Origin of the sequence: Waltera sp., from assembly GCF_046969025.1 — a bacterium.
Lineage (GTDB): Bacteria > Bacillota > Clostridia > Lachnospirales > Lachnospiraceae > Acetatifactor > Acetatifactor acetigignens.
In genome coordinates this window covers 1-57,671 of sequence record NZ_JBKVQF010000003.1, presented here as the reverse complement: position 1 = coordinate 57,671, position 57,671 = coordinate 1, and the positions used below count along the sequence as shown (strand labels likewise).

Sequence of the window (57,671 nt, the reverse complement as noted above, 5' to 3'; positions counted from 1 at the left end):
GACTGGGACTGCCGATCGTATTGCTGGTGACGGCAGTGGTGGAAGCGGTGACGTTCTGTATCCGCAAGCTCCCCATGTCCTTCCTGACAGGAGCCCTGTACCTGATCTCGGGAATCGCTGTTTTGTGCGTGGGACTGGAACTTCTGATCGACCGGTTCCTGAGACAGGAGATCGCACTGGGATGGTCGGCTATCGTGCTGACGATCTGCGTGATCGTCGATATCACCATCGCCACCCTTTTATCCCGGAGGAGACTGCGCAATGCAGTGCGCAGAAGATTGCACTTTTGATCACTATTCAGAGCCATGAAATATTGGCGAAGCAGCCTCAGATGAGCAAACAACAAGTGAACTTGTTGTTCAGGAAAGCATCGGAGATGCGATTTTGCGAATGAGGCGCTGAATAGTTACGAGAAAACTAGGTGAACAGGAGGAACTTATGGCACTGGTAGGAAAAAACAGTGAGAAGAACAACCAGAATCTGATGCAGCTCATCCGCAGGGCCCATGGTCTTGTGGAGAATCCGGATCTGGAGAAGCACAGACAATCCCAGGATCACATTGGCGAGCTGCTCGGCAACAGTAAAGAGATCCAGTACCGTCCCGTGGACATCGATGGCATGGATGCGGAGTGGGTCAGCGTGAACCGGGCTCATATGAAAAAGTACGTGATCCTGCATTGCCACGGAGGCGGATATTCCACCGGCAGCAGTATCTATGCCAGAACCCTGACATCGAAGCTGGCGGCGGGTACTTCCATGGATGTGCTGTGCTTTGATTACAGACTGGCACCGGAGCATCCGTATCCGGCAGCTGCGGAGGATGCCATGAAAGCCTGGAACTATCTGATGCTTTTGGGCTACGGAGCAAGAGATGTGATCATTACCGGAGATTCGGCCGGAGGTAATCTGGCGCTTTCACTGGTGTTGAAATTAAAAGAGCAGGAGCGCTTGCTTCCCAGAGGAATCGTGCTGATGTCTCCCTGGACGGATCTTACCGGCGAGGGCAAGACTTTCCAGACCAAGGCGGAACTGGATCCGGTACTGGATAAAGAGTACATCGACCGTATGACCAGGGGCTATGCCCCGGACAGAGACCTGACGGATCCTTATATTTCTCCGCTGTTTGGAGACTTTCATGGTTTCCCGCCCGTCTATATTCAGGTGGGAGAGAATGAAATCCTGTTGGACGATTCTCTGCGGCTATATAAAAATCTGATCAAAGCCGGGGTCGCTGCCCATATCGACCGATTCCCCGGAATGTGGCATGTTTTTCAGATGTCACCCTTCAAAAAGGCCAGTGAGGCCATGGATAAGAATGCGGAATTCATCTATTCTGTGTGCAGATAATTTAAATCAGAAAAAATGACTATTTTTTTCAAAAGAAAGAAAAGGATTTTTAAGACAGGCACAGAATATTAGAAGTAGGGGCAGGAGGAACTATGACGATCAGAGAAAACTTGGAACAGTGGGAAAAGGATTATTTAAGTCCGTACGCATCCTTGAGTGTGAACTCCAAAGGACGTCTGCGACCGGAAGAACAATGTGATATCCGGCCGGTGTTTCAGAGAGACAGAGACCGTATTATCCATTGCAAGGCCTTTCGAAGGCTAAAGGATAAGACCCAGGTATTTCTGACACCTGAGGGTGACCATTACCGTACCAGACTGACACATACGCTGGAGGTATCCCAGACGGCCAGAACCATAGCCAAGGCATTAAAGCTGAACGAGGATCTGGTGGAAGCCATTGCGCTGGGACACGATCTGGGACACACGCCTTTCGGACATGCCGGAGAGCGTGCGCTGAACAGAGTATGCCCTTTTGGCTTCGAACATGCCGAACAGAGCGTCCGCACCGTGGACATTCTGGAGAAGGATGGCAAGGGGCTGAATCTGACCTACGAGGTGCGAGACGGTATAAGAAACCACCAGACCATTGGAAAGCCCCACACCCTGGAGGGCAAGATCGTCAGACTTTCCGATAAAATTGCCTATATTCATCACGATATGGATGACGCCATCCGCGGAGGAATCCTCACGGAAGCGGATGTGCCGAAGGACATCTGTGAGGTGATCGGCAGCAGTCCCACCGAGAGACTGGATCATTTCATTCATGACATCGTGACCAACAGCATGGACAAGGGAGACATCCTGATGTCGGAGCCGGTGGCGGAAGCCATGGCGAAGATACGACAGTTCATGTTTGAGAGAGTTTACAAGAACCCGGTAGCGAAGAGCGAAGAGGGGAAAGCAGAGATGCTGATGGAGACATTGTACCAGCATTTCCTGAAGCATCTGGATGATCTGCCGGAAGAATATCTCAATCTTCTTTCCGTGGGAGAACCGAGAGAGAAGGTCGTCTGCGACTATGTAGGAGCGATGACGGATCGGTTTGCCATAGCGGTATACGAGGATATTTACATACCGAAATCCTGGCAGAGATAGGTACAAGATAAAATAGGAGTTAAAAAAACGTGTATTATCCCGAAGAACTGGTAGAAGAAGTCAGAGCCAGAAATGACATCGTGGATGTGATATCGGGCTATGTCTCATTGAAAAAAAAGGGAAGCAACTATTGGGGCTGCTGTCCTTTTCATAACGAAAAAACACCTTCCTTTTCGGTGTCTTCGAACAAACAGATGTATTATTGCTTCGGATGCCATGCCAGCGGAAATGTATATACGTTTCTTATGAAATATGAAAACGATACCTTCCCGGAGGCCATTAAGATCCTGGCGGACCGCGCCGGGGTAAAGCTTCCCGAAGTGGAGGAGACACCGGAACAGAAGAAAAAAGCCGGCAAACGTATGCGGCTGCTGGAAGTCAATAAGGAAGCGGCAAAATATTTTTATTATATGCTGCGGGATCCCCGTGGCGAAGTGGGAATGCGGTATCTGACGGGGCGGAAGCTGACCGATGAGACCATGCATCATTTCGGACTGGGTTATGCCGGGAAAAACGGCGAGCAGGTGGTACAGTACCTGCGGAAAAAGGGCTTTACGGACGAAGAGATCAAAGACTCCGGACTGGCAATGTTTTCTGAACAGCGGGGACTGCGAAGCCAGTTCTGGAATCGTGTCATGTTCCCCATACAGGATATCAACCACCGGGTCATCGGCTTCGGCGGCAGAGTCATGGGAGACGGGGAACCGAAATACCTGAATTCACCGGAGACCATGATCTTCGATAAGAGAAGGAATCTTTATGGACTGAATTTCGCAAGGACTGCCCGGACGGGCAATATTATCCTGTGCGAGGGCTACATGGATGTCATAGCCATGCATCAGGCGGGATTTACCCAGGCGGTGGCATCCCTGGGAACGGCATTTACGGTGGAACAGGCTAACCTTTTACACCGTTATGCGGAAAACATCCTGCTGGCCTACGACAGCGACGGTGCCGGAACCAAGGCGGCACTCCGGGGCATCGGTATTCTCAGGGAGGCCGGGCTTACCGGTAAAGTCATCAATATGCGTCCTTATAAGGACCCGGATGAATTTATCAAGAATCTGGGGAAAGAGGCTTTTCAGGAGAGAATCGATCAGGCGGAGAACAGTTTCTACTTCGAGATCCGTATCCTGAGTGAACAATACGATCAGAGTGATCCGGAACAGCGGACGAAGTTCCACCGGGAGATCGCACAGAAACTGTGCGAATTTTCGGAAGATCTGGAGCGGGAGAATTATTTGCAGGCCATTGCCGAAAAATATATGATCCGTCCCGATGATCTGCGCAAAATGGTCATAGGATATGCTTCCCAGACGGGAATTGCCAGACCGATTCCCCGTCCCCGCAGCGGAGTGCAGAACAAGAGCGATCCTTCGGAGAGCGGACGGAAGTCCCAGAGACTGCTGATCACCTGGATCGGAGATGATCCTTCTCTGTATACGATTGTACGTAAGTACATTTCTCTGGAGGATTTCACGGAGGAATTGTATCGTAAGGTGGCGGAGAAGATGTTTGCAGAGCTGGACAACGGACAGTTTCAGCCGGCGGGGATCATCAGCATGTTTGAGGATGAAGAGGAGCAGAGGCAGGCAGCGGAGCTGTTCCATACAACGCTCCCCGAATTGTCCACGAAGCAGGAGAGAGAAAGAGCTTTCCATGACATTCTGGTGTCAGTCAAACGCAACAGCTACCAGTACTATATGGCGCAGCTGGGTACAGATGTCAACGCGGTCAAAAAAGCGGTGGAAGGCAAAAAAGCACTGGAAGAATTACAAAGAGCCCGCATTTCTCTGGAATAATAGGGTTTGCGGCTCGGGACAGTTATAAAAAATACGAAATATGGCTATAAATAATGGCAATGAAAGGATGGAACCACGAAAATGGATGAAAACACACAGGCAAAATTTGCGGAGAAGATAAAAGAGCTCCTGAATATGGCGAAAAAGAAAAAGAATGTGCTGGAGTATCAGGAAATCAGTGACTTCTTTGCGGACATGCCTCTGGAAGAGGAACAGATGGAGAAGGTTCTGGAGTATCTGGACCAGAACAACGTAGATGTGCTGCGTATTACCGATGACGATGATGTGGATGACGAAGAGATCATTCTGACCGATGAGGACGAAGTGGATGTGGAGAACATCGACCTGTCCGTACCGGAAGGCGTCAGCATTGAGGATCCTGTCCGTATGTACTTAAAGGAGATCGGCAAGGTGCCCCTGTTAAGTGCTGAGGAAGAGATCGAACTGGCCCAGAGAATGGAAGAGGGCGACCAGGAAGCGAAAAAGCGTCTGGCAGAGGCCAACTTACGTCTGGTAGTCAGTATTGCCAAGAGATATGTAGGCCGTGGAATGCTGTTCTTAGACCTGATCCAGGAAGGTAACCTGGGTCTGATCAAAGCTGTAGAGAAATTCGATTATCGTAAAGGATATAAGTTCTCCACCTATGCGACCTGGTGGATCCGTCAGGCCATCACCAGAGCGATCGCCGATCAGGCGAGAACCATCCGTATCCCGGTGCATATGGTAGAGACCATCAACAAACTGATCCGCGTGAGCAGACAGCTGCTGCAGGAGCTGGGAAGAGAACCGACCCCCGAAGAGATCGCGGAAGAGATGAACATGCCGGTAGACAGAGTGCGTGAGATCTTAAAGATCAGCCAGGAGCCCGTATCCCTGGAGACTCCTATCGGTGAAGAGGAAGACAGCCATTTAGGCGACTTCATTCAGGATGATAATGTACCGGTTCCTTCCGATGCTGCAGCATTTACCCTGCTGAAGGAACAGCTGGTGGAAGTGCTGGGTACTCTGACAGAGAGAGAACAGAAAGTACTGAGACTCCGTTTCGGTCTGGATGACGGACGGGCCCGTACTCTGGAGGAAGTAGGTAAGGAATTCAACGTTACCCGTGAACGTATCCGTCAGATCGAAGCAAAGGCATTGCGCAAACTGCGTCATCCCAGCCGCAGCCGCAAGCTGAAGGATTATCTGGATTAATGGCGGAAGTTATATTATCCAATCGAATGCAGGCTTTAACAGACATGGTCACTCCCGGCACTGTGATAACAGATGTGGGGTGTGACCATGGTTTTGTATCGGTCTATCTCGTGCAGAAGGGGCTCTCCCCACGGGTGATCGCCATGGATGTGCGGTCAGGGCCCCTGGAGCGTGCCAGAGAGCATATCCGGGAATATGGTCTGCAGGACAGGATAGAGACCAGACTTTCCGACGGTCTGCACGGCCTGAAGACCGGAGAGGCGAACGGGATGATCTGTGCCGGCATGGGCGGACCTCTCATGGAGAAGATTCTTACCGAAGGAAGAGAACAGGCACAGGGATTTGCAGAGCTGATCCTGCAGCCACAGTCGGAGATCCCGCATTTTCGGACATTCCTGATGGATGAGGGATATCTTCTGCTGGATGAGAATATCATCTACGAAGAAGGAAAATATTATTTTATGATGAAGGTGCGCTGGCTGGGTGCGATGACGGACGATGCGGTACGGCAGAAGGTCGGGGACTCCTGGAAGACGGAAGGTCTGGATCCCGGACTGGCGGAAAAGTTCGGCCCGCTGCTTTTATCCCGCAGAGACCGGATACTTCGGGAGTATCTGGAATGGATGCTGACTGAGCGAAGGCAGATCGTGGGACGCATGGAGCAAAAGGCAGATGCGGACAATCCCAGAACCATATGCCGCAGACAGGAGATCGCAGACGAGATCACCCTGATTACCCGTGCACTGGATTGGTATGATAATGGCAAGGAAGCGGATTGGATTTAGGCAATAAGACCTGTAAAAGCAGATTACAGAAGGACAGGGTGAGAAAAATGATCACAGTGAAGATAAACGGGGAAGAGAGACAATATCCTCAGGGAGCCACTTACGAGGATGTGACCAACGATTATCAGCAGGAGTATGAGAATCTGATCGCACTGGCAGCCAGAGACGGCAAGATCAGAGAATTGTTCAAGAAACTGACAAGGGATTGCGAGGTTACCTTTTTTACCTTGAAGGATGATGTGGGCAACAAGACTTATGTGCGTTCTGCCACAATGCTGTTTTTGAAAGCGGTATTTGATGTCTACGGCAGAGAGGCGGCCCAGAGCTGTCGTGTGGAATTTGCCATCGGCAACGGCTCCTACATCTCTCCAAAAGAGAAGATCAATGCGACGGAAGAAAATGCTGCAAAGATCCGTAACCGGATGCGGGAGCTGGTGGAGGCAAAGACACCTTTTCTGAAGAGATCCTATTCCCTGGATAATGCCATGGAACTGTTTCGGAAAGAGGGGATGAAGGATAAGGAAAAGCTGTTCCGTTACCGCAGAGGCTCTTTCGTAAATATTTATGAAATGGACGGTTATTACGATTATTATTACGGCTACATGCTGCCCAATGCCGGCTATGTAAAGTGGTTCGATGTCATAGCGTATGAGGATGGATTTATGCTGCTGCTGCCGGATAAAAAAGATCCTACACATGTTAAGCCGTTTCAAGAGAGAAAGCTGTTATTCCGGACGTTGAAAGAATCTGAGGAATGGGGAAAGGAGATCGGTATTGAGACCGTAGGTGATCTGAATGATCAGATCTGCCGTGGGTCGCTGAGTGAACTGATTCTGGTACAGGAAGCGCAGCAGGAGCGTAAGATCGGCGAGATTGCCAAGAGCATCGTAGACAGGGGCGGCGTGAAATTTGTCATGATCGCCGGACCCTCTTCTTCCGGCAAGACCAGTTTTTCCCACAGATTATCCATTCAGTTGAAGACCCTGGGGAAAACACCGCATCCCATTGCACTGGATGACTATTTCGTGAACAGAGAATTCACGCCAAGGGATGAGAACGGTGATTACAATTTCGAATGTCTGGAAGCGATTGATGTAAAGCAGTTCAATGACGACATGTGCAGATTGTTAGCCGGTGAACGTGTGGAACTGCCTTCCTTTAACTTCAAGACCGGAAAGCGGGAATATAAGGGCAATTTCAAACAACTGGGACCGGATGATATTCTGGTGATCGAAGGTATCCACGGTCTGAATGAGAAGACATCTTATGCACTTCCCGAGGAGAGTAAATACAAGATCTATATCAGTGCATTGACCAATATCAATATTGATGAGCATAACCGGATCCCGACTACGGACGGAAGACTTCTCCGCCGTATGGTCAGAGATGCGAGGACCAGAGGTGCGGATGCGAGACGCACCATCGATATGTGGGCTTCCGTGCGCCGGGGAGAGGAACAGAATATTTTTCCGTTCCAGGAGGATGCGGATGCCATGTTTAATTCCGTCCTGATCTATGAACTGGCAGTGTTAAAGCAGTTCGCAGAGCCGTTATTGTTCCAGATCGATAAGGGAGAACCGGAATATTACGAAGCCAAGAGACTGCTTAAGTTCCTGGAGTATTTCCTGGGTGTGACCAGTGAAAGCCTTCCCAATAATTCTCTGTGCAGAGAATTTGTGGGTGGAAGCTGCTTCAATGTGTAAACTATTCAGAGTAGCGCAATTCTGCTGACAGGCGTCGAATGCCTGCATTCGTAAGACTGTGCGGCAGAATTGATGCGACGAAGTAACCACATGAGCAAAAAGGAAGCCTCGGAGAGGCGATTTTGCGAATGAGGTGCTGAATAGTTTACATGCATGGTGCTGAATAGTTTACTCTACAGTAAGAAAAGGAGAATACCTGTGGAGAGTCGTTTACCAAAGATAAAATCGATAGTAAAGCAGACAGCAAACTGGGTGATCCGGATCATGGGCAGCCTGATCCTTCTGTTCCTTGTATGGTATGCCATGCGTACCCTGCAGTATATGCTTCCGGTGGCAGGTCATGAAGATCTGGTGGAGATTCCGGATTCCGTAATACGGAATCTGGCGGCAGCAGCGCTGATATTGCTATTGTATGCAGTTCTGACGGCAGTGGAAAAAAAGGCCGGTGACAAAATCACCATCTGGTGTAAAAGAATTGCCGTAACGCTCGGCATGCTTTGGCAGGGAATCGCAGGATTGTGCTGGGTTCTGGCGGCAGACAGAGTGCCGAGTGCAGATCAGGCATCGGTTATTGGTGCGGCCATAGATTTTATACAGGGTGACTATGGGACGCTGGCTCCGGATCATTATTGCGGTCTGTATGCTCATCAGTTGGGACCGGCGGCCATGGAAGAGATGCTGTTCCGGATTCTTGGAGAGGCGGATTATCATGTGATCCAGATAGTGTTCGTACTTCTGAACGTGGCGGGTATCTATTGCATTTACGGCATTCTGAAGGAAGTTTCCGGCAGACTTGCGGTGGTGACCATGGGGACACTGCTTGCGGGCAGCTGTATGGCATCTGTCTTTTATACCAGCTGGGTCTACGGAGAGATTCCCTGGGTATTCTGTTCCCTGTTTTCCGCATGGATGCTGGTCCGATATATCAAATATGGAAAAACGGGATCACTGGTGGGCATTGTGACAGCTCTTACACTGGGAACTCTGCTGCGTAAGAACACACTGGTCCTGGTGGTGGCATATTGCATGGTCGGCGCGGTACGGATATTCTCAAAATGGGACAGACGCCTGTTGATTTCACTGGTGCTGGCGTTGGCACTGCCACTCTTGTGCTATCAGGGAATCTATAAAATGTATGAGATGAGATCCGGAATGGAGCATTCCCGGGGATTGCCCACATCGGCTTACCTGTATCTGGGAATGGAAGAGATCGGTGGCCGGTACGGCTGGTATTACAGCGATTGCTGGGCACAATATTATGCAACGGACTGTAATACAGAGCAGAGCGATCAGATCTACCGGGAGATGATGCAGGAGCGCATGCAGGCCATGAAAGCACAGCCGGGGTATCTGAGAGGTTTTTATCAGGGAAAACTTCTGTCCCAGTGGAATGTCCCGACCTATCAGTCACTGTATTTCAACTTTAACCACGGGGATGTGTACCATGAGAAACTGGCGGCACTGGAAGACCGGCTGAGTGGAGATCTGTTTGACAGTGTGGTGAGGATGGCAGATCGTTTACAGTTTATTATCTATCTGGGGTGTCTGTTTTACTTTATCTTCTGTGTCCGAAAAGACAGTGAGATCACACAGCATCTGTTGGCAGTGGCTGTGATCGGGGGCTTTTTGTTCAGTATTTTCTGGGAAGCAAAGGCCAGGTATATGTATGCCTATTACATGATGATGTTCCCGCTGGCAGCACTGGGATATGGGGAAATCATACGTCTGGCAGAAAAATATTGCTTTTTCCGGAAGAAAAAGATATAATCGAACAGGTGTAAGTAAGATAGATGATCGCGGCTGCTTTATGCAGGTGAGGAAAGTCCGGGCTTCACAGGGCAGGATGCCAGATAACGTCTGGTGGAGGTGACTCCAAGGCTAGTGCAACAGAGATATACCGCCGGCTTTTGGCCGGTAAGGGTGGAAAGGCAGTGTAAGAGACTACCGTCCGGCTGGTAACAGACGGAGCCATGTAAACCCCATCCGAAGCAAGACCAAACAGAGAGCTATAGACCGGCCCGGTCTGCTTTCAGGTAGGTCGCTTGATGCGGCTGGTGACAGTCGTACTAGATAGATGATCGTCATATACAGAACTCGGCTTATTTTTTGCTTACACCTTTTGAGAAAAATGCGGACTGCGGATGCGGTCCGTTTTCTGTTATAAGCAACTGCAATGCAGAGCATGTTTCACGGAGAAACTATGGAGAAGTCATGGAGAAAAAAGAGAGAATGCGGATAAAAGGGATCACTGTGATACTGAGCTGCCTGTTACTTTTCGCCGGCTGCGGGGAAAACGGTGGGAGTGAGGAAAATGTCTCCACGGAGACCGCAGGCCAGAAGGTTTCGGAAGAAAACAGTGGCATGGGACAGGCTGACGCAGGAATGGAATTTGTGGAACTGCCGGTGCAGACAGAGCAGAAACTGACGGAGAATGATTTTAAGGTAATGAAATCCCTGGTGGGAATTCAGACGGGAGAGCGGCAGGGCAGCGGTGTGATCTATGATGAAGAGGAAAACAGGATTCTGATCGCAACGGCAGGGCACGTACTGGCGGACGATACCGGAGAGGCCCGGGTGACATTTCCGGACGGAACACAGGTGGCTGCCACCGGCGTGGAGACAGTGGACAGCTGCGACCTGGCTTTCCTGTGGGTGGACAAGGCGGAACTGTCAGAGGAAGCATGGAAGGTCTGTCTGCCGGTGCAGACGGATCGGGAAGTATTCGATGCACTGAAGGAATATGACGATGTATGGATGTACGGAGGGGAGAGTGGGCTGCCGGTCTATGCTTTCGTGGTGGATCCCTGGATCTATGTGGAGGATTTTGACCAGTATATGCTTCTGCTGCAGGGACTGATCGCTCCCGGAATGTCAGGAGGCGGAGCCTTTACGGAGGACGGTGTGTTCGTAGGAATCCTGTGTGGCGGTGATGAAGAGGGAAAAGTGGCCGTGGTGCCTTACAGCATGATCGAGACGGAGAGACCGTAGCACAGTTGCGTATGCGAGCATCCGCACAGTGTCTGACGAACATTATGGCTTAGTTGATAAAAATTTAATAATCGTTTTATTGACAATACTGTAAATATGATAGAAAATAAAAAGGATGGGTCTTAGACTCAGATTGGAGGAAAAAACAATGACGAAAATAGATGTAGTATCCGGATTCCTGGGTGCCGGTAAGACCACCCTGATCAAGAAGCTGTTAAAAGAAGCTCTGGACGGCAGCAAGACCGTTCTGATCGAGAATGAGTTTGGTGAGATCGGTATCGACGGCGGTTTCTTAAAAGAGGCCGGTATCGAGATCAAAGAGATGAACTCCGGCTGTATCTGCTGCTCTCTGGTAGGTGATTTCGGTACTTCCCTGAAGGAAGTTATCAGCACTTATGCTCCCGAGCGTATTCTGATCGAGCCCTCCGGTGTCGGCAAGCTGTCCGATGTCCTGAAGGCTGTGGAGAACGTGGCAGGAGATCTGGATGTGGAGATCAACAGTGCGGTAGCAGTAGTAGATGCATCCAAGTGCAAGATGTATATGAAGAACTTCGGCGAATTCTTCAGCAACCAGATCGAGTACGCCGGAACCATTATCTTAAGCAGAACCGACAAAGTGGATCAGGCAAAGCTGAATGCCTGCGTGGAGATGATCCGTGAGCATAACGACAAGGCTACCATTATCACCACTCCTCTTGATCAGCTGGATGGCAGGGAAGTACTGAAGACCATCGAAGGCGCTGACAAGCTGGAAGATATGATGAAGGAAATGCTGGAGCATATCCATGACGATCACGATGAGGATGAGTGCTGTGACCATGAGCATCATCACCATCACGACCATGACGAGGATGACCACGACCATGAGTGCTGCTGTGGACATCACCACGATGACGACGATGATGAAGACGAGCATGAGCATCACCATCATCATGACCATGATGAAGACCATGACCATGAGCATCATCATGAGCATGACGAGAACTGCACCTGCGGCTGCCACGATCATGATCATGACCACCACCATCATCACCATCACGCAGACGAAGTATTCACCAGTTGGGGTATCGAGACACCCAACACCTACAGCGCAGAGGACATCGAGAAGATCCTTACTGCTCTGGACAGCGGAGAGTACGGTGCAATCCTGCGTGCCAAGGGTATGGTACCCGCTCCCGACGGAACCTGGGTATATTATGATTATGTTCCCGAAGAGCATGACATCAGAAGCGGTAAGCCGGAAGTCACCGGCAAGATCTGTGTCATCGGTTCCAAACTGGACGAGGACAAGCTGGCAGAACTGTTCCGTAAATAAATTGCCGGAACGGATTTTACAGGCAGCAGGATAAGAAAGAGAAAGGTATGAATTATGACGAAACCAGTCTATATCATAAATGGTTTTCTGGAGAGCGGTAAGACAGAATTTATCACATTTACACTGGGACAGCCGTATTTCCAGATCAAAGGAAAGACACTGCTCATCCTCTGTGAAGAGGGCGAGAATGAATACGATCCCGCTTTATTAAAAAAGAGTCGTACGGATGTCGTATTGATCGAAGAGGAAGAGGAGTTTACTCCGAATCATCTGATCGAGCTGGAGAAGCAGTACAAGCCCGCCCGTATCATCATCGAGTATAACGGTATGTGGAATTGTAAGAACATGACGCTTCCCTGGTACTGGAAAGTAGAGCAGCAGATCACGACCATTGACGGCTCCACCTTCTCCATGTACTACACAAATATGAAATCTCTGTTGGCAGAGATGATCCGTAAGTCCGAGATGATCATTTTCAACCGTTGCGACGGTATCAAGGATCTGAATGTATACAAGCGCAACATCAAAGCGGTGAATCCTTCCGCAGATGTGATCTTCGAGGATTCCAACGGTGAGATCGATGAGATCTTCGAGGAGGATCTGCCCTACGATCTGAATCAGGATCCTATCGTACTGGACAACCAGGGCTACGGCATCTGGTATCTGGATTCCATGGATCATCTGGAGCGCTATGAAGGCAAAAATATCCAGTTTCTGGCCATGGTACTGAAGCCCGAGGAATATCCCGATGGCTATTTCGTACCGGGACGCATGGCAATGACCTGCTGTGCGGAAGATATGGCATTTCTGGGCTATGCCTGTGAGTTTGCAGGCACGAAAGACCTGAAGCAGAAGGAATGGGTCAAAGTGACAGCGAAGGTTGCCAGAGAATACTTCGCAGACTATAAGGGAGAGGGCCCTGTACTCCATGCCATCAGTGTGGAGAAGGCAAAGGCTCCCAAAGATCCCGTGATCAGTTTCAACTAGAAAGGATCGGCTCTATGAAAAAGAATCCCATAAAGAGCGGCCTGCGGGAGACAATGGCAGGAAAAGTGACATTTCTTTTCCTGCTGTTTTTGTATACCGGGGTTATGTTATATCTGTTTTGGATGGAGTGCTATCAGGTGCCGGGCTTTCAGTCGGATATGCCGGACTATGTGAATAAGGTGGCAGGTATTGCGGGAAATTATGAGTTTCCCTATCCGATCCTGTTCTGGACAGCCAGACTTTCCGCCTGGCTGATCGGAGCGAAAGCGGCCATGGCCATCACCACCGCGCTGTTCAATCTGGCAGCGGTAGTGATCACAAAATATTATATGAACCGGGAGATCCGGAAAGTAAGTCATTATGATGACTTAACTCAGGGAAGACAGGCTATGACGGACATTCTTGTGAACCTGCTTGTCTTTTCGCTATTTTTGCTTTCTAACCTGTATTCTCCCAAGAATACAGCTTTTTTCGGCTTTGATTATGCGTATCGCTGTATGGGGATTTATACGCCGAATCCTTTCTGGAATGCCACTTATCTGGCCACCAGACCTTTTGCGATTATCTGCTTTTTTGAGACGGTGAAGGTGCTGTCGGAATATCAGAAGGATTTTCAGTGGAAGAACTGCGTTCTCTTCGCGGTCAGCCTTCTGCTGACCACCATGACCAAACCAAGCTATACGATGGTAGTGGTGCCTCTGATCGGTCTGATCCTCCTGATCCAGCTGATCGTAAGCAGAGGAAAAAGTTTTCGCAATGCCTTCTGTCTGTGTGTGACCATGATCCCCACGGGAATTGCCCTGCTGTACCAGTTTTCCGGAATTTTCACCGGGACGAATGCCATGGGAGAGGAGACAGGCATCGCCATCGGCTTTGCCAAAGTATGGAGCAATTATTCCAAAAGCATTCCTTTAAGTATTATCATGGGAATGGCATTGCCCATCGGCGTACTTTTACTGAATCTGGTATTTGATTTTAAAAATATAAAGTCCAACAGATATTACTGGTTTGCATGGCTGAATTATCTTATGGGTACAGTAATGTTCCTGATCTTCTATGAAAAAGGATTCCGCATGATGCATGCCAACTTTTCCTGGGGCTATATGCACGGCATGTTCTTTGTCTTCCTGATGACGTTGATCGTCATGGTGCGGAATATCAGGGAGTGGTGGAAGAGCTGGAAGGTGATCTTCGTCGTGGGCGAGATCGCGGTATTCTGCTACCATCTGGTGTGTGGTGTGAATTTCCTGATGTATGCCGTCCTGGGCAACGATCTGGCGGGATTTTAGTAAAAATGATTTGAAAAGGCAGACAAGATACCATCTTGCTGCGAGTTACATAGAATAATAAAAGAAAGGAGAGTGTTTCATGAATTTAAGCATTGTAGCCGGTCTTCTGATTCCGTTTCTGGGAACGACTGCAGGGGCAGCCTGCGTGTTTTTCCTGAAAAAACAGATTGGCGGCAATATTCAGAGAATATTTACCGGATTCGCTGCCGGTGTCATGGTGGCAGCTTCGGTGTGGTCTTTGCTGATACCGGCCATGGATATGTGCGAAGAGATGGGGAAGCTTGCATTTCTTCCCGCAGTGATCGGATTCCTGATCGGTATTGTTTTTTTGTTGTTCATCGATAGCATGGTACCCCATCTGCATGTGGGAAGCGATGCACCGGAAGGCCATAAGAGCAGTCTGAACCGCACAGCCATGCTGATGCTGGCGGTGACCATTCACAATTTTCCCGAAGGTGCGGCGTGTGGTGCTATTTTCGCCGGAGTGTTAAACGGGGACGGAACTGTTACGATGGCGGGAGCCCTGACGCTGGCCATCGGTATCGCCATTCAGAATTTCCCGGAGGGGGCCATTATTTCCCTGCCTCTTCGGAGTGAAGGAAATAAGAGAGGAAAGTCCTTTGCCTTAGGCGTATTGTCGGGAGCAGTGGAACCGGTGGGAGCAATCCTGGCCATTGCACTGGCAAGCATTGTGACACCTATTTTACCCTATATGCTGGCTTTTGCAGCCGGAGCCATGATCTATGTGGTCGTGGAGGAACTGATTCCGGAAGCCAGTGAGGGAGAGCATTCCAACCTGGGAACCATTGCCTTTGCCATTGGTTTTGCGTTGATGATGATGTTGGATGTGGCACTGGGATAATGTGTACAGTGTAATATTTGCAAAAGCAAAGTGAGAACAGTAGGAAGGATGTACGGGAATGTCCGTGGAAAATGAAAAAGAAATACAACAGCTGAAAAACCGGATCCGTGAACTGGCAGACAAATCCTACAACCAGAACCAGTACACATTTACCGGATTCTTGGGACTGGCAGAGCAGGATGCTCTGTGGCAGGTGGAACGGGAAGTGAAGTTCGCAGGGATCACCTTATACGGCGGCAGGGAAGAGGCAGAGCGGAAGCTCCTTCGCTTCGGCAGTGAGGCGGAGCTGGGCTATGAACAGCCCTTTCCTATCTGCTGTATCCGGATCAGACCTCTATCCGCGAAATTTGCAGACAAGCTGTCCCACAGGGATTATCTGGGGGCACTGATGAACCTGGGTATTGAACGCAGCACCATCGGTGATATCCTGCCGGGAGAGGGCGAAGCATTTTTATTCTGTCTGGATACCATTGCAGAATTTATCTGTGACAATCTGGAGCAGATCCGCCACACCCACGTGAAGTGTGAGGTGGTGGATGCGGCGGCAGAAGTACCTCAGGAAGAACCGGTGCGTCAGGTCATTCAGGTGGCAAGTCCACGTGTTGATGCTGTCATTTCCAAGGTATATAATAAATCCAGAAGCGACTGTCTGGAGTTGTTCCGGGTGGGAAAGGTATATGTGAACGGCAGGCTGTGTGAAAATAATTCCAAGCCCCTGGAGGCGGGGGATGTGGTAAATGCCAGAGGCTACGGTAAATTCCGCATAAGTGGAGAACCCCATGCCACGAGGAAGGGGAAGCTTGCCATAGAGGCTGAGGTATATCCGTAGCGGTTCGGTCATGAGATGACAGTTACCTTGCTCGTAAGGAAAAAACGAAGACGTGAAGGAGGTTAAACAGTGTATCATTATACTGCGATCCAATGGATATTTTTCTTTTATTTTTATTGCTTTTTCGGCTGGTGTTTTGAATCCACCTATGTATCCCTGAAAAGCAGGAAGCTGGTCAACCGTGGTTTCTGCCGCGGACCGTTTCTGCCGCTGTATGGAAGTGGAGCCATCATGATGCTGGTAGTGTCCATGCCGTTTCAGGACAATCTGGTGTTAGTCTATATTGCCGGATGTATCGGGGCTACGGTGCTGGAGTATGTCACAGGCGTGACCATGGAGGCATTATTTAAAGTCAGATACTGGGACTATTCCAAGAATAAATTCAATTTCCAGGGACATATCTGCCTGGGGTCCTCGCTGGCCTGGGGTGGTCTGACGATCCTGATGACGGAGTTTATCCATAAGCCCATTGAACATCTGGTATTGTCCATTCCGGACAGCATCCTCACTCCTGTGACACTGGTGCTGACGGCGCTGATCGGTGCGGATTTCGCATTATCCTTCAAGGCAGCCCTGGATCTGCGGGATGTACTGGAGAAAATGGAGAAGGCAAAAGAAGATATGCTGCGGATCCAGAAACGGCTGGATGTCATTATTGCTGTGACCAGTGAGGATCTGGAGAACCGCAAGGAGGGATTCAGCGAGAGTCTGGCCCAGAAGAAGGAAGACTTTACGGAGGGGATTACTACGAGAGTAGAGGATCTGAAGTCCAGTATTGAGCAGAAGCTGGAAAGCATCCGCACTTCTTCCCAGAAATCTCCCGGTCAGTATCTGGACAGCGTGAAGAATGAAGTGCTGGAGCTGAAACAGAAGTACACCAGAAGCGTGGCAGACAGAGAGAATGTCAGCAGCTTAAGAGATTTCTTCCAGCGTGACATGATTCGTTCCAACCCTACCATGAGCTCTGAGAAATTTAAGGAAGCTCTGGAAGAACTGAAAGAGCACTCCAATAAGAAAAATGAATAAAAAGCAGAAAAAAGCATGTCTGTGATGCCCGTTTTTAGGGGGGGGCGGAAGGGCATGCTTTTTTTGCACATGGAAAATGAGAAAAAAAGGAAAAAATAGGAAGAAATAGGGTTGACAATATAACGGGGGGGGTAAACTAAATAACGGTAAAAATAAAATCCATAACATTATACTTAGGAGGAATGAGATAATGAAAAAGAAATTAATCATTGCCGCAGCCATTGCATTTGCAGTATTTGCGGTTCCTTACGGCAGCAGTGCACTGTCTACCGTATCTGTAGCAAGTGAGAATAATACGGTGGTTACACCGACCCCTGCACCGAGCACCAAACCGGTAGAAGAGGTAAAGAATGCGGTAGATGCTATTGATGCATCCAAGATTACTGATGCGGCATCTGCAGATAATGCGGCAGTTGCTTTGATAAAGATCGGTTCTCAGGATCTGAAGGAAGCAATGAATGCAGGACAGGATACTGTTAATGATGTTGCAGCCATCGAAGCAGCATACAAAAAGGCAAAGGGAATTAAGGATACTACTCTTGCTAACTCCGGCGCTGTAAAGGCTGTAGGCATTGTTGGTGCAGCATTTGTTGCTCCTGACACAACACTGAGTGTAGAAGCACCGGCGGCTACACCTGAGATTACTTCTTCTACATACGCAGTAACTTCTACTCCCGTATATGTAGAAATCAGCCTGAAGGCTGGTACTTATTCAGTTGAATCTCTGCCTATTCCCGTAGCAGTTACCATTGAGACTCCTGCAGGTGTAGATGGTAATAAGGCAGTGATTTTCCACTTTGTAAATGGTGGACTGGAAGAAATCAAGCCTATTTACAATGCTTCCGCAAACACTTTGACCTTTACTGTAAATCACTTCTCCACTTTTGCTATTGCAGAAGCTAATAATACCGCAACAGCAGAAGGTACTGACAACGCATTTGGAAGATATCGTGACAATGTGGCAAGCGAGATCGCTAATGCCAAGGACGGTGCTACTGTCAAGATCAGCAGAGACAAGAATATCAATGCTCTGCCCAACGATATCATGCAGGCTCTGTACAAGAAGCAGACGGTAGCTCTGGAGCTGGAGTACACCTTCGAAGGCAATGAGTATACGGTAACCATCCCTGCCGGTAAGGCAGAAGACAATGCTATTGAATGGTATGGTCCTCTGTACCTGCAGATGCGTTACGGCAAATAAGTAACCGTAAGGAAATAAAATAACCGGGAAATATAAGGCACTCTTCAGTCAATGAGGGGTGCCTTGTTTTTCAGTCTGAAGGATAATGTAAGCTATGAAGAAACAGGAACAAAATACAAAAGAGACCGTGAGTATGCTGGTTTATGGGTATCTGGTGATTCTTTTTGCCGGTTTACCGCTGTATATGCAGAACAAGCTGGTGATGATCGGAAATGCAAAATATTTGTTTTTCCGGAATACTACGCTGGTGCTGGGGGCTTTTGTGGTGCTGGCTGTGCTGTGGCAGAGGATCCGGGGAGAACGGACAACGAAACGGACGTGGAAGAAAACGGATGTGTTTATGCTGTTGTATCTGGTGTCTGCAATCTTTTCTTATGGAATCAGTCCCTGCAGGGAGGATGTCCTTTTAGGGTATCCCGGCTGGTATATGGGGCTGGTGACCCAGGGATTGCTGGTGGGGATCTATTTTGCGGTATCCCGGTATTATGACGGCAGCAGAAGTATCTGGTGGATCGCCGGGATTACGGCAGGAATCGTGACACTGATCGGGCTGCTGAACCGTCTGGACATTGATGTGCTGGGAACTTTCCGCGGAATGGAAAACGGAGAATGGAACCGGACCCAGCTGTTGTCCACCATCGGTAACAACAACTGGTATGCAGGCTATATCAGTGTGACGGCAGGTATCTCTCTGGCAGCAGCTTTTATGGGAAAACGGCAGGTCAGAGTACTGGGGATGATTGGGAGCTTTGTGTTTTTTGCATCGGCTATTACTTCCAACAGTACTACAGCTATACTGGCAGCCTGCGGATTAAGCCTGCTGTTACTGTTGCTTTCTCTGCGGAAGAGAGGCCTGCTGCTGCGGGCGTTGGAGATCCTGATGCTTTTACCGCTTTCGGTATTTATGGTCAGGATGTTTTTGCTGTTACATCTGACCGGCCTGGTGCTGGCAGGGGATGCCGAAAAAAGACTCTTTTTTACCCCGGCCTGGTATGTGGTGTTTGTTGTGGAAGTGGCGGTATATCTGATTTTGCAGCTGCGGGAGAGACAGGAGAGAAGTGACCGGCTGGAGAGCGGCCGGGTTTTTCGGACCTTTGTGGGGCTTGCGGTTGCGGTGACGCTGGCGGCACTGCTTCTTGGCTGTCTGCTGGTGGCGGGATATCTGCCCGGCAGTGATAAAGTGTCGGAAGTTGCCAACGGCCGGCTGGCACTGTGGAAGGTCACGATTCTTACTTACGGAAAAGAGGGACTCCTGTTTCAGATATTCGGTATGGGCCCTGACAGCTTCTATTATGCGCTCTATCAATGGGGCAGTGACGCCATGGACTGGATCAACCGGGGACTTCTGGACAACAATATCTATTCCAATGCCCACAACGAATGGCTGACTCTTCTGGTACAGCAGGGAATTCTGGGAGTCATTGCCTACGGTGGAATCTTCCTCACCGCATTCCGGAACCTTCGAATCTCCGCAACCAGGGATCCCCGGGCACTTGCAGTTTTCCTCGGCCTCACCGGCTATTTGATCTGCTCACTGTTCACTTTTCAACATGTGTTGTCCACACCCTTTGCCTTTGCTCTTCTGGGAATGGCAGAGGGTGTTTTATGTAAAGCCGTCTTAAACAAATCTTAAAGGTTTTTCCTGTTTTTTATTAATCTGTTATCTGCTACAATAAATTCATCAGCGGGACATCTGTGGACAAAGCAGATGTTCTGGCAGCGTAAGGGAAAGCTCCTTGCGCAGGAAGTGTCCGGGCTGCAGCCACCGGCACAGAAATGAGGGAGAGTATGTACAATATATTGATCTGTGATGATGAGAAGGATATCGTAAACGCGTTAAAGATATACTTAAATGACACCAATTATCATTTTCTGGAGGCTTTTGACGGCGAGGAAGCCGTACATATGGTAGAGACGAATGAGGTGCATCTGGTACTGATGGATATTATGATGCCGAAGCTGGACGGCATACAGGCGATGATCAGGATCCGGGAGAAGAGTAATGTCCCGGTGATCCTGCTGACAGCCAAGGGTGAGGATTCCGACAAGGTACTGGGACTTACGGTAGGAGCGGATGACTATATCACGAAGCCGTTTAATCCCATCGAAGTATCCGCCAGAGTCAAATCCCAACTGCGTCGCTATATGCAGCTGGGTGGAGGTACTGTCCGGCCGGATGTGATAAGAGTCGGTGGTATCGAACTGGATGACAAGGAGAAAAGCGTGATGCTGGACGGCGAGCCGGTGGCGCTGACGCCCACGGAGTACGAGATCTTAAAGCTTCTGATCCAGAATCCGGGACAGGTATTTTCCCCGAAGGAGATCTATACCAGAATCTGGAACGACCTGCCTCTGGGCAGCGAGAATACCGTGGCGGTACATATCCGGCATTTACGGGAAAAGTTGGAAATCAATCCGGCAGAACCCAGATACTTAAAAGTAGTCTGGGGACAGGGATACAAATGTGAGAAGCAGGGATAAGAGCAGGCAGGAGAGCGGAGCAGCTTGGGGAAATAAGGAGACAGGAATATGGATAACATGGAAGAAAACAGCAGGAGCACAGAACAGGACAGAGTGGCAAATCCGGTGGAAGAAACAGTGAGTACGACGGTAGAACCAGCATTGTCAGAGAATAAAAGGGAACGGAAAAAAAGAGAAAAAGCCGAGAAAAAAAAGAATGCACCGGCACAGGGAAACAGCCTGTTGGGCAGCACACTGGCAAAGATCATGGCATTTGTCCTGATGATCGCTGCCGCAATTGCGGGGGTGCTTGGACTCTATGGTACCTGCATGCTTGCAGACAGTGGAGCGTATTCCTCCGGCAAAATGATGTTTATCCATGATCAGCTGTTGTACCGGCAGGTCAATCAGGATCTGTATCGGATACGCGACTGGTATGAGAATGAGAGCTTGCAGACCATGGAAGCTTATTGCAGGCAGCGGAACATCTGGGTAAAGGTGGAGAGCTACGATCTGGATACGGATGAATTTCTGGGAGAATGGAAGAACGAGGATTATGTAGACAAGACAAATGATCTGACTTACCGGCTGGAGTCTCAGGTGCAGCATAGGAATGATAACACCTATATCAACACAGAAACTTCCTCTGTCTCTGATAGTTATGAAAGTTATGGAAGCTCTGATATCATGGAGCTTGAACCATCTGTCAATACCGGGTCTGATGTGGAAAGCATAACGGCAGCGGAGCAGGAAGCCCTTTCCTCCGGCAATCTGGAGAAATATCTGGATCTGGGGGACAGCGTATCCTTAGGTGGAGAGATTTATGTGCCGGTTGAACGGGCGGAACAATATGCAAAATGGATGATCGAGGATGCCTTAAGTGAGACAGAACGGCTGCAGGAAGAGGCTGCAGAGGAAGCATTAGCAGAGCGTAACAAGCGTATTGTGGTTACCCTGACAGCGAATCCCAGCCTGCCGAAGGAAGATGAATATGCCCTGATCTATCATCAGGCAGAGCAGCTTTATGATAACCGAAATGTGATCCCCGTGGTATGCTGTGCGGGAACGGTACTGGCATTCTTATGCTTTATTTTCCTGTTGTGCAGTGCCGGACATAAGAATGGCAGGGAGGGTATTACTCCCAGTGCAATCCATGAGATCCACCTGGATGTGTATACAGTGGTCGTTGCCGTTGGAGCTTTTACCGGTCTGTACCTGGCTTTTGGATGGATCGGTATGAACCCAAGTATGATCAATCTGATCGTGCTGATGGTACTGTTTGCGGCAGAGGTGATATGGTGCACCCTGTACTTCATGGAGCTGGCCATCCGCCTGAAAATGGGAAAATGGTGGCAGAATACGATCCTGTATAGAGTGTTCCGGTTCTTCGGAAGATTCTGCAAGAGAGTTTTCCGCGGTATTGTGAAATTGATCCGTGGGATTCCTATGGTATGGAGAACAGCACTTTTGTGCCTTGCAGTCTGCGTGGTAGAGTTTTTCGGTTTAATGCTGTTTTATAATAATACAGATGTATTACTCTTTTTCTGGGCCATAGAGAAATTTATTCTGTGCGGTGCGATTACTTTTGTCGCATTGATGTGCAAAGAACTGCAGGAGGGCAGTGAAGCATTAGCGGACGGAGACCTGAATCATAAGCTGGATACCTCCCATATGGTATTGTCCTTCAAGGAGCACGGAGAGAACCTGAACCGCATCGGCGAGGGGATTTCCGCAGCCGTGGAACAGAGGATGAAAAGCGAACATTTAAAGACGGAGCTCATTACCAATGTCTCCCATGACATTAAGACACCACTGACTTCCATTATCAATTATGCGGATCTCATCGGAAAAGAAGTGGAAGAGAACGACGCAGTCACAGGGAACAGCCTGACGGATCCGGATTCTGAAAAGAAACAGCGGATCTCGGAGTATGCGGAAGTGTTGTTACGCCAGTCCAAGAAGTTGAAAAAACTGTTGGACGATCTGCTGGAGGCTTCCAAAGCCACCACAGGCAATCTGGAAGTACACCCGGAAGTCTGCGATGTATCGGTACTGTTGTCACAGGCGGCGGGGGAATATGAGCAGCGATTCTCTGACAAGAAGCTGGAAACTATCGTAAAACAGCCGGAGGAGACCGTAAAGGTCATGGCGGACGGCAGGCATCTGTGGAGAGTGTTTGACAATCTGCTGAATAATATTTACAAATATGCCCAGGCAGGCAGCCGCGTCTACCTGAACGTGGAGCATGACGGTCAGGATGTGAGAATCATATTCCGGAATATGTCAGCCTTCCCGCTGGAGATGTCACCGGAGGAACTGGAAGAGCGGTTCACCAGAGGAGACAAATCCCGCCACATGGAGGGCAACGGTCTGGGATTATCCATAGCCAAGAGCCTGACGGAACTGCAGAATGGTGATATGCAGATTGTCACGGACGGCGACCTGTTCAAGGTGGTGATCACTCTGCCGGAGACAGAGTAACAGTTGTTCGTTGGATTCGTTGGGTTTACGAATGTAAGTATGTGACAGTACGGATAAGATTTGTAAATTTTCTAAAAATAGTATTGACAAAATAGAAAATAGAGATTATTCTAAGACACATAAACAACATTCATAAGTTTACCAAACCTGTGAGGAAGAGTAGTAAGCCTTAGGGAATTTTACAGAGAGCCGTGGATGGTGGGATCACGGTAAAGGAACTTTCGCCGAATGGACTTCCGAGGCTGGCCCGAGAACAGATCAGTTTTAGGCGTCAGCGGGATTCGGACCCGTTATCAAGCCGATGGATATGATAGTATCCAGAGAGAGTGGACACAATTCGCAGGAATTGTCAAATTGAGTGGCACCACGATGATGAGCAAGAGCTTATTACCGTCTCAAGTGTATAGCAATATACATTTGAGGCGGTTTTTTGTTATGAAAGTCTTTCAATCCACATGACGCTTGTATGCAAATACGAATGTGGGTACAGATGCGAAAGCATCTGGCTTTCATGACAGTGAAAGGTTCAGTAATCTTATGAGCAAACTATTTTATGGTATGCGCTGCATATCATGGTACGCAGGACGTACAGAAAGCGAGGAATAAGATTATGAAGAAGAGAATTTTGGCAGCAGTATTAACCGCAGTTATGGCAATGGGTGCCCTCACCGGATGTGGCAGCACCGCAGGCAAGGACAATTACACCATTGGTATCATGCAGTACGCCGTACATGGTTCCCTGGACAACTGTCGTGAAGGATTTATTCAGGGGCTGGCAGAGGAAGGTATTGTAGAGGGTGAGAACCTGACGATCGAATATGTCAATGCACAGGCAGACAACGGAACTTCCGCCATGACCGCCAGCAACTTCGTAAGTAAGAAAGTAGATATGATCTGTGCTATCGCAACTCCTTGCGCTATGGCAGCATACAATGCTACAATGAATACAGATATTCCCGTGATCTACACTGCAGTATCTGATCCTGTGGAAGCAGGTCTGGCCAATGAGGATGGTACTCCCGTAGGCAACATCACCGGTACTTCCGATGCACTGGCAGTAGATGCACAGTTGAAAATGATCCGTGAGGTACTTCCTGAAGCGAAGACCATCGGTATCATCTACACCACCAGCGAAGCAAACTCCATCAGTACCATCGCAGAGTACAAGGCTCTGGCAGGCAACTACGGATTCGAGATCGTGGACAGCGGTGTTACCGCAATGTCTGAGGTAGCTCTGGCAGCAGCGGATATCGCATCCAAGGTAGACTGCATTACCAACCTGACCGACAACACCGTAGTAAGCGCACTGCAGACGGTATTGGATGAGGCTAACAAGGCAGGCATCCCTGTATTTGGTTCCGAAGTAGAGCAGGTTAAGGCTGGCTGTGTGGCATCCATGGGTCTGGAATACATCGAACTCGGCAAGCAGACCGGTAAGATGGCAGCAAGAGTCCTGAAGGGAGAGGCAGAAGCTTCCGAACTGAATTTCGAAGTAATCTCCGAGCCCAGCCTGTATGTGAACTTTGCAGCAGCAGAGAAGATCAACCTGGAACTTCCCGAGAATTACAAGACCGATGCTTACCAGTCCTTTGATGAGATCGTAGTACAGTAATCAGGAAATAGCTGCCGACAGGCAGAAAATAATAGAGTAATCCGGATATACAGGATTTTAAGAATGGAGAAAAATATGGCGTTATTATTAAGCGTACTGGAACAAGGAATGATCTACGGCATCCTGGCACTGGGTGTCTACATTACCTATAAAATACTGGATTTTCCGGATCTCACGGTCGATGGCAGCTTCCCCTTTGGGGCTGCCATCACTGTGCGTCTGATCAACGGCTTCGGCGTACCGGCAATCCTCACCCTTCCCATTGCATTCTTAGGCGGAGCACTGGTGGGAATCTGTACCGGACTGATCCATGTGAAATTAAAAGTCAGAGATCTGCTCTCCGGTATCATCATGATGACCGGTCTGTATACCATCAATCTGTGGGTGGCAGGCTCCGGCTATGTAGCTATTTTTGATAAGGAAAATATTTTCAACAACAGCTTTGTGAATAGTATTACCCCGGGTTTCTTGGTAAATTTCAAAAATGTGATCATTATTTTCCTGATCACCATGGTAGCAAAATATCTGTTAGACTGGTACATGAGCACCAAGTCCGGATTTTTACTTCGTGCCGTAGGTGACAATGATACCATCGTTACCAGCCTCGGTGTGGATAAAGGACTGGTGAAGATTGTGGGGCTGTCCATTGCCAATGGTCTGGTATCCTTAAGCGGTTGTATCTATGCACAGCAGCAGAGAAGTTTTGAGATTTCCATCGGAACCGGTGCGGTAGTCATCGGTCTGGCCAGCGTTATCATCGGCACCAGCCTGTTCAAGAAGGTAACATTTTTCCGTGTGACCAGCAGTGTTGTGGTGGGATCCATTCTGTATAAGGCATGTGTGGCAGTAGCCATGTTCGCAGGTATCAGCCCTAATGCCATCAAGCTGATCACAGCAGTCCTGTTCCTGATCATTCTGGTGGTCAGCATGGACAGAAAGAAGGTGAAAGCATGCTAGAACTTATCAATATCAACAAGAATTACAATCCCGGTTCGGTTAACGAGCTGTGCCTGTTCAAGGATTTCAACCTTACGGTAAAGGACGGAGAATTCGTATCCGTTGTAGGAAGCAATGGTTCCGGTAAGACTTCCATGCTGAACATCATCTGTGGAAGCATTGCGGTGGACAGCGGCAAGATCCTGATCCACGGAGAAGATATTACGAGACAGAAGGATTATATTCGTCAGCGTCGGATCGGCAGAGTCTATCAGGATCCTTCCAAGGGAACCTGCCCCGGCATGACGATTTTAGAGAACATGTCCATTGCGGAGAATAAGGGCAAGCCTTATAACCTGGGACGTGGTGTGAATAAAGCAAAGCTGGAAGAGTATCGCGAGATGTTACGTCCCTTAAATCTGGGACTGGAAGATAAGATGGGTGTGCAGGTCGGCTCCCTCTCCGGAGGACAGAGACAGGCACTGGCGCTGCTCATGGCTACCATGACACCGATTGATTTTCTCATTCTGGATGAGCATACCGCTGCGCTGGATCCCAAGACTGCGGAGATCATCATGGAGCTCACCGATCAGGTCGTAAAGGAGAAGAAAGTGACCACTATTATGGTCACCCACAATCTGCGCTATGCCGTGGAATACGGTAACCGCCTGATCATGATGCACGAAGGAAAAGCCATCCTCGACAAAGCCGGAGAAGAGAAGAAGACCATCAACACCGAGGAGATCATGGCGATCTTCAACCGCATCAGCGTAGAGTGCGGTAACTAAATGGAAAGTTAGTTAAATACATTGGCAAAATCCACGAACTCCCGGAGCATGCGATACACATGTCTCGATGTAAGGTCTCCGGATGTGAATTTTCTACGAAAAGTGATGAGTAGTTCTCGTCATGACGGGGCCGCCTACAGTCGACATCCATGTCGACAATCGGCTGACGCGGACATCGTGTCCGCTTTCCCCCTGCCTTTCAGCACTTTTCTAGAAAATATCAACATCCTCCGACAAACATCTTCGACATGGCACCGCATACGCCGGGAGTTCTGCGTTTTGGAAAGCTTTCAAAAAAACCAGTAGCCCCGGCTGGGTATAAGAATAAGCAGTGCCGTAAGCAGACGTCGGTACTTAGCGGTCGTATTGTGACCGCTTATGTACCGCTACGCTCTGCGACAGAGCGCGAGCGTGCCGCGTTTCTTATACCTTGCCAAGGGCTACGGGGATTTGATAGCATTTCTTTACTAACTTTCCAGTTATTTCCGGCCCGGGCGCAGATTTTCCAGCACTTCATCCGGCACATACAGCTTGCCCCAGCCGGTGCCGAGGTCGATCTTGGGCTTATTGGCACCGTGGAAGTCGGAGCCGCCGCTGATCTTCAGATCGTATTTGGAGGCAAGACCCCGGATCTGGCGTTCTTCAGCAGTGTTGTAGGTGCTGTAGATGGCTTCGATACCCACGAGGCCGATGCTCTTTAATTCTGCCACGAGGTTATCCAATCGCTCGTCGCTCATATGGTAGAGGATCGGGTGCGCCAGCACGGGAACGCCGCCGGCACCAAGGATCAGCTCCACCGCCTGAGCGGGGGTCACCTTTTCTCTCGGAACGAAACAGGGACAGTGGTCGCCCACATAGCGGTCAAATGCTTCCTTCATGCTCTGGATATAGCCGTGGGAGAGCAGATACCTTGCAAAATGCGCCCTGGTGATAACTGCACCGGGGAATTCTGCCAGAAGCGCTTCATAGGTGATATCAATGTCATGTTCTCGAAGGAGTGCGCACATTTTCTCGTTGCGGTTCTCCCGGGAATGGATGAAATCCTCCAGGTAATGAGCAAAATCCGGCTGGTGGTAATCAATGAAAAGTCCCACCATGTGGATATCTTTTCCCTGGTATTCTGTGGAAAGTTCTATACCGGGGATGACTTCCGGCACCTGAGGCGCAGGAGCGTCAGCCGGGGATCCTTCCGCATACCGGATCGCCCGGTCCAATCCGTTTACGGTATCATGATCTGTGAGGGCGAAGGCACGCAGTCCCTTTTCCATCGCGTAATCGACTAATTCCTCCGGGGTGAAAGTGCCATCGGAGCAGGTGGAGTGTACATGTAAATCTACCATAATAGTAAAGCTCCTTTCAAAAAATGGATGTCGGCATTACCGGCATCCATTTTATTTGTCTTAGTTCTCGTCGTCCTCGGTCTGTGCAGTGAATACAGTACGCTTTCTTGCCATTTCATCGCTTGCCAGATACTCATCGTAGGTAGTGATCTTGTCTACCAGGCTGCCGTTTGGCAGGATCTCGATGATACGGTTGGCGGTGGTCTGTACGAACTGGTGGTCATGGCAGGAGAACAGTGCCACACCGGGGAACTTGATCAGACCGTTGTTCAGTGCGGTGATGGACTCCATGTCCAGATGGTTCGTGGGCTCATCCAGGATCAGGCAGTTGGCACCGCTGATCATCATCTTGGACAGCAGGCAGCGCACCTTCTCACCACCGGAGAGAATACGAACCTTCTTCACACCGTCTTCACCGGCGAACAGCATACGTCCCAGGAAACCACGTACATAAGTGGCATCCTTCACGGGAGAGTAACCGGTCAGCCAGTCGGCGATGGTCATATCGTTGTCGAACTCTGCGGTATTGTCCTTCGGAAAGTAGGACTGGGAAGTGGTAACACCCCACTTGTAGGTTCCCTCGTCCGGCTCCATTTCCCCGGCCAGGATCTGGAACAGAGTAGTCTTCGCCAGCTCGCAGCTACCTACGAAAGCCACCTTGTCTTCACGGCCCAGAGTGAAGGAAATGTCATCCAGCACCTTTTCACCGTTGATGGTCTTGGACAGATGCTCCACAGCCAGTACCTCGTTACCGATCTCACGCTCGGGACGGAAGTCAATATAAGGATATTTTCTGCTGGAAGGCTTAATATCATCCAACTCAATTTTTTCCAGTGCACGTTTTCTGGAAGTAGCCTGCTTGGACTTGGAAGCATTTGCGGAGAAACGGGAGATAAACTCCTGCAGTTCCTTGATCTTTTCTTCCTTTTTCTTGTTGGCTTCCTTCATCTGCTTGATCAGCAGCTGGCTGGACTCGTACCAGAAGTCGTAGTTACCGGCATACAGCTGGATCTTGCCGTAGTCGATGTCAGCGATCTGGGTACATACCTTGTTCAGGAAGTAACGGTCATGGGATACTACGATAACGGTATTCTCGAAATCAATCAGGAAATCTTCCAACCATGCGATCGCATCCAGATCCAGATGGTTGGTCGGCTCATCCAGCAGCAGAATGTCGGGGTTACCGAACAGTGCCTTGGCCAACAGGACCTTCACCTTCAGGCTGCCGTCCAGATCCTTCATGAGAGAGTAGTGGAACTCGGTGCCGATGCCAAGACCGTTTAACAGCATGGCAGCATTGGACTCTGCTTCCCAACCGTCCATCTCGGCGAATTCCGCTTCCAGTTCGCTGGCACGGATACCGTCCTCGTCACTGAAATCTTCCTTGGCATAGATGGCATCCTTTTCCTTCATGATCTGGAAGAGACGTTCGTTACCCATGATAACGGTATCCATAACCACGTTGTCATCGTATTTGAAATGATCCTGTTCCAACACGGAGAGACGCTGACCGGGGGTGATGACGATATCACCTTTGGTAGTGTCCAGCTGACCGGACAGAATCTTTAAAAAGGTGGATTTACCGGCACCGTTGGCTCCGATGAGTCCGTAACAGTTGCCTTCGGTAAACTTGATGTTGACATCTTCGAATAATGCTTTCTTACCCACACGGTAAGTTACGTTGTTTGCACTGATCATTCTAAAAACCTCTTCTTATTTATATGCGTTACAAAGTCACTTCTTCCATTATACATAAAAGCCCACATATTTCAAGGAGAAAGTGTGATATTTCAGCGTTTTATCGGGCGGTGGACCAGCCAGTGTGCCATGCTGGAACGACTTACGTCACTTCGTGGTGGCTGATGCTTCGAAACAGGCGCCCAATGCAAAAGCAGTTCCGGAAAGAAAATTTACCTCAATTTTACCCCCGAAGATTGCGAGAAGCATTCCCCTTTGATAGAATAGAACTATCAACTTGGGAGGTTTTCTTATGGAGACAAAATTAAATTACAAAAGAACGTTTCTGATCGCACTGGCTTTTCTTAGCATCTGTTCTTTCTGGCAGATGTATGACAACATTATCCCGCTGATCCTGCAGAACACCTATCATCTGGGAGAGACTATGACGGGAGCGGTCATGGCACTGGACAATGTGCTGGCCATCTTCCTGCTGCCGGTGTGCGGTATGCTGTCAGACAAGGTACATACGAAGCTTGGCAGAAGAATGCCATTTATCGTGGTGGGGACGATCCTGGCAGTGATCTTCATGATGATGTTGCCGATGATCGATAATGCGGAGAAGGCAAGATGGGCCACCGGAGGGTCCTTCAGTAACCAGGTGTTCTTTTTAGGGGTGCTGTTCCTCACGCTGGTGTCCATGGGACTGTACCGTTCTCCGGCGGTAGCACTGATGCCGGATGTGACGCCGAACCATCTGCGCAGCCGCGCCAATGCGGTGATCAACCTTATGGGAGCCGTAGGCGGTGTCTATGCCCTGATCATGATCAAGGTACTGGTGGGCAAAGGGGAAACACCGGATTACCTGCCGCTGTTTGCCAGCATTGCTGCAGTCATGGCTATTGCAGTGGGAATCCTCGTGATCACCATCCGGGAAAATAAGCTGCGGGAAGAAGTGGAAAAGGCAGAAGCCGCAAACGCAGACACCATAGAAGAAAAAGCGATGGCCGAAGGCGTGGAAGCTGCCGGAGAGATCGAGGCAGTGGGAGACACCGGAGAGGCAAAAGCTTTCGAGGAAAAACAGAAGACGGCAAAGACCGAAAGCGCCAAGGACATGCCGAAGGATGTGAAGCGCAGTATGTACTTCATGCTGGCATCCATCTTCTTATGGTTCACCGCTTATAATGCCGTGACCACAGCATTTTCCCGTTATACGAAAGTAGTATGGAAGATGGAGGGCGGAAGCTTCGCCAACTGTCTGATGGTAGCGACGGTAGCTGCTATTCTGAGCTATATTCCCATTGGAAACATCTCTGCGAAGATCGGTCGTAAGAAGACTATCATGGGCGGTGTTCTGCTGATGGCAGCCTGCTATGGTGGCGCAATTTTTGCCAGAGAATATCACCCCATCGTCAATGTGGCATTTGCCCTGATCGGTGTGGCATGGGCAGCCATCAATGTGAATTCCTATCCGATGATCGTGGCCATGAGCAGTGGCAGCGATGTGGGGAAATTCACCGGAACCTATTATACGTTCTCCATGGCAGCGCAGATCCTGACTCCGGTACTATCTGGATTCCTATTGGAAAATGTGTCCTATAACACCCTGTTTCCCTATGCCCTTTTCTTCTCCCTGATGGCATTCCTTACTATGACCCAGGTACGTCACGGCGATGTGAAGCCCCAGAAAAAAGAGAGTATTCTGGAAAACTTTGACGTAGATGACTGATGCGGATAACTTCGGTATATACTTGGCAGGACGATACAATTTGACAAATGTGTTGTAAGCTCTTTGGAGAATCTTAAGAAATACCTACTTGAAAATAAAAGAGTAGTGGATTAAAGTAAAAGGCAGCGAATCTATACTGTGATAGAAACGGTATGGATTCGCTGTAAAAAGTTACAGGAAGATAGAAGGTTATAGGAATGAAAGTATTAGGAATCTTATTGATTGTTTTGGTAGTTCTCGCAGTTCTGTATTTTCTCATGATCATGCCGAGGATGCTGCACAAACCGGACACAGCCCCTTTTAAAGAATGGCTTTATGCCCATAGAGGTCTGCATGACAATGCCACAGAAGCACCGGAGAACTCCATGGCGGCATTCCGCAAGGCCGTGGATGCAGGCTTCGGTATCGAGCTGGATATTCAGCTGACGAAGGATAGGATTCCCGTGGTGTTCCATGATTTTACATTAAAAAGAGTCTGCGGCGGCGAAGGCAAGATCAGTGATTATACCTACGAGGAATTGCAGCAGTTTCACCTGTGCGATTCTGTGGAGAAGATTCCGAAGTTTGAGGATGTATTGAAGATGGTAGACGGAAAAGTGCCTTTGATCGTGGAGTTCAAGATCGAGCGTACCGACCTGTCCCTGTGCCCCATTGCAGATAAAATGCTGCGGGCCTACAAGGGAATGTACTGCATGGAGTCCTTCAACCCTCTGGGTGTGTGGTGGTATCGGAAGAAACATCCGGATCTGGTGCGAGGCCAGTTGTCCGATGCTTTTCTGAAAGAAGGAGAGTATGTCGGGATATTATATTTTGTATTGCAGAATCTGCTGCTGAACTTCGTGACCAAGCCGGATTTTGTGGCATACAATCATCATTATCCTGAAATCCTGTCCCGGAAGCTTTGCAGAGGTTTGTACCATAATACTGCAGCCGCATGGACCATCAAGAGCCAGAAGGAACTGGACGAAGCGAGAAAACATTTCGATATTTTCATCTTCGACAGTTTTGTACCGGAAGCGGGAAAGTAGAGAAAACAGCATAAAAAGGTCGGTTCCATGCTCCCCAGGAAACCGGCCTTTTACTATATGCGATATGCGAGGAAAAAATATGTATACCAAAGAAGAATTGAAACAGCAGTTACGGAATGTGGGACTTACGGGAAAAGAGACGATCCTGATCCATTCTTCCATGAAGGCCATCGGAGAAGTGGAGGGCGGTGCGGATATCGTGCTGGATGCCTGGATGGAATATTTTACGGAAGGCCTTCTGCTATTGCCGACCCATACCTGGGCCAATGTGAATGCACAGCACCCGGTGTATGACTATCGTAATACCCCATCCTGCGTGGGACTGCTGACCAATCTGTTCCGGCAGAGAGAGGGTGTGGTGCGCTCCCTGCATCCCACCCATTCTTTAGCGGGGTACGGAAAAAATGCTGCCGAATATCTGGCAGGAGAGGAAGAACGTAACACTCCATGTACCCCGGGAGGAGCCTACGACCGGCTGAAAGACTGCGGTGGTAAGATTCTGTTGGTTGGCGTTGGACATGAGCGCAATACTTACATCCACAGCGTGGAAGAGGTGCTGAATGTTCCGAATCGTCTGGCGGCGGAGCCCATGTTATTGACAACGATCCTGCCGGACGGAAGAGAAAAGAAAGTATATATGAGAAAACACTATAATCCCGACCAGCCCCATATCTCGGAAGATTTTGTGAAATTGAACCAGGCGTTTCTGGATTGTGGAGCAGTGGAAGTGGTGATGTTCGGAGATGCGAAGTGTCTGCTGTGTGATGCGCAGAAAGTGTTCCGGGTGGTACGGCATGTGCTGGCACCGGATCCGGAATGTCTTGTGACGAAACCGGAGATTTCTGCGGAGCGGTGGAGAGGATTCCGGGCATGAAAAAGGATCAGTCCCGTGGGACTGATCCTTTTGGTCTGTCTTGCTATTAAGCTACAACAGTAACGTTGGTAGCACGGATCTTGCTGCTGTTCTGAGGATCGCACTCGGTATCGAAAGTTACCTTCTGGCCCTCTTCCAGAGACTTGAAACCATCAGCGTTGATTGCGGAAAAGTGTACGAATACTTCCTCGCCGTTAGCATCGTTGGTGATGAAACCATAACCCTTCTGAGCATTGAACCACTTAACTGTACCGTTATTCATTATTGGTACCTCCTTTAATAATTCAGGCTTTGCCTGATCCTTTTGATGATTCTAAAACGTAGGACAAAAAAATCACATATTTTTGTAAAGCATCCGTGAAAAAGTAGCAATGTCTTACAAAAATATGTGAGATCAATGACTTTCATTTAGAATACGGTTAGAGTATACCATTGCCCTGATCGAAATGTCAATAATTATCTTTGATTTTTAGACCTATTTTCCTAAGGAAAAAGCATATGATTTTAAGAGTGACAGGATGCGGAGAATGACGATGGATCTTAGATTTTTGGGAAAAGTATTACAAGGGGCGCTGATCGGTCTGGGAGCAGTACTCCCGGGGATATCCGGCGGCGTTTTAAGTGTAGTGTTCGGAGTCTATCGACCGATCATGGAGCTGCTGTCGGATCCGGTACATAAGTGGCGGACCCATCTGCCGGAATTATTCCCTTATATGATCGGTTCTGCGGCGGGATTTTTAGGTGTGGCGAATCTGCTTTCTTATGTGTTGGAGACCTATCCGGAGCAATCGGTCTGTGTATTTGTGGGGCTGATCGGCGGAATGCTGCCGTCCCTGTGGCGGGAAGCGGGAGAGCAGGGCAGGACCGGAGGAAACAGGATCGTCACCGGAGTGACGTTTGCGGCAATGATTTTTTTGCTGTTTTCGTTGCAGACTTCCAAGACTGCAGTGGAGCCGGGACTCGGAGCGTATCTGTTCTGTGGATTTGCCCTTGCTCTGTCGGTGATCGCTCCGGGGATGAGTTTTTCTACACTACTGATGCCCTTAGGGCTGTATACACCGTTCGTAGAGGGGATCGGTCATCTTCGGCCAGAGGTGTTGATTCCCGGAATGACCGGCTGCGTGGTGACTTTTGTGTGCCTGGCCAGGCTGGTAAACCGCCTGCTTGAAAAACAGTATGCGGGGATGTCCCACGGGATCTTCGGGATCATCAGTGCAGCTACAGTGATGACGGTTCCATGGAACAGTTTTGCCACATCTCCGGAGACCGCATCCCGGAATCTGTTCTGCATGGCGGCAGGAATCGTGGCGGCACTTCTTTTGGAAGTTATGAATGAAAAAATGGCATGTTTTCCCGAAAATGAGACAGAATAAGGAGCGGGAACCTTATCATGGAAAAAGGAAGGTAGAAACATGCAGATGTATGACATCGTGGCAACGGGAGTGCTGGGACTGTTGGTCGGCTTCTGGTCTGGCAGGAGTATCCGGTGGAAAATGGAAGAAACAGAAGAGACAGGGGAAGACAGGGAAGAGAGAAAAAATACAGCAGCCAGGCAACTGGTGAGGGAAGGTGTCACTATAGGCAGCCCGGTGAACGGAGAGATCCGTAAGCGCATGGAAGAGACCGCTGAAGAGACCGCTGATGCCGGAACTGGCTGTATCAGCATTGTGCCAGAGGATGGAAAGGTCTATGCGCCCACGGCAGGAAAGGTATTGAAACTCTATCCCATGGGAAACCGGATCCGATTCCGCACGGACAGCGGACTGGAACTGCTGTTGAATATCTGCAGAGACAGGGAAGAACTGCACAGCGCCTATTATCATTGCAATGTCCTGCAAAACGAGATCGTGCGCAAAGGAAAACTGCTGATGGAATTTGATCAGGAGGGCCTGGCAAGGGAAGGCGTGGATACGGCGGTGACGGTGGAAATGTGCCAGATCCCGGAGCGGGGACAGATCGTCGGTACCTGGAAAGATTATATCCGGGCGGGAGAGGAACTTCTGTGGATACAGCGTAAGGGAAGGGATCAGGAAGATTCTTTCTGCCTGCGGTAAGCTCCGGGAGTGGTGTGATAAGCGGAATGAAAGGCCCGGAAAAAGGTGCGGGAGCTTCCGAATCCCACATCCAGCGCAATCTGCGTCACGGAGAGCTCCGTGGACAATAGAAGATCTCTGGCATAGTCCAGCCTTCGGGAGTTCACGTAATCAGGAAAAGTGGTGTGGAGTTTCTCAGTGAAGATCCGGGACAGGACAAAGCGGCTGACACCGAATTCTTTCGAGAGACTTTCCAGGGACAATTCTTCGGTATAGTGGGCATCCAGATAGAGAAGCAGTCTTTGCTCCAATTCCAGGTCATCTGTGTTTTTACGCACTTGCAGAGGCAACGATGGCAGCAGGTCTGCCAGCAGGAGTGTGAGATACCCTTCCGCATAGACTTGTACATCGGAAGGTGTGGGACGATCCTTTTCCATGGCAGCGGCCAGTGTTTTAAGTCCCTGCAGGGCAATACGGCTGTGCTCTGACAGGGAGGAGACGGTAAAGTCATTGCGGGCAGGCTTTTTGTTCTGGAAAAAATGGCGGAAAGAGTGGCAGAAATCCGGCTCGAAGATACAGAGCAGATTCTGACCGGGTTCCACATGCTTCAGGCCATGCATCTGGTTCGGAAAAACCAGAACACCCTGACCGGGGGTAAGTAAAAAATCTTGCTGTTCCACGGTGACGGTGGTGGAACCGCTCAATACATAGATCAACTCCAACTGTCTGTGAAGATGGACGGCATAGGGGTTGTTTTTGGATAAATATAAATAAAGCTGTTCCTGACGGTTCTGGTAAAAGAAACTCAATGGGATTCCCTCCTGCAACTTTTGTCACTATTATGACATTTATAGTCGCTAAATGCAAGATTTGACACAAACTAATGGGAAAATGGCACGCGATACAAGGGAACATCTGTTATACTGAAATTGTTCAGAAACAGGTAACTATTATCAAATGAGTGTTGAACACCTGCATTCGTAAATAAAAGGCGGCAAAGGCTGCGGAATGGAGAAATTATGGACAAGACCAAGATACATAAAATGTGGATCGCTGATCAGGGCGACGGCACCTATATCAACCCGATCCTGTATACCGATTATTCGGACCCGGATGCCATTCGTGTGGGAGAGGATTATTTTATGATCGCTTCCAGCTTCTGTAACACCCCTGCAGTGCCTCTGCTGCATTCGAAGGATCTGGTGAACTGGAAGGTCATCAATTACATCATTGACAAGCTTCCCTTTGACTATTATGACAAGCCGGTACACGGCTGTGGTACCTGGGCACCGGCCATCCGTTATCATGAGGGAACTTATTACGTATTTATCCCCATGCCGGACGAGGGCATCATGATGTGCAAGACCACGGATCCTTTCGGCAAGTGGAGCGAGCCGGCTTATGTGCGTAAGGTCGTGGGCTGGATCGATCCCTGTCCTTTCTGGGATGAGGACGGCAAAGCATACATGGTGACAGCTTTCGCCAGAAGCCGTATCGGTTTCAAGAGCATGCTGTATATGTCTCCCATCGAACCGGACTGCTCCGGAGTGCTGGATGACGGTCAGTTCATCTATGATGGCCATGCGACCCAGCCCACCATCGAGGGACCGAAGCTGTACAAGAGAAACGGTTATTACTATATTTTTGCTCCGGCAGGCGGCGTAAAGCCCGGCTGGCAGACGGTACTTCGTTCGAAAAATATTTACGGTCCCTGGGAGGAAAAGATTGTTCTGCATCAGGGCAATTCTCCCGTCAACGGACCTCACCAGGGTGCCTGGGTGGATACCCCGGACGGACAGGACTGGTTCCTGCATTTCCAGGATGTGGGCAATGCAGGACGTATCGTTCATTTGCAGCCTATGCACTGGGAGAATGACTGGCCGGTGATCGGTGTGAATGAGGTGGACGGCTGCGGCGAACCAGTACTGCATTACAAGAAGCCGAAAGTGGGAGCTGCATATCCTATCGATACCCCGGAGGACAGCGATTTCTTCGAAGGAGAAAACTTGGGATTACAGTGGCAGTGGAATGCCAATTATAAAAAGGAATGGTATGATCTGGAAAACGGCCAGCTCATTCTTCATGCCCAGGCCGCAGACCCGAAGACACAGCTGTGCGATATCAGCAATCTGTTATTACAGAAGTGGCCGGCACCGGAATTCTCCATTACCACCTGTCTGCATCTGGAAGAGATGAAAGACGGCGATGTGGCAGGACTGGTATCGCTGGGCGGTTGCTATACAGCACTTGCGGTGCAGAAAATAAACGGAAAGATGAGCTTACAGCAGCGCACCGGCAACTGGACGAAGGACGATGAAGTGCGCACCGGTCTGGGCGAATGGAACAGTGATGTCATTTATATCCAGATGAAGGTGGAGAAGGAGAACTACCGTACTTTTTATGTGGGAACTGCGGAAGAGAACCTACAGCCTGTGGGACAGATGGTGGAAGCAACTCCGGGCCGTTGGGTCGGTGTCAAGGACGGACTGTTTGCCATCAATGAGCAAGGTATGGAAGGCGGCCTGGTCGCTGCGGACTATTTCGTATATCAGGAGCTGTAACTATTTATAGGGCGAAGTAACCACAATGAGCAGAGAACAGGCCGGCCTGTTCTCCAAGAAAGCCTCGTAGAGGCGGTTTTGCGAATGGGGTGCTGAATAGTTACTGAATCATAAAATTACATTTTTATTTACAATGCAATGACAATGTGATATTTTGGCAGTTGTTAATGTGATGATAAAGGAACGATGTAAGGTATGACGGAAGAGAAAAAAATGTTATTTTCACAGGATGCACTGAAAAAATTATTGTGGCCGCTGATCATAGAGCAGTTTTTGGCAATCGCAATGGGAATGGCGGACACGGTGATGGCGGCCAGTTGTGGAGAAGCTGTGGTATCCGGAATCTCTCTGGTGGATAGTATCTGCGTATTGCTGATCGGTCTGTTCACGGCCATGGCCAGCGGCGGTGCCGTAGTGGCGGCGCAATATATGGGACACGGAGATAAGGAAATGGTAGGCCGGGCCTCCAATCAGCTGTTTATAGCGGTTGGAGGTGTGGCACTTTTGTTTATGATGATAGCACTGATCTGGAACCGGGGATTGCTGGCACTGCTTTACGGAAATGTGGAGGCGGATGTCATGAATGCCGCAAGAATTTATTTTTATATTGTGGCGGTGTCCTTTCCTTTTCTGGGAATTTATAACGGTGGTGCGGCTCTGTTCCGTGCGGTGGGAGATTCCAAGGTGTCCATGAAAGTGTCATTGGTGGCAAATCTGGTAAATATTGCCGGAAATGCGATCCTGATCTATGGTGCAAGGATCGGTGCTGCCGGTGCTGCGTTGTCCACGCTGTTTTCCAGAATATTGTCGGCTGTGATGATCATAGTGCTGCTTGGAAAAAGTGACAAGATCATAGTGAGCAATCACTGGAGGATCGATACGAAAATCTTGGGAAAGATTCTGTATATCGGTGTTCCCAACGGACTGGAAAACAGTATCTTCCAGATCGGTAAGCTTCTGACCACCAGTCTGATCGCCGGTTTTGGAATGGCTGCTACGACGGCGAATGCCGTAACGGGCAGCATTGCCAGCTTTCAGCAGATCCCTGCCAATGCCATCGGTGTGGCAATGATCACTGTGATCGGACAGTGCATCGGCGCAGGAGAAACAGAGCAGGCATTATATTATCTGAAAAAAATGATGAAAGTAGCATATGCCTGTATGATCCTGTTGGGAATTCCCATGATTATTTTTGCAAGGCCGATCTGCGGAATCTATCATCTGAGTCCGGAGACAATGAAAATAACTGTTTTTCTGTTATGTTACAGCTGTGTATGTTGTATGCTGGTGCATCCGTTGTCCTTTGCACAGTCCAATGCACTTCGCGCTGCGGGAGATGTGAGATTTACCATGATCGTGGCGATCGCTTCCATGTGGCTCTGCCGTGTGGGCATGGCATATATCCTGGGACAGGGTCTGGGACTTGGCGTCATTGGCGTCTGGATCGCTATGACCATGGACTGGGTCGTACGGGCATTTTTGTTCACTAACAGGGTACGTACGGGAAAATGGCTGAAGTATAAGGACCGGCTGGTGAAGTAAAAAATATCTGCTGCACTAAAGTTTTACATTGACATATTTTTGATTGTGTTTTAGCATGTTTTTATAGTAGATTCCTAGGAATAGATAAGCTACTATATGACTAACACACAGCACACAGATAAGTGCAGAAATGAGGCAGAACATGAGCAAAAAGCCCTATGCAGAGCGTAATTTAAAATTCGAGACATTACAGTTACATGTGGGACAGGAGCAGCCTGATCCCGTGACCGGTGCGAGAGCCGTTCCCATTTATCAGACATCTTCTTATGTATTCCGCAACTGCGACCATGCAGCAGCACGCTTCGGACTGGAAGATCCCGGTGAGATCTACGGTCGTCTCGGCAACCCTACCCAGGGTGTCTTTGAGCAGCGTATTGCGGCATTAGAGGGCGGTACCGCAGCTCTGGCAGTAGCCAGCGGAGCGGCAGCCATCTGCTACACGATCCAGAACCTGGCAAAACAGGGAGATCATATCATTTCTGCAAATAATATTTACGGCGGCACCTACAATCTGCTGGCGCATACCCTGGTGGACTACGGTGTGACCACTACTTTCGTGGCTCCTTCCGATTATGACAGGATCGAAGCAAGCTTTCAGGAGAACACCAAGGCTCTCTACATCGAGACTCTGGGCAACCCCAACTCGGATGTGGTAGACATCGAGCGTCTGGCACAGATCGCCCATGCACACAAGGTGCCTCTGGTAGTAGACAATACTTTTGCTACTCCTTATCTGGTACGTCCTTTTGAGTACGGTGCAGATATCGTGGTACATTCTGCTACGAAGTTCATCGGCGGACACGGCACCAGCTTAGGCGGTGTGATCGTGGAAAATGGTAAATTTGACTGGGAGGGCAGCGGCAAGTTCCCTCATCTGTGCACTCCGAATCCCAGCTATCATGGTGTGACTTTCACCAAGGCAGTACCGGGTGCAGCTTTCGTGACAGCAATCCGTGCAATGCTTCTGCGTGATATGGGCGGCTGCATTTCTCCCGTGCATGCTTTTATTTTCTTACAGGGACTGGAGACACTGTCTCTGCGCGTGGAACGTCATGTGGAGAATGCACTGAAGGTGGTACAGTATCTGAACAACCATCCGCAGGTAGAGCGTGTGCATCATCCTTCCGTATCCACCGATCCGGAGCAGCAGGCGTTGTATAAGAAATATTTCCCGAACGGAGGCGGTTCCATCTTCACCTTCGAGATCAAGGGCGGCAAGGAGACAGCGAAAAAGTTCTGTGATAATCTGGAGCTGTTCTCGCTTCTGGCAAACGTGGCAGATGTGAAGTCTCTGGTCATCCATCCGGCTTCCACCACCCATGCACAGCTGTCTGAGGAAGAGCTGAATGAGCAGGGAATCTACAGCAATACGATTCGTCTGTCTATCGGTACGGAGAATATTGATGATATCATCGAAGATCTGGAAGGCGGTTTCCAGTCTGTATAAGGAGAGACCATGCTTTCATTAGCTGTTTTCTATTATGGAAAAGCAAAACCGGGAATCCCACTGCGTTCAAGGCAGTGGGATTTTTCTTGTCGGTGCCGGTGATCGCCGACAGCCTTATTTGTCTCCCGTGCGCTGCTCTAGCGGCATGTTTTCTGCGTTGAATGAGAAGACCGGCACCAGGAGCCGCATCGGACTGATTCAGTTCTACTATAACTGGGAAGAAGACAAGAAATATCTATTGGTGGAAATCTACCTTGCAAAACAGAAATAAGTTCAGTATAATAATAGAAACGAAAACCAAAACAGTCAGCTGAAAGGCCGCAGTAATGCGGCTTTTCTAAGACATTTAAGTTAGCACAAACTAACCGCATAACTCTATACAACGGTTAGACAAAACTAACAAAAAAGAAATGGCAAAAATGCAAGAAAGTGAGAGATGTCCATGAAATACAAGATTGAGAAGAACACCGTACAGGAGACACTGATCATCCCGCTTTATTCCCGAAAGCTATGCTCGGAGTTGTATCCGAACCTATATCGGGACGAGATGGCGGTACACCTGATCGACCAGATCGACTATGATTTTTCACAGGTGGAGAAAAAATCCCACGGCCTGATGCAGCGTTTCGGTTCGCTGGAGGTTGCCATGCGGCAGAATGACCTTGCATGGGAGGTACAAAATTACCTGGCAGATCATCCTGATGCGGCGGTGGTCAATTTGGGCTGTGGACTTGACGGTACCGGCAGAGCCTGTGACAATGGCAGCTGTAAAATTTACAATCTGGATTTTCCGGATGTTATCGCCGTACGCAATCAATTACTGCCCGCCGGAGACCGTGAGGAAAATATTCCCTGCAATTTGAATGATACGGAATGGTTTACCAAAATCGACGCGTCCGAAGGGGCAATATTTTTTGCCTCCGGAGTATTCTATTATTTTCTGACGGAGCAAGTCAGGACGCTGGTACAGGCAATGGCTGACAGTTTTCCCGGTGGTGTGCTGGTATTTGACGCGGCGAACCGGACAGCGGTTAAGATGATAGCAAAGACATGGCTCAGGAGCGCTAAAATTCAGGATGTGGGTGCGTATTTTGCGGTTTCGGATGCGAAAAGTGAGATTTCCCCGTGGGACAGCAGATTGCAGGTCACAAGCCGTGGCTATATGCTGGGATATAATGATCTTCGAGACCCTTCCGTCAGCGGATTATTCCGCTTCCTCGCCAGAACCGGCGACAGAATCATGAAGATGCAGATCGTAAGGATCTGTTTTGGTCAGAGGTGAACTGGCAGGAATTAGAAAGTACCTCTTGACAAATACCCTATGGGGGTATATCTTGTAGAAGAAAACAAGATACCCCTGTAGGGTATTTCGCGTATGGCTGCAACGAAAGATCCGGCAGCATGTTGCGTGCACTGATATGCAGGCCGGAAACAGCATATGTGTAGAACCGGGAAGATTCTGGAAAATTCGGATTCCGGTGCCGGAGGCTCAGGAAGGGGAAAATTATGGCAGAACAAAAGGAAGAAAAAGGCATGGAATGTTGTCATTGTCATCAGAAAGCAACACCTCGCTCTGAAAAAGAAAAAAAACAATTACAGAACCGTTTAAGCCGTATGAGCGGACAGTTAAACGGTATCAGCCGGATGCTGGAAGAGAACCGTTATTGCGGTGATATTCTCACACAGGTAGCTGCCGTGGAGAGTGCTTTACAGGCCTTTGGCTATGCAATCCTGAAGGAACATATGGAGACCTGTGTGGTGGAAGAGATCCAGAAGGGGAATACTGCTGTAGTAGATGAGGCAGTGGAACTTGTGAAGAAATTGAAATAAGCGGCGGAACGGTCGCAGATAAACCTGTAAATTTGTGCTGCTGCGGTGCATTGAAAGCACCGGAGACTTTGCAGGTCATGGAAAGGCAAGGGTATTATGAAGGAAAGATATCATGTTACAGGAATGTCCTGTTCCGCATGTTCTTCCCATGTGGAAAAGGCAGTCAATAAACTGGAAAATGTGGAAAAAGCATCCGTGAATCTACTGACAGAGACCATGGATGTGACCTATGACGAGACGAAGATCACTTCGGCGGAAATTATCGATGCTGTGGTGAAAGCAGGCTACGGTGCTTCGGTAATGACCGAAGGCAGTGTGGCAGGTGCAGGCGGACAGAGCACTTCCGGGAATGCGGGAAGTACAGGAAAGTCCACAGCCGATGGCAAACAGGAGCTGCAGCAGAAGCTGGATGCAGACGCAAGAGCCATGAAATGGCGTCTGGGAATCTCCATTGGATTCCTGATCCCGTTAATGTATGTGTCTATGCACCATATGCTGAAAGAATGGTTCGGAATTCCGGTTCCGGCATTTATCGTAAACACGATGCACGGCAATGCCAATGCCATGAATTTTGCATTGACGCAGTTTTTACTGTTATTGCCGATTCTGTATGTGAACCGGAAGTTTTTCTCTGTAGGATTCAAAACATTGGCGCACCGCAGTCCGAACATGGACAGCCTGATCGCTCTGGGATCCGGCGCGGCACTGGTGTACGGCATTTTCGCCATGTACCGGATCAGCTATGGCTTAGGCTACGGTGACATGGCAGTGGTAGAGCATTATGCCCACGATCTGTATTTTGAATCCTCCGGTACGATCCTGACTCTGATCACCGTTGGAAAATATCTGGAGAGCCGTTCCAAGGGAAAGACCAGTGAAGCCATCACCAAGCTGATGAATCTGGCTCCCAAGGTGGCAATTCTTGTGACCGAGGACGGACAGGAAAAGGAAGTGCCCACGGAGAGCCTGCAGAAAGGCGATATTTTTCTGGTAAAGCCCGGAAGTCTGGTACCGGTGGACGGTATCGTGTTAGAAGGCAACTCCAGTGTGGATGAAGCGGCCATCACTGGTGAAAGTGTTCCGGTGGAGAAACAGGCAGGTGACCATGTGGTCTCCGCTACCGTGAACAAGGCGGGCTTCTTAAAATGTCGTGCGGATCGTGTTGGCGATGACACAACACTGGCACAGATCATCCGTCTGGTGGAAGAGGCCAGTGCCAGCAAGGCTCCCATTGCACAGCTGGCAGATAAGGTGGCTGGTGTATTCGTGCCGACGGTCATGACCATTTCCCTGATCACCCTGATCGTGTGGCTGATAAGCGGTGCTACCGCGGAATTTGCCATTTCCACAGCCATTGCCGTATTGGTAATTTCCTGCCCCTGTGCGTTGGGACTGGCAACACCCGTGGCTATCATGGTGGGAACCGGCGTAGGTGCCAGCAATGGTATCCTGATCAAGACGGGTGAGGCCCTGCAGCAGGCCAAAGAGATTGACACTGTGGTACTGGACAAGACCGGAACCATCACCAGCGGTAAGTTAAAGGTAGAAGAAGCAGGCGGTTATCAGAGTGACTTCCCGATGGATGCCATGATGCAGATCGCAGCAGCTCTTGAGAAAAAAAGTGAGCATCCGCTGGCGGAAGCTGTAGTGGAATGGGCAGAGCAGTTCGGTCTGGCAATTCCCGAGATCGTGGATTTCAAGGCAACCTTCGGCCGTGGCGTGGAAGGTACACTGGCAGCAGAATTCCGCGCGGTAGAATCAGTAAAAAATGACGGCCCTACGGCGGTATTTTATGCCGGAAAACAGAACGACACCACAGATGGCTCTGGCAAGACAACGGAACAGAACCAGATGGCGAGAAATACAGTATCGGGTGCCAGTAGCGTGATAATTCCTGCCGGTACAAAATTCTATGTAGGTAACCTTGCCTTTCTGCAGGAGAATCATATCACTCTGCCGGAGGAAGCCACAGAAGGTCTGAACCGGATGGCGGACGAAGGCATGACACCGCTCCTTGTGGCACAGGAAGGAAGATTCTTAGGAGTCATCGGCGTGGCGGATACTGTTAAGGCCACTTCTTATGAAGCTATTCGTGTCTGGGAGAAAATGGGTGTCAAAGTCATCATGCTGACCGGAGACAACCGCCGTACTGCAGAAGCTGTACGACAGAAGCTGGGTATCTCTGAGGTCGTGGCAGAAGTACTGCCGCAGGATAAGGAGAAAAAGGTCAGCGAACTGAAACGTCAGGGCCATAAGGTAGCCATGATCGGTGACGGCATCAACGATGCCCCCGCACTGGCAGCCGCAGATGTAGGCATGGCTATTGGTGCAGGCACGGATGTAGCCATGGAGAGCGCAGATATTATTCTGATGAAAAATGATCTGCGGGATGCCGTGACGGCCATGAAACTGAGCCGTTCCGTGATCCGCAACATCAAGGAGAATCTGTTCTGGGCTTTCTTCTACAACTGCATCGGCATCCCTCTGGCAGCCGGTGTGCTGTACCCGTCTTTTGGAATCCGTCTGAATCCCATGTTCGGCGCGGCAGCCATGAGTTTAAGCAGTATCTTTGTCGTGGGAAATGCCCTGCGGCTGAGAGGCTTTAAGAGCGGATTTACTCCGCTGAAAACAGGAACGCCGGAAGCAGCCCGGACGGAACAGGAGACAACGCAGGCAGCTGTGGAGGGAGAACAGTGCATACTGGAAGCCCCCGCAGAGCAAAATAGCAAAGAAGAGAAAGAGAGGACAAACACAATGACAAAAGTAATCAGTATCGAAGGAATGATGTGCAGCCACTGCACCGGGACCGTACAGAAGGCACTGGAGGCCGTAGAGGGCGTAAAGACCGTAACCATGAGCCTGGAGCAGAAGAATGCTACTGTGGAACTGGCTTCTGATGTGGCAGACGAAGTACTGACCAAGGCTGTAGTTGACGCAGGATATGAAGTAAAGGGCGTTACCGAAAAATAAAGTGTTACTGTAGGTTACAATAACGGAAAAAGAGAAATGGCGCTGCCAAGATGCCGTGTTTTTGCAAACACGACACCGGACGGCGCTATTTTGGGTCTATAGAGAAAAAGTGATCCGCAGGTACTTTTCAATGCAATATTTCAGGAATATATGTGGCGTATGGGTCTATACAGAAAAATTTCAGGCATAGATACTTAAATTGTGAAAAATGAGTATCTGGAGAGTGATTTTTCTCCTAACGGCATTAATCTTTTGCGTGAATGGAAAATAATTTTCGAAAGATTCCATATAAAGTTTATAATTTCTTAATTGATTTTCTCTGACTATGTGTTATATTAAATATAGAACAGATGAGACAGAAAGCCTGTGAATCTGTTCGCGAGTAAGAAAATAAATAAAGCAACTATTCAGAGCCTCATTCGCAAAACGCTGTTACACAGTTTCCTTTTTGCTCATTGAGGCTACCTCGCCAAATAAATATTGCCAAAGCTTTTTATGAATGCAAGCAATCAACAAAGCTCAGGCAATATTTAATGGCTCTGAATAGTTGCAAATTGCATAACCTTATGTGAGGAGGCGAACGATTATGAATATTGATAAATTTACACAGAAATCCATAGAAGCAGTCAATGGCTGTGAAAAGCTCGCCATGGAATATGGCAATCAGGAGATCGAACAGGAACATCTGCTGTACAGTCTGCTGACGCTGGATGACAGTCTGATCTTAAAGCTTGTGGAAAAGATGGAGATCCAGAAGGATCATTTTGTAAACCGTGCAAAACAGGCTTTGGAGAAGAGAGTAAAGGTGCAGGGCGGTCAGCCTTATGTCGGTCAGTATCTGAACAAGGTACTGGTCAGCGCATCGGACGAAGCAAAACAGATGGGTGACGAATATGTCTCCGTAGAGCATCTGTTCCTTGCCATGATCAAGAATCCCAACAAGGAGATCGCCGAGATCTGGAAGGAATACGGCATCACCAGAGAACGTTTCCTGCAGGCATTGTCTACCGTAAGAGGCAACCAGAGAGTCACCAGTGACAACCCGGAAGCAACCTATGATACATTGGAAAAATACGGGCAGGATCTGGTGGAGAAAGCAAGGAACCAGAAGCTGGATCCTGTCATCGGACGTGACAGCGAGATCCGTAATGTGGTACGTATCCTGTCCCGTAAGACAAAGAATAACCCCGTGCTGATCGGTGAACCCGGTGTCGGTAAGACCGCCGTGGTGGAGGGGCTGGCACAGCGTATCGTCAAGGGCGATGTCCCTCAGGGATTGAAGGATAAGAAGATCTTCGCACTGGATATGGGCGCACTGGTAGCCGGTGCCAAATACAGAGGTGAATTCGAGGAACGTCTGAAGGCCGTACTGGATGATGTGAAGAACAGTGACGGACAGATCATTCTGTTCATCGATGAACTGCATACCATTGTCGGTGCCGGCAAGACCGACGGCGCATTGGATGCGGGCAATATGTTGAAGCCCATGCTGGCCCGTGGTGAACTGCACTGTATCGGTGCCACCACACTGGATGAATACAGACAGTATATTGAAAAAGATGCCGCTCTGGAACGTCGTTTCCAGCCGGTTATGGTAGAAGAACCCACCGTGGAGGATACGATCTCTATCCTGCGTGGACTGAAGGATCGTTACGAAGTATATCACGGTGTCAAGATCATGGATAACGCACTGGTAAGTGCAGCCGTGCTTTCCAACCGTTATATCACCGACAGATTTCTGCCGGATAAGGCCATTGACCTGGTGGATGAGGCCTGCGCCCTGATCAAGACCGAGATGGACAGTATGCCTACGGAGCTGGATGAACTGCAGCGTAAGGTGACACAGCTGGAGATCGAGGAGACCGCTCTGAAAAAAGAGGATGACCGGATCAGTAAGGAACGTCTGGCAGATCTGCAGAAGGAACTGGCAGAGTTAAAGGATCAGTTCAACACTAAAAAGGCACAGTGGGATAACGAGAAGGCATCCGTGGATAAACTTTCCAAACTGCGGGAAGAGAGAGACCGCATGAATAATGAGATCCAGATCGCAGAGCGGGAAGGAGACTATGAAAAGGCCGGCAGATTAAAATACAGCGAACTGCCCGCACTGGAGAAGCAGCTGGCACAGGAAGAGGATAAGGTAGGAGAATCCGATCTGTCTCTGGTACATGAAAAAGTATCGGAGGAAGAGATCGCAAGGATCATTTCCCGCTGGACCGGCATTCCGGTAGCCAAACTGACCGAGAGTGAGCGTAACAAGACCCTCCATCTGGACGAAGAACTGCACAAACGTGTGGTGGGTCAGGACGAGGGTGTGACCAAAGTCACCGAAGCCATCATCCGTTCCAAAGCCGGGATCAAGGATCCCAGCAAGCCCATCGGCTCCTTCCTGTTCCTGGGACCTACCGGTGTCGGTAAGACGGAGCTGGCCAAGAGTCTGGCGGCAGCACTGTTCGACGATGAGAATAATATGGTACGTATCGATATGAGTGAGTACATGGAGAAGTATTCTGTCTCTCGTCTGATCGGAGCGCCTCCCGGATATGTAGGATATGAGGAAGGTGGTCAGCTGACCGAAGCTGTCCGGAGAAAACCTTACAGCGTGGTACTGTTCGATGAGATCGAGAAGGCACATCCCGATGTATTCAATGTACTGTTACAGGTACTGGATGACGGCCGTATCACGGATTCTCAGGGTCGTACCGTAGACTTTAAGAATACCATACTGATCATGACCTCCAACATCGGCGCAAGCTATCTGCTGGACGGCATCAACGAAGACGGCACCATCAAGCCGGAGGCAGAGGCGGCAGTCATGAACGACCTGCGGGCTCATTTCCGTCCGGAATTTCTGAACCGTCTGGATGAGACGATCCTGTTCAAGCCTCTGACCAAGGACAATATCGGCGGCATCATTCATCTGATCATTGCCGATCTGAACAGACGTCTGGAGGATAAGCAGCTGACCATCCGTCTGTCGGAGGAAGCTATGCAGTATATCGTGGACAATGCTTATGATCCGGTCTACGGTGCACGGCCTTTGAAGCGTTATATCCAGAAGTACGTGGAGACCCTGGCAGCCAAGATGATTCTGGCAGATCAGGTAGAAGAAGGCGATACCATTGTCATTACCGTGGAGAATGATCAATTGGCCGCCAAGTGCGAAAAAGGATCGAAAAATCAATAATCTGTAAAATAAAACAGGAGCAAAGATGATGATACTTGTCATTTTTGCTCCTTTCGTTTACAATATAACTCTGTCAAAAACAGGAAAAGAGAGGAAAACGTTATGATACCACAGGATCCCGTAATGTTATTAAGCTTTATAAATTTAAAACTCCGTGATTTCTACGGAAGCCTGAAACAGCTCTGCGATGATCTGGATGTGAAGGAACAGGAGATCACAGATAAACTGGCAGCCATTGACTATCATTACGATGAAGAGAGGAATCAGTTTGTATAATACGAGCAGTACCAATCCCACAGGAAAAAAGGGAACCAGATGCCTGATCTGTACCGGTTGTGGCAGATGTCCAGGAGTGATCCGGGGGATGCAGGTGGTGACGGAAAAGCTGGAACTTCCTCCGTTAACATTACAAAATCCGGACGGTAAACGGCTGATGACTGTGGATATTGGTACCACTACCATTGCCATGCAGTTGTATGACATGACCGGTAAAGTGGTGGACAGCTTTCCCAGTGTGAATCCCCAGGTCAGCTATGGTGCCGATGTGCTCTCACGGATAGAGGCAGCAAAGGATCCGGGAAAAGCGGCAGATATGCAGAAAAAAGTCCGTGACCTCATGGAAAAAGGAGTGCAGCGTTTTTCCAAAAAGCTGCAGCCGCAGGAGACTCTGCAGATGGTCGTTGCGGCAAATACCACCATGACCTATCTGCTCATGGGCTGGAATCCGGAGGAACTGGGCAAAGCACCTTTTACAGTCAGTCATAGCGGCGCAGTGGAGACAGAAATTGCAGGAGTGGCCTGTCATATCATACCGGGATTGTCAGCCTTTGTAGGCGGCGATATCACTGCCGGAATATTGGCCAGTGGAATGCTGGAACAGGAGGCCTCCACCCTACTCATCGATCTTGGAACCAACGGGGAGATGGCACTGGGAAACCGACACAGATTACATGCCTGTGCCACGGCGGCTGGCCCTGCTTTCGAAGGCGGAGCCAACCGGGGCATCTGGGGCGCGGATATGGTGAGACTGTTACAAAAACTTCTGGAAGAGGGGCTGATGGACGGACAGGGTCTTTTGAAGGAACCTTATTTTACGAAAGGAGTCCGTATCGGCGATGTGCTGGTGACGAAGGAGTCCGTGCGTGCAGTGCAGCTGGCAAAAGGAGCCATTGCCGCAGGCATTGAGATTCTGGTGGACAGCTATGGCATAAGATTTTCGGACATTTCGAAAGTGGTGCTGGCGGGAGGATTCGGTTATTATCTGGATCCGAAGGCGGCTGTGGCTATCGGGCTGCTTCCGGAAGAACTGGCAGATTGCACGGTGACCGGCGGCAATACGGCACTGAGCGGTGCAGCCATGGTGGGCAGTCGGATCCTTACAGCAGGTGGAAAGCAAACGGCGGAAGGAACATTGCCAGATGGTGGGGATGACCTTCGAAAACGGCAGGAATTGCAGATACGTATCCTAAATCTGGCGGAGGAAGAGAAGTTCCCTGAGACCTTTCTGACGAAGATAAATTTTAACTAAAAATATACAAAAAGCATAACAAATGGCAGAAAATGTTGTTCCATTCTGGTAATTATTATGCTATAATTTTAAATATCTATAACAAGTACCGGAGGGTATTAAATGAGTACGAATGTTGAAAAACCAAAGAAATCTCTTTTTACGGGGAAAAAAGAGACGACTTCCGAAAAGAAGCCGAAGCCTGAAAAGGCAGTGAAGGGAAAGAAGGCATCTGCGGAGAAGAAGCAAAAGGCTCCGAAGCAGAAAAAGAGTGGAAAGAGCTCGAAACTGCTCAGCATCCGCAACAAGATCGTTGTATGTTTCCTGGTGCCTATTGTGTTTATGGTGATCATCGGTGTGTCAGCATACCAGAAATCCGCAGAAGGATTAAGCGAGAAATTCACCGATTCCACATTACAGACGATGCGTATGGCCACGGAAAATCTGAATATGAGCTGTGATTTTATCCGCTCAGAGGGTCTGAAATATGCTTACGATGATGATCTGCGGAAATATTTCCTGGGAATGTTCGAAGATAATCCCGTGGATAAGTTGAATTTCCTGACATCTACGAAGTCCAACCTTCTGTCGGTGCAGACCTCCAACCCGTTCATCAGCCACATGCACATTATTCCCAAGAAGGGAGTAAACCTTCTGTCCACTAAGCTTTCATCCGGTGTGGACGGTTTCCTGGATGAGTACAAGGAAGACGTGGCAAGCGGGGAAGGCAGAAGAAGTATCCCGCAGTGGATCGACAGTCATCCTGTACTGGATGAAAAGGTAACGGAGACCGAAAAAGATTATATTATGGCCTTCGAAATGATGAGCCAGTCGAACAATGCCTGCGTTGTCATCGATATCAAGCCTTCTGCTATTACGGATTTCATGGAAGAGATCGATATCGGAGACGGCAGTATCATCGGATTTGTAACTCCCGGAGGCAGAGAACTGGTTGTTGAGAACGTAGAAGAAGGAAAAGAAAGTGTCCTTCCGGAAGAGGGAAATGTATTCTCCGGACAGGAGTATTATACAGCTGTCATGGATGAGGCAGTAGCGGATGCAGGTACTGCGGAGGTAGATTTCCAGGGTGAGAAGTATCTTTTCATTTACAGCCACAGTGCAGATATCGGCTTTACCACCTGTGCACTGGTACCTATGAGAGTAGTGACCAGTCAGGCTACCGAGATCCGCAACATGACCATCGGTCTGGTGATCCTGGCATGTGTGATCGTAGTGATCGTAGGTATCTTTATCACTGCAGGTATTGAGAATAACATGAGACGCATTTCCAGAAAGTTCGGTGATGTGGCGAAGGGTGATCTGACGGTTACCGTATCTGCCAAGGGACATGATGAGTTCCAGGATCTGGCAGGCTCGGCTACCAACATGATCACGAATACGAAGAAGCTGGTCAATCAGGTAAGCAATGCTACCGGAGAGCTGGAAGTGTCTGCACAGAACGTGGGACAGGCTTCTGAACTGATTCATGAATATTCACAGGATATTACCCGTGCCATCGGTGAGATCAACGAAGGTATGGAAGAACAGTCCAGACATGCACAGGAGTGCGTGGAGAAGACCGATATCCTCTCCAATGAGATCCAGGAAGTCAGCCATGTGGTAGAACGTGTGGAGAAGCTGGTAGGCGAGACGGAAGGCATGATCAACAAGGGAATGGAGATCGTACAGGTACTGGGTGATCGTGCTGGCGAGACAACACAGATGACTGTGAAAGTGAGTGAGAGTATCGAATCTCTTCGCAAGGAATCTGAGATCATCAACAGTTTCGTAGCTACGATCACAGAGATCACAGAGCAGACCAACCTGCTGTCATTGAATGCTTCTATCGAGGCAGCCAGAGCGGGAGAGGCTGGACGAGGCTTCGCTGTAGTAGCAGAAGAGATCCGTAAGCTGGCAGATGATTCTGCAAAGGCAGCCGGCGAGATCCGCAACAATGTGGCCAACATTACAGCCCAGACCCAGAACAGCGTGGAGAGTGCAAGCCAGGCGAAAGCAATGGTAGAACTCCAGACCAAAGCTGTGGAAGAAGTGATCGCAGTATTCCGCGAGATGCAGGAGCGTATGGGCCAGCTGATCGAGGGACTGAAAGATATCGTGGTAAGCACGGAGAAGGCAGACGGTGAGCGTAGCGCTGCTGTGGCAGCCGTGAAGAATATCTCCGATATCATTGAAGAGACCGCAGGCAGTGCCGAGACCGTCAACGATGTGGCCAATAAGCTTCTGAACCATGTGGAGAAGCTGAGCACTACTGCAAGTGTACTGGATGAGAATATGGAAGGACTTAAGAACGAGATTTCCGTATTCAAGATCTGAGTATAAATAAAAAAGTAACATACAGAGGAGATCCGGGAGATGAGAGTCTCGGGTCTCCTTTTTTGCAAGCATGTTTTATTGCGGCAGCAGGAATGGTCACTTTTGAGAATGCATATATTTTCTGTGAAAGCGTGAAACGGACGGCTTGAAATGAAAAAAGTACTGGCGGGAATTCTGATCTTTGACATGCTTCTGGGAATCTTGTGTCTGGCAGTGGGAACGGAACGATACGCAGAGCAGAAGTCATATGGAACCTATATAGAAACAGACACCGGCGTGTGCGGGACATCAGGAGAACCGAAAAAGATCGCGCTGACCTTTGACGACGGGCCGCATCCGAAGTATACGGAACAGCTTCTGGATGGATTGAAGGAGCGGGGAGTGGTAGCTACTTTTTTCGTGACGGGAGAGAATGCGGAGAATTACCCGGACATTATCCGGAGAGAACAGGACGAAGGACATCTGATCGGGAACCATACCTATAGTCACATACAGCTCACTTCCCGCAACCGGGAGACCTTTCGGGAGGAGCTGGTGCAGACCAATGAAATTCTCGAAGAAATCACAGGGGAGAAAATAAGCTTTGTCCGGCCGCCTTACGGCAGTTGGGACAAAAGCTTTGAGAAAGAACTGAATATGTTCCCGGTTCTGTGGAATATCGATCCTCTGGACTGGTGTTCCAACAATGCAGACTGTATTGCGTCCAAAGTGGTGGAGAAGGCGGGGGACGGCGATATTATTCTGATGCATGATTATTATGAGACTTCTGTCACCGCAGCACTGGAAGTAGTGGATATTCTACAGAAAAGAGGCTTTCAGTTCGTAACGGTGGAGGAAATCCTGTTTGACTGAATCATTGTAAAACAAGAGCCACCTGAGTGATAAAATTCGCCGGATCCTTATGCTGGGGAGGACCTTCCAGATAAGTATGCCGTACCGTGCCTGACAGAGACAGATTCTGCGCAGCTGCGTAGGCAGACAGTTTTCTACGGGCATCCGGGAGTGATTCGTAACAGCCGTGATAGAAGATGCCGAGAGCTTTCTGCTCCGGCAGATGCACCACATGTTCTCCCTTGCTGGCAGGAGGTACGGAGATACAACAGGTGAATTCTTCCGGATGTTCCAGATTGTACTCAATGAAAAACATCCGCTTACTGCTGTCGGAGCCGTACAGATGAATGGCTTCCATAAAGACCTCCCGCAGGAATTCTTTGCGTTCTTCCACTCCGTTAAAAGCCCCCTTGCGGCAGTACACCGTCTGGGCGGGGAGGGTAAGAAACTGTATCACGGAAGCAGCCGGGGACGCAGTACGTTGCTTTAACTTCTCGATACTCTGCGTCAGGCCGTCTCGTAAGGCTTCCAGACGTTCGATCAATGGTTCCAGATCCGTGGATCCATTATAATAGGAGGAGATCTCATCCAGGGACAGCCCTAAATTCTGCAGTACCCGGATGGAGCGGATCAGGGAGATGGAATCCGGGGTATAATAGCGATTCCCGGCAGTTCCTTCTTTTTTATCCGGAAGCAGGAGACCTTTGGCTTCGTAGTTCAATATGATTCTTCTGGTGATGCCGATCGCTTTGGAGACTTCTCCGATGGACATCAGTCTTTTTTCACTTTTTCCGTTTTCTTCGTTTGATGACATCAAAAATATGCCTTTCTCAAAATTATCCTTGCATCGTACATCGATGTACGGATATAATTATTGTAATAAGCGTAGAAAAACATGTCAAGACACATACGATAAAACGAATGAGCTGCATCGGTTTGTGCGGCAAAGGAAGAATCATGATAAAAGTAGCTTTTTGTGATGACGATCTGTCAGTACTTAAAGAATTAAGCGTTCTGATGGACAGATATCGGGTAGAACGGAATCAGGATATTACTTATGCAGCATTTCACAGTCCGCTGGAATTGCTGTCGGAAGTAGAGCGGGGGACCCGGCTGGATATTATATTTCTGGATGTTCTGATGCCAGGACAGGATGGAATCAGTGCCGCCAGAGAGATCCGTAAGTATGATACTTCGGTGAAGATCATTTATCTGACATCCTCTTCGGAATACGCTGTGGATTCCTATGAAGTGGGGGCCTATTTTTATCAGTTGAAGCCTATCTGGCAGGAGAGCTTCTACCGATTGATGGATTCGGTACTCAGGGAGTGCCTCAAGAATGAAAAGAACAGTCTGATCCTGCGATGTAAGACGGGAATCACAAGGCTGGAACTGGACAAACTGAAGTACTGCGAGGTAACGGGGAGGAATCTGCTGCTTCACAAAGAAGACGGAGAAGTACTGGACAGCGTTGGTAAACTGGACGATTTGTGCGAACAGTTGAAGGATTATGAATGCTTTGTCCGTTGCCACAGGTCATATATGATCAATATGGATTATGTAAAGAGCATATCTAACAAAGCTGTGATCCTGTCGGACGGTACCCAGATCCCGATTCCGCATGGAAAATATTCGGAACTGAAAGACAAATTTTTTTCCTATTTTTTTCGTAAAAACCAGACATTTTTAGCATAAAACGACCGGAGAATTTTTTCTCCGGTCGTTTCATGTCATATTTGGGTCGATTGGTGTCAAAAACGGTCATAAATGGAAAAAATAAGGTACACTATCTTCAGACAACAGAGAACTGTTGTAAGAAGGAGGAAACAATTATGAAGAAAAAATATTTTGCATGCGCAATGGGACTGGTACTGGCATTGTCTTTGACAGCCTGCGGTGAGGAAGAGGTAATTGTGGAGAACACCAACGAAGAAGTGACCCAGGAAGTACAGACCCAGGAAGTACAGACCCAGGAAGTACAGACCCAGGAAGTGGCAGAAGCTCCCACAGAGACTGTAGCAGAGACAGGTACAGAAGCAGAGGGCGGTCCCCTGTTACAGGTGGCAGTTATGGAAATCCCGGATCTGAGTGGTACGGAATGGAACTTTGCCGGCGGTATGATCGATGGTGTTGAGATGGAAGAAGAGGATCTGAACGCAACACTGGAGACTTATGGCGGTACCTTACAGCTTGTATTTGGTGAAGACGGTGCAGTTACCATGGTACAGGGCGGCGGAAATGCAGAAGGTACTTATGAGTATTCCGATGACAACACAGCTATCAAGATGACACTTGATTTTGGTGGAACAGAGGTTACCTATGCCGGATTTTTGTCTGAGGTGGGAGATACTGTAACACTGATCGCTATGTCTGATATGAATGGTTATGACGGACTTTATTTTGTACAGTAAGATAGTTTGAAAAGATCTTAAAAAGACGAAAAGGGGAGGGAGAGTTAACGATGGAAATTGTGATTATCGTGTTGCTGCTTGCCTCCCTTTTTGGTGTCTGGCTATTGTCGGTGCGGCGTAAGCTGGAGACACAGGAAGAAAATATCCGGAATGCCATGTACCAGACTCTGGTACAGCTCTCCGCAGAGCGGGAGGCACTGGAAGGATTGGCGGAGTTTCTCGGACAGACCATGGATGCGGAGACTTTCCGGAGAATGAAACATTCGCTGGAGAGTGCACAGACTGCCGGAGAGGCCGGACTGCCGGAATGGGTGGCAGAACAACAGAGAGAATTATTGAGAGTACAGAAAAAAATTGCAGAGATCTTGGAAGGCATGCCGCTTTTGCAGGCACAGGAGACTTATCAGAAGTACTGGAAAGCAGCAAAAAGCTATGAACATATGGTGGAGACCAGTGGACTGATTTATAACGATTCCGTGGAAAACTACAATAGTATGCTTCACAGAATACCGGATCGTATAGCAGCGGGAATCTGCGGGTTTCACCGGAAAAAGTTAATTGAGATCATGTAATCCACATACATTCTTAAGGAGGGTAAAACGATGGGATTATTTACAAACAACAAAAAGTTATGTCCAATCTGCGGAAATCCGACACCGAGACTGCTGGCATCCGCAGTGGAAGGGCAGAATCTCTGTAAGGAGTGTGCAGCCAAGATCGATCTGCCGGACGGCGTACTGAATTCCATGACGCTGGATGAATTCCGGGAATATATCAACTGTTATGATGCCAATAAGCCTCTGCGTGACAGTTTCACGGAGACTTACCGTTATGACTTCGGCTTTTTCAAGGGCAGTCTGCTGCTGGATATGGATCATCAGCTGCTGCGGCTGGGAGTTGTTGACACGGCATTTGCATTGGAGCCCTCCGACATTAAGTCCTTCCGTATTCTGGAGGACGGCGAGGTATTGTACGAAGGAGAAAAGGGGAACTTCCGGAGCTGCAAGAGTGATATCAAGGAACGTTTAAATGAGTTAAAGCCCAGGATCGACGAATACAGAATGCTGCGTCATCAGTATGAGATGATGGAGGAAATGCGTCGCAGTATGGAGGACAGCAGAAGAGACGATAACTTCAGAAGAGATGATCCGGATTACAGAGACCGTATGACCGAGCCGGACTTTAATATTCCGAATCCGGTGGAGAAATTCGCTGTGGAGATCACACTGGATCATCCTTACTGGAAGAGTTTCTACAAAGAGACAGGAGCACCGAAGTTCGATTCCAATCAGCCCAGCACCATCGACTATCTGGATGATTATACCCAGAAGACAGAAGGATTGCATGCACTGGCACAGAACCTGATGCAGATCATCGATCCGCAGGCACAGGAACAGGTAATCGATCCCCACGCCTCAACCCGGAGTACGCAGAGTGCACCGCAGGCCGCACCGGTACAGGCAGAGGATCCCACCGTGGCACTGCCTAAGTATAAGGCACTGCTGGATGCAGGTGTCATTACGGCAGAGGAATTCGAAGCGAAGAAGAAACAGCTGCTGGGACTGTAAACCTGATTTTACAAGAATACGGATTGGAAGTGATATGTTGTGAAGTGTAGATGTCAGATTTCCCAAAACAGTGTTGTTTAGCGGAAACCTCCATCTGCTA

At 49.1% G+C, this 57,671-nt stretch carries 48 protein-coding genes and 1 other RNA gene (1 of these 49 running past the window's edge); 44 read left to right on the top strand and 5 right to left on the bottom strand.

The genetic code is table 11. The annotated features are described in order from the left end of the window. From ACLTOH_RS02135 to ACLTOH_RS02025, 23 genes are all read left to right on the top strand, one after another. Window positions 1–290 carry the 3' portion of a DUF6320 domain-containing protein gene (locus ACLTOH_RS02135; protein ID WP_118504765.1) on the top strand. The gene continues 415 nt to the left of window position 1, outside the view, so only the last 290 of its 705 coding nucleotides appear in the window; its start codon lies off the left edge, out of view; its stop codon occupies window positions 288–290. Window positions 291–438: 148 nt separating this feature from the next. Further along, a complete protein-coding gene (locus tag ACLTOH_RS02130) occupies window positions 439–1,347 on the top strand; it encodes an alpha/beta hydrolase (protein ID WP_412223219.1) in 909 nt (302 codons plus the stop codon). A 92-nt stretch (window positions 1,348–1,439) separates the two neighbouring features. Continuing rightward, window positions 1,440–2,444: a deoxyguanosinetriphosphate triphosphohydrolase gene (locus ACLTOH_RS02125; protein ID WP_337536645.1), complete on the top strand. Its 1,005-nt coding sequence runs from the start codon at window positions 1,440–1,442 to the stop codon at window positions 2,442–2,444. Between the two features lie 29 nt (window positions 2,445–2,473). Then, the gene (gene dnaG / locus ACLTOH_RS02120; protein WP_118504767.1) at window positions 2,474–4,246 is read left to right on the top strand and encodes a DNA primase; all 1,773 of its coding nucleotides are present in this window, start codon (window positions 2,474–2,476) and stop codon (window positions 4,244–4,246) included. Between the two features lie 81 nt (window positions 4,247–4,327). Beyond that, the gene (gene rpoD / locus ACLTOH_RS02115; RefSeq protein ID WP_022313271.1) at window positions 4,328–5,440 is read left to right on the top strand and encodes an RNA polymerase sigma factor RpoD; all 1,113 of its coding nucleotides are present in this window, start codon (window positions 4,328–4,330) and stop codon (window positions 5,438–5,440) included. Then, on the top strand, window positions 5,440–6,225 hold the full coding sequence (locus ACLTOH_RS02110) for a class I SAM-dependent methyltransferase (RefSeq protein ID WP_337417687.1): 786 nt from the start codon (window positions 5,440–5,442) through the stop codon (window positions 6,223–6,225). The genes rpoD and ACLTOH_RS02110 overlap by 1 nt, the downstream gene beginning before the upstream one ends. 47 nt (window positions 6,226–6,272) lie before the next feature. Then, a complete protein-coding gene (locus ACLTOH_RS02105; RefSeq protein WP_337417719.1) occupies window positions 6,273–7,928 on the top strand; it encodes a nucleoside kinase in 1,656 nt (551 codons plus the stop codon). Window positions 7,929–8,126: 198 nt separating this feature from the next. After that, the gene (locus ACLTOH_RS02100; RefSeq protein WP_337631747.1) at window positions 8,127–9,695 is read left to right on the top strand and encodes a glycosyltransferase family 39 protein; all 1,569 of its coding nucleotides are present in this window, start codon (window positions 8,127–8,129) and stop codon (window positions 9,693–9,695) included. Window positions 9,696–9,706: 11 nt separating this feature from the next. Beyond that, window positions 9,707–10,045, top strand: an RNA gene (gene rnpB / locus ACLTOH_RS02095) — RNase P RNA component class A. A 94-nt stretch (window positions 10,046–10,139) separates the two neighbouring features. Then, window positions 10,140–10,916: a S1 family peptidase gene (locus tag ACLTOH_RS02090; protein ID WP_118540029.1), complete on the top strand. Its 777-nt coding sequence runs from the start codon at window positions 10,140–10,142 to the stop codon at window positions 10,914–10,916. 148 nt (window positions 10,917–11,064) lie between these two features. Next, complete coding sequence (locus tag ACLTOH_RS02085) at window positions 11,065–12,231, top strand: GTP-binding protein (RefSeq protein ID WP_022312841.1); 1,167 nt, start codon at window positions 11,065–11,067, stop codon at window positions 12,229–12,231. Between the two features lie 54 nt (window positions 12,232–12,285). After that, entirely contained in the window at window positions 12,286–13,218 is a 933-nt protein-coding gene (locus ACLTOH_RS02080) for a GTP-binding protein (RefSeq protein WP_412123502.1), read from the top strand. Between the two features lie 14 nt (window positions 13,219–13,232). After that, window positions 13,233–14,507 (top strand): hypothetical protein, encoded by a 1,275-nt coding sequence (locus ACLTOH_RS02075; protein ID WP_412123501.1) that lies wholly within the window; start codon window positions 13,233–13,235, stop codon window positions 14,505–14,507. Between the two features lie 79 nt (window positions 14,508–14,586). Next, the gene (locus ACLTOH_RS02070) at window positions 14,587–15,369 is read left to right on the top strand and encodes a ZIP family metal transporter (RefSeq protein ID WP_022312844.1); all 783 of its coding nucleotides are present in this window, start codon (window positions 14,587–14,589) and stop codon (window positions 15,367–15,369) included. Between the two features lie 58 nt (window positions 15,370–15,427). Then, entirely contained in the window at window positions 15,428–16,198 is a 771-nt protein-coding gene (locus ACLTOH_RS02065) for a YlmH/Sll1252 family protein (RefSeq protein WP_118504781.1), read from the top strand. A gap of 69 nt (window positions 16,199–16,267) precedes the next feature. After that, window positions 16,268–17,224, top strand: a complete 957-nt coding sequence (locus ACLTOH_RS02060; RefSeq protein WP_412123500.1) for a putative ABC transporter permease — start codon at window positions 16,268–16,270, stop codon at window positions 17,222–17,224. Window positions 17,225–17,414: 190 nt separating this feature from the next. Beyond that, complete coding sequence (locus ACLTOH_RS02055) at window positions 17,415–18,425, top strand: hypothetical protein (RefSeq protein ID WP_022313462.1); 1,011 nt, start codon at window positions 17,415–17,417, stop codon at window positions 18,423–18,425. Between the two features lie 94 nt (window positions 18,426–18,519). Further along, entirely contained in the window at window positions 18,520–20,058 is a 1,539-nt protein-coding gene (locus ACLTOH_RS02050; protein WP_412223217.1) for an O-antigen ligase family protein, read from the top strand. A gap of 155 nt (window positions 20,059–20,213) precedes the next feature. After that, window positions 20,214–20,906: a response regulator transcription factor gene (locus tag ACLTOH_RS02045; protein ID WP_118669554.1), complete on the top strand. Its 693-nt coding sequence runs from the start codon at window positions 20,214–20,216 to the stop codon at window positions 20,904–20,906. 48 nt (window positions 20,907–20,954) lie between these two features. After that, a complete protein-coding gene (locus tag ACLTOH_RS02040) occupies window positions 20,955–23,366 on the top strand; it encodes a sensor histidine kinase (protein ID WP_337544348.1) in 2,412 nt (803 codons plus the stop codon). Between the two features lie 610 nt (window positions 23,367–23,976). Beyond that, window positions 23,977–24,978, top strand: coding sequence for an ABC transporter substrate-binding protein (locus ACLTOH_RS02035; protein WP_118669555.1), 1,002 nt, complete (start codon window positions 23,977–23,979; stop codon window positions 24,976–24,978). Between the two features lie 75 nt (window positions 24,979–25,053). Then, on the top strand, window positions 25,054–25,935 hold the full coding sequence (locus ACLTOH_RS02030; protein WP_118669550.1) for an ABC transporter permease: 882 nt from the start codon (window positions 25,054–25,056) through the stop codon (window positions 25,933–25,935). Further along, on the top strand, window positions 25,929–26,702 hold the full coding sequence (locus ACLTOH_RS02025; protein WP_118669551.1) for an ABC transporter ATP-binding protein: 774 nt from the start codon (window positions 25,929–25,931) through the stop codon (window positions 26,700–26,702). The genes ACLTOH_RS02030 and ACLTOH_RS02025 overlap by 7 nt, the downstream gene beginning before the upstream one ends. 479 nt (window positions 26,703–27,181) lie before the next feature. On the opposite strand, the gene ACLTOH_RS02020 is transcribed toward ACLTOH_RS02025, so the two are convergent. Both ACLTOH_RS02020 and ACLTOH_RS02015 read right to left on the bottom strand, forming a co-directional pair. Further along, entirely contained in the window at window positions 27,182–28,042 is an 861-nt protein-coding gene (locus ACLTOH_RS02020) for a PHP domain-containing protein (protein WP_118539667.1), read from the bottom strand. Window positions 28,043–28,102: 60 nt separating this feature from the next. After that, on the bottom strand, window positions 28,103–29,740 hold the full coding sequence (locus ACLTOH_RS02015; protein WP_022312289.1) for an ABC-F family ATP-binding cassette domain-containing protein: 1,638 nt from the start codon (window positions 29,738–29,740) through the stop codon (window positions 28,103–28,105). A gap of 292 nt (window positions 29,741–30,032) precedes the next feature. On the opposite strand from ACLTOH_RS02015, the gene ACLTOH_RS02010 reads away from it, so the two are divergent. The 3 genes from ACLTOH_RS02010 (at window position 30,033) to ACLTOH_RS02000 (ending at window position 33,350) form a co-directional block, all read left to right on the top strand. Next, the gene (locus ACLTOH_RS02010; protein WP_412223216.1) at window positions 30,033–31,448 is read left to right on the top strand and encodes an MFS transporter; all 1,416 of its coding nucleotides are present in this window, start codon (window positions 30,033–30,035) and stop codon (window positions 31,446–31,448) included. 197 nt (window positions 31,449–31,645) lie between these two features. After that, the gene (locus tag ACLTOH_RS02005; RefSeq protein WP_262594739.1) at window positions 31,646–32,476 is read left to right on the top strand and encodes a glycerophosphodiester phosphodiesterase family protein; all 831 of its coding nucleotides are present in this window, start codon (window positions 31,646–31,648) and stop codon (window positions 32,474–32,476) included. 79 nt (window positions 32,477–32,555) lie between these two features. After that, a complete protein-coding gene (locus ACLTOH_RS02000) occupies window positions 32,556–33,350 on the top strand; it encodes an AAC(3) family N-acetyltransferase (protein ID WP_118668217.1) in 795 nt (264 codons plus the stop codon). Window positions 33,351–33,396: 46 nt separating this feature from the next. Here ACLTOH_RS02000 and ACLTOH_RS01995 read toward each other — a convergent pair whose 3' ends face one another. Next, window positions 33,397–33,612 (bottom strand): cold-shock protein, encoded by a 216-nt coding sequence (locus tag ACLTOH_RS01995; protein WP_022154211.1) that lies wholly within the window; start codon window positions 33,610–33,612, stop codon window positions 33,397–33,399. Between the two features lie 271 nt (window positions 33,613–33,883). Between ACLTOH_RS01995 and ACLTOH_RS01990 the strand changes: the two genes are divergently transcribed. Together ACLTOH_RS01990 and ACLTOH_RS01985 are read left to right on the top strand one after the other, a co-directional pair. Next, complete coding sequence (locus ACLTOH_RS01990; protein ID WP_412223215.1) at window positions 33,884–34,723, top strand: DUF368 domain-containing protein; 840 nt, start codon at window positions 33,884–33,886, stop codon at window positions 34,721–34,723. Window positions 34,724–34,762: 39 nt separating this feature from the next. Continuing rightward, window positions 34,763–35,404 (top strand): PTS glucose transporter subunit IIA, encoded by a 642-nt coding sequence (locus ACLTOH_RS01985; protein WP_227062935.1) that lies wholly within the window; start codon window positions 34,763–34,765, stop codon window positions 35,402–35,404. On the opposite strand, the gene ACLTOH_RS01980 is transcribed toward ACLTOH_RS01985, so the two are convergent. Continuing rightward, on the bottom strand, window positions 35,377–36,192 hold the full coding sequence (locus ACLTOH_RS01980; protein WP_022312832.1) for an AraC family transcriptional regulator: 816 nt from the start codon (window positions 36,190–36,192) through the stop codon (window positions 35,377–35,379). The two genes, ACLTOH_RS01985 and ACLTOH_RS01980, sit on opposite strands and share 28 nt — an antisense overlap. Window positions 36,193–36,402: 210 nt before the next feature. On the opposite strand from ACLTOH_RS01980, the gene ACLTOH_RS01975 reads away from it, so the two are divergent. The 12 genes from ACLTOH_RS01975 (at window position 36,403) to ACLTOH_RS01920 (ending at window position 53,613) form a co-directional block, all read left to right on the top strand. Next, window positions 36,403–37,944 carry a glycoside hydrolase 43 family protein gene (locus ACLTOH_RS01975; RefSeq protein WP_412223214.1) on the top strand — a complete coding sequence of 514 codons (1,542 nt, stop codon included), beginning with the start codon at window positions 36,403–36,405 and terminating at the stop codon, window positions 37,942–37,944. Between the two features lie 213 nt (window positions 37,945–38,157). After that, window positions 38,158–39,486 carry an MATE family efflux transporter gene (locus ACLTOH_RS01970; RefSeq protein ID WP_337418097.1) on the top strand — a complete coding sequence of 443 codons (1,329 nt, stop codon included), beginning with the start codon at window positions 38,158–38,160 and terminating at the stop codon, window positions 39,484–39,486. 142 nt (window positions 39,487–39,628) lie between these two features. Beyond that, window positions 39,629–40,933 carry an O-acetylhomoserine aminocarboxypropyltransferase/cysteine synthase family protein gene (locus ACLTOH_RS01965; protein WP_337418095.1) on the top strand — a complete coding sequence of 435 codons (1,305 nt, stop codon included), beginning with the start codon at window positions 39,629–39,631 and terminating at the stop codon, window positions 40,931–40,933. 34 nt (window positions 40,934–40,967) lie between these two features. Continuing rightward, entirely contained in the window at window positions 40,968–41,204 is a 237-nt protein-coding gene (locus ACLTOH_RS01960; RefSeq protein ID WP_117466590.1) for a hypothetical protein, read from the top strand. A gap of 171 nt (window positions 41,205–41,375) precedes the next feature. Further along, window positions 41,376–42,215 carry a class I SAM-dependent methyltransferase gene (locus ACLTOH_RS01955; protein WP_117466605.1) on the top strand — a complete coding sequence of 280 codons (840 nt, stop codon included), beginning with the start codon at window positions 41,376–41,378 and terminating at the stop codon, window positions 42,213–42,215. A 224-nt stretch (window positions 42,216–42,439) separates the two neighbouring features. Further along, window positions 42,440–42,763, top strand: a complete 324-nt coding sequence (locus ACLTOH_RS01950) for a metal-sensing transcriptional repressor (RefSeq protein ID WP_337418092.1) — start codon at window positions 42,440–42,442, stop codon at window positions 42,761–42,763. Window positions 42,764–42,859: 96 nt separating this feature from the next. Beyond that, window positions 42,860–45,733, top strand: a complete 2,874-nt coding sequence (locus ACLTOH_RS01945; RefSeq protein WP_337418090.1) for a heavy metal translocating P-type ATPase — start codon at window positions 42,860–42,862, stop codon at window positions 45,731–45,733. A 586-nt stretch (window positions 45,734–46,319) separates the two neighbouring features. Continuing rightward, complete coding sequence (clpB, locus tag ACLTOH_RS01940; RefSeq protein WP_022312825.1) at window positions 46,320–48,920, top strand: ATP-dependent chaperone ClpB; 2,601 nt, start codon at window positions 46,320–46,322, stop codon at window positions 48,918–48,920. Between the two features lie 102 nt (window positions 48,921–49,022). After that, window positions 49,023–49,196 carry a DUF4250 domain-containing protein gene (locus ACLTOH_RS01935; RefSeq protein WP_022312824.1) on the top strand — a complete coding sequence of 58 codons (174 nt, stop codon included), beginning with the start codon at window positions 49,023–49,025 and terminating at the stop codon, window positions 49,194–49,196. Then, window positions 49,189–50,448, top strand: a complete 1,260-nt coding sequence (locus ACLTOH_RS01930) for an ASKHA domain-containing protein (RefSeq protein WP_412223213.1) — start codon at window positions 49,189–49,191, stop codon at window positions 50,446–50,448. Before ACLTOH_RS01935 ends, ACLTOH_RS01930 begins: the two co-directional genes overlap by 8 nt. Window positions 50,449–50,550: 102 nt before the next feature. After that, a complete protein-coding gene (locus ACLTOH_RS01925; RefSeq protein ID WP_227062918.1) occupies window positions 50,551–52,761 on the top strand; it encodes a methyl-accepting chemotaxis protein in 2,211 nt (736 codons plus the stop codon). A 150-nt stretch (window positions 52,762–52,911) separates the two neighbouring features. Next, window positions 52,912–53,613: a polysaccharide deacetylase family protein gene (locus ACLTOH_RS01920; protein WP_412223211.1), complete on the top strand. Its 702-nt coding sequence runs from the start codon at window positions 52,912–52,914 to the stop codon at window positions 53,611–53,613. 1 nt (window position 53,614) lies between these two features. On the opposite strand, the gene ACLTOH_RS01915 is transcribed toward ACLTOH_RS01920, so the two are convergent. Then, window positions 53,615–54,406: a MerR family transcriptional regulator gene (locus ACLTOH_RS01915; protein WP_118539649.1), complete on the bottom strand. Its 792-nt coding sequence runs from the start codon at window positions 54,404–54,406 to the stop codon at window positions 53,615–53,617. A 143-nt stretch (window positions 54,407–54,549) separates the two neighbouring features. On the opposite strand from ACLTOH_RS01915, the gene ACLTOH_RS01910 reads away from it, so the two are divergent. The 4 genes from ACLTOH_RS01910 to ACLTOH_RS01895 all read left to right on the top strand — a co-directional run bounded on the left by ACLTOH_RS01910 (window position 54,550) and on the right by ACLTOH_RS01895 (window position 57,571). Next, a complete protein-coding gene (locus ACLTOH_RS01910; RefSeq protein WP_022312819.1) occupies window positions 54,550–55,287 on the top strand; it encodes a LytR/AlgR family response regulator transcription factor in 738 nt (245 codons plus the stop codon). A 137-nt stretch (window positions 55,288–55,424) separates the two neighbouring features. Next, a complete protein-coding gene (locus ACLTOH_RS01905) occupies window positions 55,425–56,003 on the top strand; it encodes a hypothetical protein (RefSeq protein ID WP_118539647.1) in 579 nt (192 codons plus the stop codon). Between the two features lie 50 nt (window positions 56,004–56,053). Further along, a complete protein-coding gene (locus tag ACLTOH_RS01900; RefSeq protein WP_118539645.1) occupies window positions 56,054–56,575 on the top strand; it encodes a LemA family protein in 522 nt (173 codons plus the stop codon). Between the two features lie 30 nt (window positions 56,576–56,605). After that, window positions 56,606–57,571: an SHOCT domain-containing protein gene (locus ACLTOH_RS01895; protein WP_172594767.1), complete on the top strand. Its 966-nt coding sequence runs from the start codon at window positions 56,606–56,608 to the stop codon at window positions 57,569–57,571. Window positions 57,572–57,671: the final 100 nt, after the last annotated feature.

Excerpts from the sequence above, each read along its gene's own strand:
- ACLTOH_RS02130 (WP_412223219.1), top strand. The coding sequence starts at position 439 with ATGGCACTGGTAGGAAAAAACAGTGAGAAGAACAACCAGAATCTGATG.
- ACLTOH_RS02125 (WP_337536645.1), top strand. The coding sequence starts at position 1,440 with ATGACGATCAGAGAAAACTTGGAACAGTGGGAAAAGGATTATTTAAGT.
- rpoD (WP_022313271.1), top strand. The coding sequence starts at position 4,328 with ATGGATGAAAACACACAGGCAAAATTTGCGGAGAAGATAAAAGAGCTC.
- ACLTOH_RS02110 (WP_337417687.1), top strand. The coding sequence starts at position 5,440 with ATGGCGGAAGTTATATTATCCAATCGAATGCAGGCTTTAACAGACATG.
- ACLTOH_RS02105 (WP_337417719.1), top strand. The coding sequence starts at position 6,273 with ATGATCACAGTGAAGATAAACGGGGAAGAGAGACAATATCCTCAGGGA.
- ACLTOH_RS02090 (WP_118540029.1), top strand. The coding sequence starts at position 10,140 with ATGGAGAAAAAAGAGAGAATGCGGATAAAAGGGATCACTGTGATACTG.
- ACLTOH_RS02085 (WP_022312841.1), top strand. The coding sequence starts at position 11,065 with ATGACGAAAATAGATGTAGTATCCGGATTCCTGGGTGCCGGTAAGACC.
- ACLTOH_RS02080 (WP_412123502.1), top strand. The coding sequence starts at position 12,286 with ATGACGAAACCAGTCTATATCATAAATGGTTTTCTGGAGAGCGGTAAG.
- ACLTOH_RS02075 (WP_412123501.1), top strand. The coding sequence starts at position 13,233 with ATGAAAAAGAATCCCATAAAGAGCGGCCTGCGGGAGACAATGGCAGGA.
- ACLTOH_RS02070 (WP_022312844.1), top strand. The coding sequence starts at position 14,587 with ATGAATTTAAGCATTGTAGCCGGTCTTCTGATTCCGTTTCTGGGAACG.
- ACLTOH_RS02065 (WP_118504781.1), top strand. The coding sequence starts at position 15,428 with ATGTCCGTGGAAAATGAAAAAGAAATACAACAGCTGAAAAACCGGATC.
- ACLTOH_RS02055 (WP_022313462.1), top strand. The coding sequence starts at position 17,415 with ATGAAAAAGAAATTAATCATTGCCGCAGCCATTGCATTTGCAGTATTT.
- ACLTOH_RS02050 (WP_412223217.1), top strand. The coding sequence starts at position 18,520 with ATGAAGAAACAGGAACAAAATACAAAAGAGACCGTGAGTATGCTGGTT.
- ACLTOH_RS02045 (WP_118669554.1), top strand. The coding sequence starts at position 20,214 with ATGTACAATATATTGATCTGTGATGATGAGAAGGATATCGTAAACGCG.
- ACLTOH_RS02040 (WP_337544348.1), top strand. The coding sequence starts at position 20,955 with ATGGATAACATGGAAGAAAACAGCAGGAGCACAGAACAGGACAGAGTG.
- ACLTOH_RS02035 (WP_118669555.1), top strand. The coding sequence starts at position 23,977 with ATGAAGAAGAGAATTTTGGCAGCAGTATTAACCGCAGTTATGGCAATG.
- ACLTOH_RS02030 (WP_118669550.1), top strand. The coding sequence starts at position 25,054 with ATGGCGTTATTATTAAGCGTACTGGAACAAGGAATGATCTACGGCATC.
- ACLTOH_RS02025 (WP_118669551.1), top strand. The coding sequence starts at position 25,929 with ATGCTAGAACTTATCAATATCAACAAGAATTACAATCCCGGTTCGGTT.
- ACLTOH_RS02020 (WP_118539667.1), bottom strand. The coding sequence starts at position 28,042 with ATGGTAGATTTACATGTACACTCCACCTGCTCCGATGGCACTTTCACC.
- ACLTOH_RS02015 (WP_022312289.1), bottom strand. The coding sequence starts at position 29,740 with ATGATCAGTGCAAACAACGTAACTTACCGTGTGGGTAAGAAAGCATTA.
- ACLTOH_RS02010 (WP_412223216.1), top strand. The coding sequence starts at position 30,033 with ATGGAGACAAAATTAAATTACAAAAGAACGTTTCTGATCGCACTGGCT.
- ACLTOH_RS02005 (WP_262594739.1), top strand. The coding sequence starts at position 31,646 with ATGAAAGTATTAGGAATCTTATTGATTGTTTTGGTAGTTCTCGCAGTT.
- ACLTOH_RS02000 (WP_118668217.1), top strand. The coding sequence starts at position 32,556 with ATGTATACCAAAGAAGAATTGAAACAGCAGTTACGGAATGTGGGACTT.
- ACLTOH_RS01995 (WP_022154211.1), bottom strand. The coding sequence starts at position 33,612 with ATGAATAACGGTACAGTTAAGTGGTTCAATGCTCAGAAGGGTTATGGT.
- ACLTOH_RS01990 (WP_412223215.1), top strand. The coding sequence starts at position 33,884 with ATGGATCTTAGATTTTTGGGAAAAGTATTACAAGGGGCGCTGATCGGT.
- ACLTOH_RS01985 (WP_227062935.1), top strand. The coding sequence starts at position 34,763 with ATGCAGATGTATGACATCGTGGCAACGGGAGTGCTGGGACTGTTGGTC.
- ACLTOH_RS01975 (WP_412223214.1), top strand. The coding sequence starts at position 36,403 with ATGGACAAGACCAAGATACATAAAATGTGGATCGCTGATCAGGGCGAC.
- ACLTOH_RS01970 (WP_337418097.1), top strand. The coding sequence starts at position 38,158 with ATGTTATTTTCACAGGATGCACTGAAAAAATTATTGTGGCCGCTGATC.
- ACLTOH_RS01965 (WP_337418095.1), top strand. The coding sequence starts at position 39,629 with ATGAGCAAAAAGCCCTATGCAGAGCGTAATTTAAAATTCGAGACATTA.
- ACLTOH_RS01960 (WP_117466590.1), top strand. The coding sequence starts at position 40,968 with ATGGAAAAGCAAAACCGGGAATCCCACTGCGTTCAAGGCAGTGGGATT.
- ACLTOH_RS01955 (WP_117466605.1), top strand. The coding sequence starts at position 41,376 with ATGAAATACAAGATTGAGAAGAACACCGTACAGGAGACACTGATCATC.
- ACLTOH_RS01950 (WP_337418092.1), top strand. The coding sequence starts at position 42,440 with ATGGCAGAACAAAAGGAAGAAAAAGGCATGGAATGTTGTCATTGTCAT.
- ACLTOH_RS01945 (WP_337418090.1), top strand. The coding sequence starts at position 42,860 with ATGAAGGAAAGATATCATGTTACAGGAATGTCCTGTTCCGCATGTTCT.
- clpB (WP_022312825.1), top strand. The coding sequence starts at position 46,320 with ATGAATATTGATAAATTTACACAGAAATCCATAGAAGCAGTCAATGGC.
- ACLTOH_RS01935 (WP_022312824.1), top strand. The coding sequence starts at position 49,023 with ATGATACCACAGGATCCCGTAATGTTATTAAGCTTTATAAATTTAAAA.
- ACLTOH_RS01925 (WP_227062918.1), top strand. The coding sequence starts at position 50,551 with ATGAGTACGAATGTTGAAAAACCAAAGAAATCTCTTTTTACGGGGAAA.
- ACLTOH_RS01920 (WP_412223211.1), top strand. The coding sequence starts at position 52,912 with ATGAAAAAAGTACTGGCGGGAATTCTGATCTTTGACATGCTTCTGGGA.
- ACLTOH_RS01915 (WP_118539649.1), bottom strand. The coding sequence starts at position 54,406 with ATGTCATCAAACGAAGAAAACGGAAAAAGTGAAAAAAGACTGATGTCC.
- ACLTOH_RS01910 (WP_022312819.1), top strand. The coding sequence starts at position 54,550 with ATGATAAAAGTAGCTTTTTGTGATGACGATCTGTCAGTACTTAAAGAA.
- ACLTOH_RS01905 (WP_118539647.1), top strand. The coding sequence starts at position 55,425 with ATGAAGAAAAAATATTTTGCATGCGCAATGGGACTGGTACTGGCATTG.
- ACLTOH_RS01900 (WP_118539645.1), top strand. The coding sequence starts at position 56,054 with ATGGAAATTGTGATTATCGTGTTGCTGCTTGCCTCCCTTTTTGGTGTC.
- ACLTOH_RS01895 (WP_172594767.1), top strand. The coding sequence starts at position 56,606 with ATGGGATTATTTACAAACAACAAAAAGTTATGTCCAATCTGCGGAAAT.